We start from the raw sequence: 57,671 nt of genomic DNA, 5'->3' as shown, positions 1-57,671 counted from the left end.
CGCGACGGGGCCGCGGCCGCACCGCGACCGGGCCGCCGCCGATCCGGCCGGCCCCGGTGGGCCCCGCTGTCAGTGCTCCGCCGCCCCCGCCTGCCCCACCGGCTCCGCGGCCCGCGGCGGTCGGGGCCGCGGTCGCGCCGCCCCTTCCGGATCCACCACCGGCAGCGCCCGGTCCAGCCACCACGGCACCCACCAGGCCCGCGGGCCCAGCAGCGCCAGCGCCGCGGGCGCCAGCAGCAGCCGCACCACCGTCGCGTCGATCAGCACGCCCACCGCCAGGCCCAGCCCGAGCATCTTCGCCACCGCGTCGTCGCTGAGCAGGAAGGCCGCGAAGACCCCCGCCAGGACCAGTGCGGCGCAGCTGATCAGCCGGGCGGTGCCGGCCAGCGCCTGCGCCACGCCCTCCGCCGGGTCGGGGTGCCGCGGCCGGCCCGCGTGGATCCGGGACAGCAGGAAGATCTCGTAGGCCATGCTCAGCCCGAAGGCGAGCGCGCACATCAGCAGCGGCACATGGGCCTCCACCGGTACCCGGCCCGCGACCCCCAGCGCGGGGCCGCCCCACCCCCACTGGAAGACCGCCACCACCGCCCCGTACGACGCCGCGAGCGAGAGCAGGGCGACCACCGCGGCCTGCGCCGCGACCAGCACGCCCCGGAACACGACCAGGACGGTCAGGAAGGCCAGGCACACCAGCACCGCGAGGATCAGCGGCAGCCGGGCGGCGATCAGGTCCCGGAAGTCCACCTGGGTCGCGGTGGCACCGGTGACATAGCCGTGGGCCTCGTAACCCCGCAGTGCCCGGGGGAGCACGGAGTCCGCCAGGCGGCGGGTGAGCGCGGCGGTCTCCGCGTCCTGCGGGGAGTGCGCGGGATAGGCGGTGGCGGACAGCACCGCGCCGTCCGGGGACACCCGGAGCGGGGTGACCGCGGTGGTGCCGGGGATCCGCCCGAGGACCTGCCGGGCCTGGTCCGCCAGCGCCGGACGGTCGGCCTCCGGCACCGCGCTCCGGTCGACGACCAGTGTCAGCGGCCCGGTCGCACCGGGCCCGAACGCCGCGGACACCAGGTCGTGCGCCCGCCGGCCGGTGGCCGACGGCGGGTCCGTGCCGTCGTCGAGGTGTCCCAGCCGCATCGAGAACGCCGGGACGGCGAGCACCGCCAGCACCAGTACCCCGCCCACCAGATGCGGCCACGGATGACGGGTCACCCGCCGGGCGGCGCGCAGCCCGCGGTGCGCCCCGGCGCCGGGTTCCCCGGCCGCGGCGACCGGGCGGCGCACCCGGAACCGGTCGATCCGCCGGCCGAGCAGCCCGAGCAGGGCCGGGACGAGGGTGAGCGCGCCGAGCACCGCGGTGACCACGGTGAGGGCCGCCGCGGCGGCCAGCGCGGCGAGGAAGCCGACGCCCGTGACGGCCAGCCCGGCCAGCGCGACGAGCACGGTCCCGCCGGAGACCAGGACCGCCCGCCCGCTGCCGGCCACCGCCCGACCCGCGGCCACGGCCGGGTCCGCGCCGTCCCGCAGCAGCTGCTGGTGACGGGTGATCAGGAACAGCGCGTAGTCGATGCCCAGGCCGAGGCCGATCATGGTGGCCAGGGTGGGGGAGACGGCGGCGAAGGTGAACGCGGCGGCCAGCAGCCCCAGGCAGCCCAGCCCGCAGACCACGCCGATCAGCGCGGTCAGCAGCGGCACCCCGGCGGCCAGCACGCTGCCGAACCCCGCCAGCAGCACCAGCCCCGCCACCGCGAACCCGAGCAGTTCGCTCAGCCGGTCGTCGGTGCCCGGGCGTGCCAGGTCGCCCAGCGCCCCGCCGTACTCCACCTGGACGCCCGCCGCGCGCAGCGGCGCCACGGCCCGGTCCACGCCCGGCAGGACCTCCGGCCGCAGGCTCCCCGGCGGTTCCCGGAACCGCACGGTGAGGTACCCGGTCCGGCCGTCGGCCCGGCGCGGCCCGGTGTGCGGCGCCTCGGACGGCGGCAGCGGGCCCTGCGCGGACACCACGCCCGGCAGCCCGGCCAGGTCGGTGGTGGCGCGCGCGATCGGGCCGGCGAGGCCGGTCAGCGGCCGGCCGGCGTGCAGCACCACCTGGCCGGCGAATCCGCCGGCGGTCGGCTGGTGCGCGGCGAGGACCGCCCGCCCCCGGGTGGACCGGGCGTCGGGCAGCGAGAAGTCGTCGGCGTGGGCCCCGCCGAACGTCCGCTGGAGTATCTGGACGCCGGCCAGTCCCACCAGCCACAGCACGACGACGGTCACGGCGTGTCGGGCACACCACTCCCCGAGGCGCCCCAGGGCCCCTTCGGGCCGCCGGCGGCCCGGCGCATTCGGCAACGACATGCCTCGCATTCAAGGCGCGTTCCGGCGCGGCGGCATGCGGGGGGAGCAAGACGGGTGGTCCGGCGGCGGGCGTACGGGGGCGGAGGCCGCCGTACCGGGCCGGGAGGAGGGGGAAGCCCCGGCCGGACGGGGGAACCCGACCGGGGCGGATCGTGGGGCGCGGCCCATGGGGCACGCTGCCAATTGAACGATAAACCATCGAGTCGGGGGCCGGAGCGCAGAGTGACGACCCTCACGCCTTGATCACCCTGTGTCACTGGCCGGCCTCGGGTCGCCGCCCGCCTCCCGCCGCCGTGGACGACGGGCGGCCCGCGCGTCCCCTCAGGGGCTGACCGCCAGCACGAGGTACGCCGCCAGCAGCGTCAGGTGGACGCTGCCCTGGAGCACGGTGGCTCGGCCGGGCACCACCGTCAGGGTGCCGACGACGACGGTGAGCGCCAGCAGCACCATGTGGCTGGCCCCCAGGCCCAGGACGAGCGGACCCTTGAGCCAGATCGTGGCCAGCGCGACCGCGGGGATCGTCAGGCCGATGCTGGCCATGGCCGAGCCCAGGCCGAGGTTGATGCTGGTCTGGATCCGGTCCCGGCGGGCCGCGCGGACCGCCGCGATGGTCTCCGGGAGCAGTACCAGCAGCGCGATCACCACGCCGACCACGGACGACGGCAGGCCCGCCGCGGCCACCCCGGACTCGATGGTGGGCGAGACCGCCTTGGCCAGCCCCACCACCGCGACCAGTGCCAGCACCAACAGCCCCAGACTGCTCAGCGCGGCCCTGAGGGACGGCGGGTCGGCGTGGTCCTCGCTGTCGATCACCTCGCCGGCCGTGGTGACCGGCAGGAAGTAGTCCCGGTGCCGGATGGTCTGGGTGGTGACGAACAGCCCGTACAGCGCCAGCGCGGCGAGCGCCGCGAAGACCAGCTGCGGACCGGAGAACTGCGGCCCGGGCGTGGTGGTGGTGAAGGACGGCAGCACCAGACTCAGCCCGGCCAGCGTGGCGACCGAGGCCAGCTCCGCCCCGGTGCCCTCGGCGTTGAAGACCGCCACCCGCCGCTTGAGCGCACCGACCAGCAGGCAGAGCCCGACGATGCCGTTGCAGGTGATCATGACGGCCGCGAAGACCGTGTCCCGGGCCAGCCCGGCGCTCTTCTCCCCGCCGTCGACCATCAGCGTGACGATCAGCGCCACCTCGATGATGGTCACCGCGACCGCCAGCACCAGCGACCCGAACGGCTCGCCCACCCGGTGCGCGATCACCTCCGCGTGGTGGACCGCGGCCAGCACCGCCGCGGCCAGGAACAGCGACACCGCGCCCACCAGCGCGGTGGGCAGCGACCGGCCCCAGATGAGGGCCAGCAGCACCACCGCCGCGACCGGCAGCACACCGGTCCAGTGCACCAAGGGCGTGCGCGGGCGGGGAGTCATGCCCCGAGCCTGGCAGAGAAGTCGGACCCCCGCCCGTCGGTGAAGCGGCCTCAGGCGGTCGCCCGGTGCTGCCCCTTGGTCTCCGCCGGCGCCAGCGCCGCCTTGCTGACGTCGGCCACCAGCTCCACCACATCGGGCCCGTACGCCTGCGAGTTGACCACCTTCAGCAGCAGCGCGAACTGCCCGTCCGTGCCGTACCGGCGGGCCAGCCGGGACCGGTTGCGTACCAGATGGCGGACCGCGGCCCGGTGGGTGACCGGCCGCTGACCGGCCGCCAGGAACACCGGCCGGCCGCCCTCCCCGGCCGTCAGCCGGGCCAGCAGCACGTACTCCACCGCCCCCGGCTCCAGCCGGTACGTCGTCCCGCCGACGGTGAGGGCGCCCCGGCCGGCGCCCGTCGCGTCACCCGGGTGGACCGCGACGCCCGGCAGCAGGTTCGCCATGTGCGCGGCCAGCCGGCGGTGCGCGGTCGGGTCGCCGACGCAGAACTCGGTGCGCGCCCCGAAGCCCTGGAGCCCGGTGTCGTGCGGGGCGACCTCCGGGTGCGCGCCGCAGTTCTCGATCACCGAGGCCAGCCCCAGCAGCGCCAGTGCGTCGTGCCGCGGGATGCTCCACTGGGCCGAGGCGCTGTCCCGGTGGGTGACCAGGACGCACTCGGATCCGTCGGGCAGCCCGAAGAAGCCCTGTTCGCGGGCGAGCTTGCGGCGGGTGGCCGCGGAGAGCCCGGCCCAGCCGGCGGCCAGCCCCACGACGAGGGCCAGCGCCGCGGTCAGGAGCGGCAGCAGGGTGTCATCCATGGCGGGCGAGCGTAGCCGCTGTCGGGCCGGTGTTCGGTGGCGGGCCGCCGGACCGTACGGCTTGTCCCGTTCCATACGGATACGGCGGGACCGTGCGGCTCGGCCCCGAACCGTCCCGGCCCGCGGACCGTCCCGCCGAGCAGTGGTCGGCACTCGAAATACCCCCTGTCGGCGCGCTGTTGACGCCGGTAGGCTCCGGCCCCTGCCGCCCCCTTCGCACCGCCCTAGGAGGAAGTCCAGGTATGTCGAACGCCCGACGTCTCACCGTCCTGGGAGTCACCGCCGCGCTGGCCGGCTCCCTGATGGCGGTCCCGGCCGCCGCCCGGACCGCGGCACCCCGGCCCGGCCCCGCCGTCCCCGGCAGCACCCCCGCCAAGACCCCGGTCGCCGTCGGCTACGGCGGGGCGGTCGCCAGCGTCGACGCGGACGCCTCCGCCGCCGGCATCGCAGTGCTCCGCAAGGGCGGCAACGCGGTCGACGCGGCGGTCGCCACCGCCGCCGCCCTCGGCGTCACGGAGCCCTACTCGGCCGGCGTCGGAGGCGGCGGCTACTTCGTCTACTACGACGCCAGAACCAAGACCATCCGCACCCTCGACGGCCGGGAGACCGCCCCCCGCACCGCCACCAAGGACCTCTTCCTGGAGAACGGCAAGCCCATACCGTTCGACGACGCGGTCACCAGCGGACTCAGCGTCGGCACCCCCGGCACCCCGGCCACCTGGGACAGCGCCCTCAAGAAGTGGGGCAGCCGCTCCCTGGCACAGGTCCTCAAGCCCGCCGAGCAGCTCGCCGCGAAGGGCTTCACCGTCGATCCGACCTTCCGCAAGCAGACCGCCGACAACGAGGCGCGCTTCCGCGACTTCCCGGCGACCGCCGCCCTCTTCCTGCCCGGCGGCAAGCTCCCGGTCGTCGGCTCGACGCTGAAGAACCCCGACCTGGCGCGCACCTACCAGGAGTTGGGCCGCAAGGGCGTCGGCGCCCTCTACCACGGCGCGATCGGCCGGGACGTCGTCCGCACCGTCCAGCGGCCACCGGTCCGCGCGGGGAGCACCCGCAAGATCCGCCCCGGCGCCCTGACCACCGCCGACCTCGCCGCCTACCGGACGCTCGGCCACGCGCCGACCCACACCACCTACCGCGGCCTGGACGTCTACGGCATCGCCCCGTCCTCCTCCGGCGGCACCAGCGTCGCCGAAGCGCTCAACATCCTGGAGAAGAGCGACCTTTCGCACCTGACCGAGAAGCAGTTCCTGCACCGCTACATCGAGGCCAGCCGGATCGCCTTCGCCGACCGCGGCCGCTGGGTCGGCGACCCGGCCTACGAGAACGTCCCGGTCAAGGGCCTGACCTCCAAGCGGTTCGCCGCCTCCCGGGAGTGCCTGATCAACGACGGCAAGGCACTCACCAGCCCGCTCGCACCCGGTGACCCGCGCCACCCGACGCCCTGCGGCACCACCGGCCCGGCCGCCCCGACGACGTACGAGGGGGAGAACACCACCCACCTCACCGTCGCCGACAAGTGGGGCAACATCGTCTCCTACACCCTCACCATCGAGCAGACCGGCGGCAGCGGCATCACCGTCCCCGGCCGCGGCTTCCTGCTCAACAACGAACTCACCGACTTCTCCTTCGCGCCGGCCAACCCGGCCGTGCACGACCCGAACCTGCCCGGCCCCGGCAAGCGGCCCCGCTCGTCCATCTCCCCGACCATCGTGCTGCGCCATGGCACCCCTGTGCTGGCGCTGGGCTCGCCCGGCGGCGCCACCATCATCACCACCGTGCTGCAGACCCTCGTCAACCACCTCGACCGCGGCATGCCGCTGGTGGACGCCATCGCCGCACCGCGCGCCAGCCAGCGCAACGCCGCCGCCACCGAGCTCGAACCGGCCCTGTGGGACAGCCCGCTGCGCAAGCAACTGGAGGCCCTCGGCCACAGTTTCAAACTGAACCCGGAGATCGGCGCGGCCACCGGCGTACAGCGGCTGCCGGACGGCCGCTGGCTCGCGGCGGCCGAGAAGGTCCGGCGCGGCGGCGGCTCCGCGATGGTCGTCCACCCCGCGCCGTAACGCCCCTGCGGGGGCCGGTCGTCGCCGCCGGCGACACCCGGACGGGCCGTGTGTGCCGTCCGTGTGTCGTCGCCGTGTCGCGCCGCGCGGCGTCGTTGCCGCCCCTCGCTGAGCCGATTAGCCTCCTGGGACCGTTCGTTCGAATGAGCGGTCCCAGGGAGGGCACGCAGCGTGAGTGTCGACGAGAGCCAGGAACGCCAGACCGGGCCGTCCCCGGAACGCCCGCACCGCCCGGGGCCCGCCGGCCGCCTGGACGGACAGTGGGAGGGCCTCGCCGAGCAGGCCGAGGCCCTGGCCGACGGGCGGGTCACCGCCACCGACCTGGTGCACCGCTCGCTGGACCGCATCGCGGCCAGCCAGGACACCATCAACGCCTTCCGCCGGGTGCGGGCCGAGGCGGCGCTCGCCGAGGCCGCGGAGGCGGACCGCCGGCTCGCCGCCGGGGAGCGGCTGCCGCTGCTCGGCGTGCCGGTCGCGGTCAAGGACGACACCGATGTGGCGGGCGAACCCACCGCGTTCGGCTGCGCCGGGGTGTTCCCGCCCAAACCGCACGACTCCGAGGTGGTCCGGCGGCTACGCCTGGCCGGCGCGATCATCGTCGGCAAGACCAACGCCTGCGAACTGGGCCAGTGGCCGTTCACCGAGGGCCCGGCCTTCGGCGACACCCGCAACCCCTGGAGCCTCGCGCACACCCCCGGTGGCTCCTCCGGCGGCTCGGCCGCCGCGGTCGCCGCCGGCCTGGTCCCCGCCGCGCTCGGCACCGACGGCGCCGGCTCGGTCCGGATCCCGGCCGCCTGGTCCCACCTCGTCGGCATCAAACCCCAGCGCGGCCGGATCTCGACCTGGCCGGACCCCGAGGCGTTCCAGGGCATCACCGGCATCGGCCCGCTGGCCCGCACCGTCGAGGACGCCGCGCTGCTCCTGGACGTCGCCAGCGGCAACCACGACGGGGACCTGCACCGGCCGCCGGCCATCGCGGCCCGCGAGGCCGCCGGCCGGGACCCCGGGCGGCTGCGCATCGCACTGTCCTGGAAGGCCGCCGCCACCTTCACCCGCAAGTCGCTGCACCCGGACGTCCGGGCCGCGGTGACCGCGGTGGCCCGCACCCTGGCCGGCCTCGGCCACTTCGTCGAGGAGGCCGAACCGGACTACGGGATGGTCGGGCTGTCCTTCCTGCCGCGCGCCACCGCCGGCGTCGGCGAGTGGGCCGCCCGGGTCCCCGACCCCCGGCTGCTGGACCGCCGCACCCAGGAGGCGGCCCGGCTGGGCCGACTGCTCGGCGGGCTGCCGCTGCGCCGGGCCCGCGCCGTGGAGCGCCGGCAACAGCACCGCATCGGCGCACTGTTCGGCTCCTACGACGTCCTGCTGACGCCGACCACCGCGACCCCGCCGCCGCGCGTCGGCGCCCTCGCCAGGCTCAGCGGCTGGCAGACCGACAAGGCCATGATCGCGGCCTGCCCGTACGCCTGGCCGTGGAACGTGCTGGGCTGGCCGGGCGTCAGCGTCCCGGCCGGCTTCAGCGCGGACGGGCTGCCGCTGGGCGCCCAACTGCTCGGCCCGGCGCACGGCGAACCGCGGCTGATCTCGCTGGCCGCCCAACTCCAGGACGCCCTGCGCTGGCACGAGCGGCGGCCCCCGCGACAGGCCGCCGCATCAGCCGCCGACCTCAACCCAGGAGACCGATGATCGCCTCCGTGGTGTCGGTCTCGCCCAGCCGCGGGAAGATCCGCTCCACGCTGTTGCGGTGCGCCTCCGCGTCGAGGTCGGTCACCGCGTCGACGGCGACGGTGACGTGGTAGCCGTGCTCGTGTGCGGCGCGGGCGCTGGACTCCACGCCGATGCTGGTGGCGATCCCGGCGAACACGACCTGGGTGACGCCGCGCCGGCGCAGCTCCGCGTCCAGCTCGGTGCCGTGGAAGGCGCCCCACCGCTGCTTGGTGACGAGGATGTCGCCGGGCTGCCGGTCGACTTCGGCGACCAGCTCGGCCCAGTCGGCCGGCGGGGTGCCGGTGCCGCCAGCCCGCCCGGCCTCGGTGCGGCCCGGCGCGCCGCCGGTGACGTTCACCAGGACCACCGGCAGTCCGTGGGCACGGAACGCCGCGGCCAGCCGGGCCCCGCGGGCCACCACCTCGGCGGCGGGATGGACGGTGGGCAGTCCGGTGATGCCCTTCTGAAGGTCGATCAGGACCAGCGCGGTGGTCGGGTCGAGGACACTGGCGGGCACGATAACTCCTGGGTGCGTAAGGGCGGTTGGGAGGATTGGTGGTTGGGGGGATCCCTCGTCGAGGGAAGCGCTCGTCGAGGGAAGCGACTGTCGAGACGCGCGGCCGTCGGGGAACGGCTGTCGTGGCGTGATCAGCCGAGGGTCCGGCGGCCGGTGGTGCGCAGGCTGCGGTCGGCGAGCGTGAGGACGAGCAGCAGCACCCCCAGGACCGCGCCGGTCAGCGCGATGGCGTGCAGCCCCGTGTCCGTGGCGCGCGGCCCGTACACCAGCCCGATCAGGCCGGCCGCGGCGATCGCGCCGAGGTACTGCGCGGTGCGCTGGAGCCCGGCGGCCGCGCCCACGCCGTCGGCCGGCGCCTGGGTGTAGACGGCGGCCTGGTTGCCGGTGGACGCCAGCCCCTGGGGGATGCCGAACAGCGCCGCGGCGACCAGCAGCACCGGCAGCGCACTGGTGCCGCGCAGCAGCAGGAAGACCGCGCTGCCCGCGATCAGACAGACCGCGGCGACCGCCAGCGGCGCGCGGACGCCCTTCGCCCGGGCCCCGGCCAGCGAGCACACCGCGGCCGCGCCGGACATCGGCAGCATCACCAGCCCGGCGTGGAAGGACGAGAAGCCGTGCGCCTGCTCCAGCCACTGGCTGAAGCCGTACAGGACGCAGTAGATGAGCAGATAGGCCAGGCCGTGCCGCAGATAGGTCAGCACCAGCGGGCGGTTGCGGGCCAGCATCCGCAGGTCGAGGAAGGGCTGCGGATGGCGCAGCTGCCACCACACCAGGACGGCGGCCAGCACCGCGGTCGGTACGAGCAGCGGCCAGCGCGGCGCGTCCAGCCGCAGCAGGAAGAACATCGCGCAGGTCAGCGCGGAGGCGAAGAGCGCGATCCCGAACGGGTCGAGGGAGCCGCGGGCCGGGCCGCCGGCCCCGTCGGCGGTGGTCGATTTCCGGCCGTTCCGGTCGTGCGGGAGCCAGGCCAGGGCGCTGACCAGCGCCAGCAGCGCGAGCGGGACGTTGACCGCGAACACCGCCCGCCAGCCCGCGGTGGCGGCGAGCAGCCCGCCGAGCGTGGGCCCGACCGCCGCACTGGCCAGCGCGGCCAGCGAGATCCGGCCGAGGACCTTCCGGGGCGTGGGACGGCCCACCCGCCGCGACTCGGCCCGCAGCATCGCCATCGCCGCCGGGTAGGCCGCCGCGGTGCCGGCGCCGAGCAGGATCCGGGAGACCACCAGCAGGGCGAAGGCCGGCGCCAGCGCCCCGAGGAGGCCCGCCGCGCAGACCGCGACGGTGCCGCCGACGAAGACCCGCCGCGGCCCGATCCGGTCCGCGATGCGGCCCAGCGCCGGCTGCCCCACCGCACTGGCGAGGTACATCGCCGACACCAGCCAGGCGGTGCCGGCGGCGCCGACCCGGAAGTCCCGGCCGATGGCCACCAGCGCGGTGGCGATCATCGTCGAGTTGATGGGGTTGAGGAGCGACCCCAGCAGCAGCGGGGTCATCAGGCGGGCCCCGAATCCGGACTCGCCGGAGGTGAGCTCGCTGGATGCGCCGGCCCGTCCGGCGGTACGGTCGGGGGCCCGGTCCGGGGCCTGGTCGGGGGCGCCGGGGGTGCTCATTCCTCGGTCAGCCGTCGGATCAGCGCGGTGGCCTCGGCCAGCGTCCGCTGTTCGTCGCCGGTCAGCCGGTCGGCGATGGCCACGGCGAGCCAGTCGTTCTTGGCGGCGCGGACGTCCCTGAGCACCCGGCGGCCCTCGTCGGTGAGCGAGAAGACCACCTGGCGGCCGTCGGTGGGGTGCGGGCTGCGGGCGAGTATCCGGTGTTCCTCCAGCGCGCCGACGGTCACCCGCATCGACTGCGGGCGCACCAGTTCGGCGCGGGCCAGGGCCGCGATCGTGGCCGGTCCGTCGGCGTCGATCCGCGCCAGCACCGCGCGCTGGGTGGGGGTCAGTTCGCCCTGCGGCGACGCGGCGCGCAGCCGGCGCATCAGCAGGGACACGGTCGCGCCGAGGTCGGTGGCGAGCCGTTCCTGTTTCTTGTCGGGCATGCTTCGAGCGTAGGAGAACGACAGGGAAACTTGCAAGTAAAACTTGCAAGTTTCCCTGTCGGGTGTCACCCATGTCACCCGCCGTGCAGCCGGACCCCGGCGACGACGGACTTCCCGCAGGGATGGCGCGGCACGACCGCCCAGGCGGCGGAGACCGCGTCGACCAGAGCCAGCCCCCTGCCGCGACGAGCGTCGGGTGTGGCCGCCCTGAGGACTGGCTGCCCTGCTCCCGGGTCGGACACCGCCAGCCAGTAGTGGCCGTCGGCGGGCCACAGAATCAGCTCGACCAGCTGCTCTTCGTCGTACCGGGTTCCGTGCCGCACGGCGTTGGTGACGAGCTCGGACGTCAACAGGGCGATGTCGTCGGCCAGTTGCGTGGAGTTTCCGGCGAGCAGTGCCTGTGTGACGGCCTGTCGGGCGCGCTGCACGGAGGCGGCGGTGCCCGGGAACAGCCAGTGGGAGGGGGTGGTGGGGACGCGCGGCCGTTGCGGTGCGGGTGCGGGTGCGGGTGCAGGGAACGGAGACGGGTGTGGGATGACGGGCATGGCTGAACCCCTCGCTGATATCAGGTGGTTGGGTGCGCGCGCTCCCGACGGCGCCGGTGGCCTGCCTCCCTGGGTGCGAACGCCCCCGCTCCAGGGCAGGCGGGCACGCTCGCGCGGTGCGCTTCCGGCGGTTGCGGTGTGTGGCTTGCGCGTTACTCGAAGCTAGCGCCCCTGATGACAAGGCGCCACCGTTAGAGTGGCAATTGCCACTATCGAGTTGGACTGTCGGCGAGCTCTCACGGCAGACTGGCCGCATCCGATCCAGAGAGGACGGCATGGCGACGCGACGTACTCCCACCGAGCGCCAGAAGCGCCTGGGGGCTGAACTCCGCAAACTCAGGGTTGCTGCGGAGGTCAGCACTGACTACGCGGCCGGTCTGCTGGGCTTGGACCGGACGAAGATCTCCAACATGGAGTCCGGAATCCGTGTTACCAGCCCTGAGCGCGTACGGACCCTGGCCTGTAACTATGCGTGTGCCGATGCTGCTTACGTCGACGCCCTGGTGACGATGGCCGAGGGGCAGGAACGCGGCTGGTGGGAGGAGTATCGGGGGAGACTCCCGTCCGGTCTGCTCGACATCGCCGAGCTTGAGTGGCACGCGAAGCGCCTGTTCACGGCCCAGAGTGTGCACGTGCCGGGTCTGTTGCACACCGAAGACTACGCACGAGCCGTGTTCGGCGCGGTCCTCCCGTCACTGTCGCGGCTGGAGATCGAGCTTCGCGTCAGCCACCGGATCGAGCGGCAATGCATCCTTGAGGAAGACATTGCTCGGCCCTACGTGGGATACGTACATGAAGCGGCGCTGCGCATGCAGTTCGGTGGTCGCAAGGTCACTCAAGCCCAGCTCGACCACCTCTGCGTTGCGTCGGAGCGCGAGCATGTCTCACTAGGACTTGTCCGGTCGATCATGTGACTATCCCTGGCTCAGGTCGTTGATGTGGACATGGGGCGGGGCGATCTGAGTGATGCCGAGTGGGAACGGCTGCGGCCGTTTCTGCCGGTCAGTAACAGGCGTTGTGGCCGGTGGCGGGACCATCGGCAGGTCATCGACGGGATTTTGCATCGGGTGCGGACCGGGGTGCAGTGGCGTGACCTGCCGGAACGGTTCGGGCCCTGGAAGACCGTCTATGAACGCCATCGGCTGTGGTCGGCCGACGGCACGTGGGAGCATCTGCTCCAGCAGGTCCAGGCGGCAGCTGACGCCGCGGGTGAGATCGACTGGGACATCTCGGTCGACTCCACCGTCGTCCGCGCCCACCAGCATGCGGCCGGCGCCCGCAATGATCCGCCGCCGGTCCCGGTGTCAAAGGGGGCCGAACTGCACGAACATCAGGGCGAGACGCCGTGGCAGAGCCTGTGCGGCCGGCTGGTGGAGGTGGTGCGGGAGGTGAGGGGCTGGGCCGCTCGCGCGGCGGGTTCACCACCAAGCTCCACCTGAGCGCGGACGGCCGGAACTAAGGGTGATTCCTGTTGAATGCGGTGCGTTCCCGGGCGCAGGCCACGCCCTCCTCTACGCCGAAGGTGCCGTTCCCCGACTCGACACCGTGCAACTCGACTCCGCGCACGGGCCGGAATTCACTCACGCCGAGGCTCAACTCGCCAAGTACCGAGCGCACCTTGACTGGATGGCGGAGAACGCTCTGACGCCCGAGCGGTCACGGGACTTCATTCACGCCATCGCGCGACAACTGTAGGAGAGCGAATGTCTGACATCACCTGGGAAGCCCCGTTCTGCGGCGAGGGCAACAACTGCTTCAGAATGGGCACCGACGCCGACGGCAACGCCTATATCGCCGTCAACGGCGAGGAGGATCGCTACCTCACCGACTCGATAGAGGCCCTGCGTACGTTGATCCGAGAGGTGAAGGCGGGCAAGGCGGACCACCTGCTTTGACTCGCAGAACCGGTCGGCCTGTCGCAGGACCGGTCGGTCAGGGGTGACGGGCGAGCAGCCTGAGGGTTCGGAAAAGTCCCCGTAGCACGCCCGGCACCCTCCCCGAAACATGCCGGGTGTCCAATGCGGTCAGGCCGGAGAAGTCCGGTCCGCAGGGGGAGGGCACGGTATGACGGACACTCAACTCCTGCCGCCCGCTACGGAGTTTGCCCGGTACCTGACCGGTCTCGGGCGGCTGCTCGACCCGGCGGCCGGGTGGTACGGGGTCTTCGCGCGGCGCGACCCGGAGGGCCTGCGAGCCTGCCTGGAGGGCCGGGAGGTGCCGCCCTGGGACGTGGTGGAGTCGCTGCTGCGCGATCTCGCGGCGCGCCATGGCGAGCGGGCGGTACGCACCGCGGAGCCGCGCGCCAGACTGCTGCACGCCCGTGCGGTCGCCGACCACGACGCCCGGCCCGGCAGCCGACCCGCCCTCCGGGAGCGGCTGGAGCTGATGCTCCGCGAGCAACAGCGGGCCGCGCGGCGCGCCCGCGAACTGGAGGCCGTCGCCCGGGCCGCCGCCGGTCCGCCCGAGGAGGCGCAGCTCTCCCGGGAACTGGCCTGGGCCCGGGACGACCTGGCCCGCGCGCAGGCCCGGGTGCGGGAGCTGCGGGCCCGCCTGGCGGCGCTGCCGGACCGGCCGGGCCCGGCGTCCGACGCTGCGGCGGGTGTCCCGGGACCACCCGCGGAAACCCTTCCGGGGGCGCCCGCCGAAGTCTTCCCGGGACCACCCGCCGAAGCCGTCCCGGACTTACCCGTCGAGGCCGACCCCGAGTCGCCCGCCGCGGCCGTCCGCCCCCGGGCCGGGGCGCGGACGGCCCGCCCCCGGGGTGCGCGGTTCGCCGGGCTGGAGCTGTCGGACGGGCCGTCGTACGCCGACCCGGTGACCGTCGAGCCCCCCACGGCGCAGCCCGCCGCCGCGTCCCGACCGGCCCCGCGCGGCGCCCGCTTCGCCGGGGCGTATGCCGCGCCGGACGCGGAGAGTGGCGCACCCGACGATGCCCCGCCCGCCGACCCCGGACCCGATGCCCGTCGCGTCGCCACCGCCACCGCGCACCGCCTCGCCCGGCTCCGCGCGACCGGCGCGACCGGCCCCGCACACGCCGAACTGTGCGCCGCCGCGACCCGTCCGGCCTCCGAACTCCCTCTCCTCCTCGCCGCGTTGGAGGGCGTCGGCCTCGCCTCCGACGTCCCGGTCCTGCTCTGGGAGGCGGCCGGTCTGCCGCCCGCCGGGCTCGCCGCCGCTGCCGACGCGCTGGCCGCTGCGGGCCGCCCCGCCGACGGTACGACGCTGCTCCGGCAGAGCGTGGCCCGCCCCGTCGCCGAGGTCGCGGCGACCGCGCTGGCCCTGCTCGACCTCGGTCGCCCCGGCCAGTTCGAGGAACTGCTGGCCGGGGTGGCCCGGTCCCGCACCCCCGACGAGGCGGCCGCGCTGGTCGCGGCGAACCCCGGTGCCCTCGGGCCGCCGCTGCTGGCCGCGGCCCGCGCCGTCTCCCGGGACCGCCACCGCGACCTCGCGCACGCCCTGCGCGCCGCCGGCCTCCCCGCCGCGCCCTGACCGGCTCCACCCCGCCGCGCCGCGCAGAGAGATGGTCTTGCCACGGTCGGTGACGACCCTTACGGTCGCCTCCACGCGAGTAGACGCGCGCACCGCAGGCTGACGCATCGACAAAGGAGCAGCCCATGGCCGATGTTGTGCGTGCCGCACTGGTCCAGGCGACCTGGACCGGCGACACCGAATCGATGATCGCGAAACACGAGGAGCACGCCAGGGCGGCGGCCGCGCAGGGTGCGAAGGTGATCGGCTTCCAGGAGGTCTTCAACGCGCCGTACTTCTGCCAGGTGCAGGAGCCGGAGCACTACCGCTGGGCCGAGCCGGTGCCGGACGGCCCGACCGTGCGCCGTATGCAGGACCTCGCCCGGGAGACCGGCATGGTCGTCGTCGTCCCGGTCTTCGAGGTCGAGCAGTCCGGCTTCTACTACAACACCGCGGCCGTCATCGACGCCGACGGCACCGTCCTCGGCAAGTACCGCAAGCACCACATCCCGCAGGTCAAGGGCTTCTGGGAGAAGTACTACTTCCGCCCGGGGAACGTCGGCTGGCCGGTCTTCGACACCGCCGTCGGCCGGATCGGCGTCTACATCTGCTACGACCGCCACTTCCCCGAGGGCTGGCGGCAACTGGGCCTCAACGGCGCCCAGCTCGTCTACAACCCCTCCGCCACCTCGCGCGGTCTGTCGGGCTACCTGTGGCGGCTGGAGCAGCCCGCGGCGGCCGTCGCCAACGAGTACTTCGTCGCCGCGATCAACCGGGTGGGCGTGGAGGAGTACGGCGACAACGAGTTCTACGGCTCCAGCTACTTCGTCGATCCGCGCGGTCAGTTCGTCGGCGAGACCGCCAGCGACACCAAGGAGGAACTGGTCGTCCGCGACCTGGACTTCGGCCTGATCGACCAGGTCCGCCAGCAGTGGGCCTTCTACCGCGACCGCCGCCCCGACGCCTACGAAGGGCTGGTGCAGCCGTGACCCACGACACCGGAAGCCTGCACGCCCGGCACCGCGCGGTGATGCCCTCCTGGCTGAGCCTCTACTACGCACAACCCCTGGAGCTCACCCACGGCGAGGGCCGGCACGTCTGGGACGCCGAGGGCAACCGCTACCTCGACTTCTTCGGCGGCATCCTCACCACCATGACCGCGCACGCCCTGCCCGAGGTGACCAAGGCGGTCGGCGAACAGGCCGGCCGGATCCTGCACACCTCCACGCTCTACCTCTCCCGCCCCATGGTGGAGCTGGCGGAGCGGATCGCGGCGCTCTCCGGCATCCCCGACGCCCGGGTCTTCTTCACCACCTCCGGCACCGAGGCCAACGACGCCGCCCTGCTGCTGGCCACCACCCATCGCCGCTCCAACCAGGTGCTGGCGATGCGCAACAGCTACCACGGCCGGTCGTTCTCCACCGTCGCCATCACCGGCAACCAGAGCTGGTCGCCCACCAGCCTCTCGCCCCTGCAGACCCTCTACGTGCACGGCGGGGTGCGCTCCCGCGGCCCGTACGCCGACCTCGGCGACGCGGAGTACGTCGCGGCCTGCGTCGCGGACCTGGAGGACCTGCTCCAGCAGACCGCCGGCGGCGTCGCCGCGTTGATCGCCGAACCGGTGCAGGGCGTCGGCGGCTTCACCGCCCCGCCGGACGGGCTGTACGCGGCGTTCCGCGAGGTGCTGGCCCGCGAGGGGATCCTGTGGATCAGCGACGAGGTGCAGACCGGCTGGGGCCGCACCGGCGACCACTTCTGGGGCTGGCAGGCGCACGCCGAGAACGGGCCGCCCGACCTGCTCACCTTCGCCAAGGGCATCGGCAACGGCATGTCCCTCGGCGGGGTGGTGGCCCGCGCCGAGATCATGAACTGCCTGTCCGCCAACTCCATCTCGACCTTCGGTGGCAGCCCGATCACCATGGCCGCGGGCCTGGCCAACCTCAACTACCTCCTGGAGCACGACCTCCAGGGCAACGCCCGGCGGGTCGGCGGGCTGCTCATCGAGCGGCTGCGGGCGGTGGCGGCCGGTCTGGACGTGGTGCGGGAGATTCGCGGCCGGGGCCTGATGATCGGGATCGAGCTGGTCCGGCCGGGCACCGACGAGCCCTCGCCGGAGGCCGCCACGCTGATGCTGGAGGCCGCCCGGGAGCGCGGTCTGCTGGTCGGCAAGGGCGGCCAGGGCGGCGCCGCGCTCCGCATTGCGCCGCCGCTCACGCTCACCGTCGCCGAGGCGGAGCAGGGCGCGGACCTGCTCGCGGACGCCCTGCGCCAGACCCAGCGGCAGCTCGCGGACGCGTCGTCGTAGGAGCCGTCCGCGCGCCGGGCTCCCGTCCGCCGGGCCGTACCGGACCCCCGTCCGGTACGGCCCCGGCCCCCGGCCTTGCGGACCCCGCCCCGAACCGCCGGCCGATGGCTCAGCCGGCGGGCGCCACATCCCGGTAACTCCGGCCCACCGCCGGGCTGTTGAGCCAGGCGGTGGCCGCTCCCCGGACGCCGTCGGAGCGGTAGACGCCCCACTTGTCGGTGACCCAGTCGCCGCGCAGGGTCGCCGCGGGGTACTGCTCGGTGCCGCCGGGCAGCTGCTGGGCGGTGCCGTCGTGCCACAGTCGCACCCAGCCGCGGGTCGGGTCCTTCGAGACCTTGATGCCGACGACGAAGTCGTGCCAGGCGTGGAGGGTGAGCGGGGTGTGCCAGAGCCGCGTGGTCCTCAGTTCGGGGTCGCAGTACTCCAGGTCGACGGTGCCGTCACCGCGGGCGCGCAGCGACAGCGGCGGGGTGGCGGCGCCCGAGCCGTAGTCCTTGAGCTGCCACAGGACCACCCAGTCGCCCTTCTTCGTCGGCAGTGGGCCCCACATGGAGCGCCAGCCGATGTAGTAGACGTCGCCCTCCCGGGAGAAGCGCAGCGGGCCGGCGCCGGTGCGGTGGCCGCGGGTCTCCACCCGCACCCGGGTGGGCCCGTCGACCTTCTCACCGGAGGTGTGCAGCTCGAAGGACTTCCCGTGCCGGCCGGTCGGGTCGTCGACCACCCGCACCGTGCCCGGCTTCGTCTCCGTGCCCTCGAAGTTGCCGGTGCCCCTGGCCGGGTCGGCGCGCCACAGCGTTGCCGCGTGCCGGCCGGCGGCCGGGGGCGCGTCACCGGTGCGGGCCGCGGCCGGGGCCCGGTGGGCGACCGCGGAGCAGGCGCCGGTCAGCGCGAGGCCGACGGCGAGGGCAACACCCTTGCGCAGGTGGGGGGTTAGGGGTCGCTTCATGGTCGGACTCCCGACGTGGGGAAGGGGACGGGAGTGAAAGTTAGGTTTGTTTCCAGATGCCGTCAAGGGGGTGCACGGGTGCCCCGCGGCCACAGCACCGAGGGCTCCGGGGTGCTATGCCCGGGCGGCGGCCGCGCGCACCGCGTCGGCCACCTCGGTGAAGAAGCGGGAGTGCGCGCGCCGACTGACCGGGGCCTCCGGGTTCCACGGCAGCAGTCGGACCCGGGCCTCGATCGCCCGCCAGTTCTCGTCCGTCCGCAGCGCCTCGACCCGGGCGGCGTTGGCCCGCACGTCGATCAGGACGACGTCCGGGGCGAGCGCCGCGGCCTCCGCCCAGCCGACCGTGGACCAGTTCGCCCCGGCGCCGGCCGCCGGTTCCGGCAGCTCCGCGCCGTGCTCGGCCAGCGCCCGCAGGTCCGGCCAGGTGCCCGGTCGGGCCAGGTGTACCTTGTCCGGTCCGGCGGGGGAGAGGGCGACCACGCGAGGGCGCACCGGGCCGCCGGTCGCCTGCCGCAGCCCGTCCTCCGCCGCGTCCAACTCCTTTGCCAGGGTGAGCGGTTCGCCGTGCCCCAGGGAGCCGGCCAGCGCCGCGAAGCGCTCCCGCACCTCGGCCAGGCTGCGGCCCGGGCCCACCGCGACGGTGGCGACCGGGACCTTCTCCTCCAGCTCCTGCGCGGTCTTCGCCTCCAGGCCGTACACCTGCTCCCCGTCGTAGGTGACCGCCACCACCAGGTCCGGGCGGGCCGCCAGCAGGGCGTCCGGGTGCAGCGCGGTGCCCGAGCCGAGGTAGCGGATCTCGGTCAACGGCAGCTCACCGGCCTTGGCCGGGTCGGCCGCCACCCCGTCGTGCTGGGAGCCGAACAGGCCCACCGGCCGGATGCCGTGGTCCCACAGCGTGGCCCCCGCCTGTATGTACGCCACGATCCGTTCCGGCCGTGCTCCGGCCACCACCAGGCGCCCGCGGTCGTCGGAGAACTCCCACGGTGTGCTCTGCTCCATGGCGCATCGCCTTTCTGACGTCATGTGTGCGCTTTTTGACGTCCTTGGTGCTGATTGTGAAGGTGCGATTCCTTGATGACTTTCGAAGTTGTGGGTTCCGGAGTCTGTTACCTGCCCATTCGGCCGCCCCCGCACCCCTCCCGGGCGCGACCCCCAAAGCCTCGCGCGTCACCTGTTGGACCACCCGGCTGGCCGCCGCCGCGACACCCCTCCGCCGGCCGATCTTCCGTCACGGTATTGCCACGGTGGGTGACATGCTTCTACGGTGTCTCCTTCCCGTCCGGAATCTACGGGTGTAGACCAGCTTGTGACGTGGCGTCAGGTAGGGAGCCGAGATGAGCCGTACGGTCGTCCGGGGCGGACTGGTCATCACCGCCGCCGAGGAGACGCACGCCGACGTCCTGATCGAGAACGGCCGGATCGCCGCCCTCGCCGCGCACGACAGCGCGATCGCCGACGGCTGGACGGCCGGCGCCGACCGGGTCCTGGACGCCACCGGCAAGTACGTCATCCCGGGCGGCGTCGACGCCCACACCCACCTGGACTTCCCGTTCGGCGGCACCTTCTCCTCCGACACCTTCGAAAGCGGCACCCGCGCCGCCGCCTGGGGCGGCACCACCACCCTCGTCGACTTCGCCGTCCAGACCCGCGGCCAGGCGCTGCGCGCCGGCCTGGACCTGTGGCACGCCAAGGCCGACGCCCAGTGCGCCATCGACTACGCCTTCCACATGATCCTCTCCGACGTCAACGACCACACCCTCAAGGAGATGGACCTCCTGGTGTCCGAGGGCGTCACCTCCTTCAAGCTGTTCACCGCCTACCCCGGCGTCTTCCTCAGCGACGACGGCCAGATCCTCCGCGCCATGCAACGCGCCGCCGGCAACGGCGGACTGGTCCTGATGCACGCCGAGAACGGCCCCGCCATCGACGTCCTGATCCAACAGGCCCTCGCCGCGGGCCACACCGGCCCCCGCTACCACGGCGAGGTCCGCCACCCGCTCCTGGAGGCCGAGGCCACCCACCGCACCATCCAGCTCGCCCGGATCGCCGGCGCGCCCCTCTACGTCGTCCACGTCTCCGCCGAGCAGGCCGTCGACGAGATCGCCCAGGCCCGGCACGCCGGACTCAACGTCTTCGGCGAGACCTGCCCGCAGTACCTCTTCCTGTCCACCGACAACCTCGCCGAGCCGGACTTCGAAGGCGCCAAGTACGTCTGCTCCACCCCCCTGCGCCCCCGCGAGCACCACGCGGCGCTCTGGCGGGCGCTGCGCACCAACGACCTCCAGGTGGTCTCCACCGACCACTGCCCGTTCTGCTTCCGCGGCCAGAAGGAACTGGGCCGCGACGACTTCTCCAAGATCCCCAACGGGCTGCCGGGCGTGGAGAACCGGATGGACCTGCTTCACCAGAGCGTCGTCGAGGGCCGGATCGGTCGCCGCCGCTGGATCGAGATCGCCTGCGCCACGCCGGCCCGGATGTTCGGCCTCTACCCCAAGAAGGGCACCCTCGCCCCCGGTTCCGACGCCGACCTGGTCCTCTACGACCCCACCGCCGAGCAGACCCTCTCCGCGCGCACCCACCACATGAACGTCGACTACTCCGCCTACGAGGGCAAGCGGATCACCGGACAGGTCGTCACCGTCCTCTCCCGCGGCGAACCCGTCATCGACGCCCGGGAGTTCACCGGACGCGCCGGACACGGCCAGTACATCCCGCGCGGCACCTGCCAGTACCTCATGTGAGCACCCGCGCCCACCCTTCCGGCCCCGCGACCCACCGGGCCGGCCCGCACCCCCAAAGGAGCGCCGCAGTGGACTTCGGAGTCGTCCTCCAACTCGACCCGCCCGCCTCCGCCGTCGTCGGGCTGATGCGCCGCGCCGAGCGCAACGGCTTCCGCTACGGCTGGACCTTCGACTCGGCCGTGCTGTGGCAGGAACCCTTCGTCGTCCACAGCCGCATCCTGGAGCACACCGAGCACCTGATCGTCGGCCCGATGGTCACCAACCCCTCCACCCGCACCCCCGAGGTCACCGCCTCCACCTTCGCCACCCTCAACGACATGTACGGCAACCGCACCGTCTGCGGCATCGGGCGCGGCGACTCCGCGATGCGGGTGGCCGGCCGCCCGCCCAACACCCTGGCGCGGCTCGGCGAGGCGATCGGCCAGATCCGCGACCTGGCCGAGGGCCGGGAGACGGACGTCGGCGGCCACCGCATCCGGATCCCCTGGATCAAGAACGGCCGCCTGCCGGTGTGGATGGCCGCCTACGGGCCCAAGGCACTGGCCATGGCGGGCCGGCTGGCGGACGGCTTCATCCTCCAGCTCGCCGACCCGTTCCTGACCGAATGGATGGTCAAGGCCGTCCGCCAGGCCGCCGCGGACGCCGGCCGCGACCCGGCCGACGTCACCATCTGCGTCGCCGCGCCCGCCTACGTCGGCGACGACCTCGACCACGCCCGCGAGCAGTGCCGCTGGTTCGGCGGCATGGTCGGCAACCACGTCGCCGACCTCGTCGCCCGCTACGGCGAACACTCCGGCCTCGTCCCCGACGAGCTCACCGACTACGTCAAGGCCCGCGAGGGCTACGACTACGCCCACCACGGCCGGGCCGGGAACCCCGACGCCGCTTTCGTCCCCGACGCCATCGTCGACCGCTTCTGCCTGCTCGGCCCCGCCGAGGCCCACCGCGAGAAGCTGCGCGCCCTGCGCGCCCTGGGCGTCGACCAGTTCGCGGTCTACGCCATGCACGACGCCACCGAGGCCACCATCGACGCCTACGGCGCGGACATCATCCCCGCCCTCACCGACGAATGACCCCGCCCGGGGGCGGTCAGGGAATGCGGGTGGTCCACTCCTCGTTGGCGAACTTCGTCCGCATGAGCTCGCGGGCGCGGGCCATCTCCTCCGCGGTGACCTCGCCGCGGGCCAGGCCGTAGCGCGAACGGAAGGAGTCGATCATCTTCTCGATGACCGCCTCACGGGGCAGGCCGGTCTGCCGACGCAGCGGGTCGACGCGCTTCTTGGCGCTCCTGGTGCCCTTGTCGGAGAGCTTCTCCTTGCCGATCCGCAGCACTTCCAACATCTTGTCGGCGTCGATGTCGTAGGACATGGTCACGTGGTGCAGCACCGCACCGGGCCCGCCGCCCGGACCGACCATGCGCTTCTGCGCGGCGCCGGCCACCTTCCCCATGTCGGTGGCGATGTCGTTCAGCGGCTGGTACCAGGCTTTGATGCCCAGGTCGCCGAGCGCGGCCAGCACCCAGTCGTCGAGATAGGCGTAGGAATCCGCGAAGGACAGCCCGGAGACCAGCGCATCGGGCACCGCGAGGGAATAGGTGATGGTGCTCTGCGGCTCCGCGAACATCGCCCCGCCGCCTGAGATCCGGCGCACCACCGTGACGCCGTGCCGCGCCGCACCCGCCGCGTCGACCTCGTTGCGCAGGGACTGGAAACTGCCGATGATGACGGCCGGCGCGTCCCATTCCCAGACCCGGAGGGTGGGCGGCCGGCGACCGGCGGCCACCTCCGCGGTGATGACCTCGTCGAGCGCCATGTGCAGCGCCGGGGACTGGGGCGCCTCGTGGATCAGCTGCCAGTCGTAGTCGCGCCAGTCGGTGGCCTGGGCCAGGGCCCGACGCACCGCGACGCCCACGCTCTCACTGGTGAAGCCGAAGAGCACCGCCGACTCGGGGAGCGCCGCGTCGATACGGTCCCTGAGCCCCGTCGTGTCGGTGTCGACCGGCGCGCCTTCCAACGCCGAACTGATCTCCAGGATGGCCTCGTCGGGCTCCAGGAAGAAGTCGCCGGCCACCCGGACGTTCCGCAGCCGGCCGTCCGCTACGTCCAGATCGACGACCACCAGCTTGCCACCGGGGACCTTGTATTCGCCGTGCACTCCACACTCTCCGCCTCGTCGGGCACCGCGACCCGATCCGGCGCCGCACTCTCCTGGACACCGTAACGCCACGGCGGTCGGATGGCCCGAAAGGCCGTCCGCTCCCGTGCGGGCAGCGGATCCCGAGGAGCGCCCCGCGGGCCGTCCGTCACGCCCCGGGGGACACCGGCGTCGCCGCCCAGCTCGCCAGCAGCCGCAACCGCTCCTCCGTCTGCGAGCCCGGCTCCGGCGTGTAGACCACCAGCATCTGGCCCGGCTCGCCCGGAACCGTCAACGTCTCGTAGGGCAGCGTGAGTTCGCCGACCACCGGATGCAGCATCCGCTTCGCCCCGTACGACTTCTCCTTCACCAGGTGGTCCGCCCACAGTCGCCGGAAGTCCTCGCTGCCCAGCGACAACTCGCCCACCAGCGTGGCCAGTTGCTCGTCGTGCGGATGGTTGCCCGCGTCCAGGCGCAGATGGGCGACGGTCTCCGCGGCCACCGCCGGCCAGTCCGGATACACCTCGCGTGCCCGCGGGTCGAGGAACACCTGGCGCGGCATGTTGCGGTCCTCGGGCGCCAGCCGCGAGAAGCCGCCGACGGCGTCGGCCAGGGCGTTCCAGGCGAGCACGTCCATCCGGCGACCGAGGATGAACGCCGGTGCCCGGTCGACGAGATCCAGCAGCAGCCGCAGGCCGGGACGGACCTGCTGCGGCGCGGGACGCGGCGCACGGCGCGCGGTGGCCGGGCGGCGGCGCGCGGGCCTGGCCACCGTGCGCAGATACTCCTGCTCGGTGTCGTCCAGCCGCAGCACCCGCCCGACGGCGTCGAGCACGGCGTCCGACACCGAGGGGCCGCGGCCCTGTTCGAGACGGATGTAGTAGTCGACGCTGACGCCCGCGAGCTGGGCGACCTCCTCACGGCGCAGCCCCGGCACCCGCCGCCTGCCGTGACCCGGCAGCCCGACCTCCTCGGGCCGGATACGGGCGCGCCGCGAGCGCAGGAAGTCGCCGAGTTCCCGGCCGATGGATGTGTCCATGCCCCGATCCTAGGTCGCGTCCTTTCCTGGTACTGCCGGACCCAGGAAAACAGCAACCCTGGGTAGGCGCGGCGCCTGGTTGCAAGGTGGTGGACGTCGCCGGGAGACGCCCGGCGGCGAGCCCCACGAACCCGGGAGTTCCCATGTCGTACGCCACCCTCGCCGGCCGCACCGCCGTCGTCACCGGAGCCGCCAGCGGCATGGGCGAGGCCACCGCCCGACTGCTCGCCTCGCACGGCGTGCGGGTGGCGCTGCTCGCCCGCCGCACCGACCGGCTGGCCGAGCTCGCCGCCAAGATCGAGGCGGACGGCGGACAGGCGCTCGTGGTCACCGCCGACGTCACCGACGCGGCCTCCGTGGACGCCGCCGTCGAGACGGTGCACGCCGCCTACGGCGATGTCGACCTGGTGGTCAACGCGGCCGGCGTGATGCTGCCGAACCCCGTCACCGACGGCCGCATCGACGAGTGGCAGCGCATGCTGGACACCAATGTGGCCGGCGCCCTGCGCGTCATCCGCGCATTCACCCCGGACCTGATCGCGGCGGCCGCGGCCGGCCGGACCGCCGACCTGGTCAACGTCTCCTCCATCGGCGCGCACGTCCCGTTCCCCCACTACGCCGTCTACGGCGCGACGAAGGCCGCGCTCACCTACCTCTCGCAGTCCCTGCGCACGGAACTGGGCCCGCGCGACGTCCGCGTCACCAACATCGAACCGGGCCTGACCGACACCGAACTGGGCGGCCACATCGACAACGCGGAACTCTCCAGCCAACTGGACGGCATGTTCGACGCGCTGATCGGCCTGTCCGCCGACGACATCGCGGACCTGATCGCCTTCGCCACCAGCCGCGCCCGCCACGTCAACCTGCGCCAGGCGATCGTGCTCCCGACGCGCCAGGCATGACCCGGTGCGCCCGACGGAGCGGGACCGGCCGGCGGCGCACCGCGGGAACCACCCCGACGGACCCGGTCCGCCCATCGGACGGCACTGAAGGAGGAGGTGGGTTGTCGGCCCCCAGCGGGGAGGGTACGGGTGATCGCAACGCCACGACCGCCACCACGGCCCGCGCGCAGCCGGCACACCCCGTGCCGCCCCGCAACGGCCGACGAGGAGGAGCCCCCGTGTTCACCACCCGCCCCACCCTCCAAGGCACCTTCGGCATGGCCGCCACCACCCACTGGCTCGCGTCCCAGTCCGCCATGGCCGTCCTGGAGGACGGCGGCAACGCCTTCGACGCCGCCGTCGCCGCCGGCTTCGTGCTGCACGTCGTCGAACCCCACCTGAACGGGCCGGCGGGCGAGGTGCCCATCATCCTGGCCCCGGTCGACGGACCGGTGCGGGTGCTGTGCGGACAGGGACCCGCCCCCGCCGGGGCGACCGTGGCCCACTACACCTCCCTCGGCCTGGACCTGGTCCCCGGCACCGGACCGCTCGCCGCCGCCGTCCCCGGCGCCTTCGACGCCTGGCTGCTGCTGCTGCGCGACCACGGCACCAAATCCCTGGCCGACGTACTCCGCCACGCCATCGGCTACGCCGAGCACGGCCACCCCGCCGTCGAACGCATCGGGGAGACGGTGGAGACCGTCCGCGCGCTCTTCGAAACCGAGTGGACCTCCTCGGCCGAGCTCTACCTCCGCGGCGGGCGCGCCGTCCGCCCCGGTGAGCTCCTCACCAACCGCCCGCTCGCCGCCACCTGGCGCCGCCTGCTCACCGAGGCCGAGGCCGCCTCCGCCGACCGCGCCGCACAGATCGAGGCCGCCCGCCGCATCTGGCGCGAGGGCTTCATCGGCGAGGCGCTCGCCGACTTCGCGGCCCGACCCGCCATGGACACCTCCGGCGAACGCCACGCCGGCACCCTCACCGGCGACGACCTGGCCGCCCACACCGCCACCTACGAGGACCCGGTCACCCACGACTGGCAGGGCTGGACCGTCGCCAAGGCCGGCGGCTGGACCCAGGGCCCCGCCTTCCTCCAACAACTCGCCCTGCTGCCCGAGGAACTGCCCGCCCCGGGCAGCCCCGACTACGTCCACCTCCTCATCGAGGGCAGCAAACTCGCGATGGCCGACCGCGAGGCGTGGTACGGCGACGCCGCCGACGTCCCGCTCACCACCCTGCTCGGCGACGACTACAACACCGCCCGCCGGGCCCTCATCGGCGAGCGCGCCTCCTACGTGCTGCGCCCCGGCAGCCCCGACGGCCGCACCCCGCGACTGAGCAAGCACGCCCTGGCCGTGGCCACCGGCAGCGGCGGCTTCGACCCGTTGGGCATCCCGGCGAGCGGCGCGGGCGAGCCGACCGTGGCCCGCGGCACCGGCCCCCGCACCCCCGGCGCACCGCCCACCGCCGACCCCGGCATCGCCCCCGACGGCACCACCCGCGGCGACACCTGCCACATCGACGTCGTCGACCGCTGGGGCAACCTCGTCTCCGCCACCCCCTCCGGCGGCTGGCTCCAGTCCAACCCGGTGATCCCCGGCCTCGGCTTCCCGCTCGGCACCCGACTGCAGATGGCCTGGCTGGAGGAGGGCCTGCCCAACTCCCTCACCCCCGGACGCCGCCCCCGCACCACCCTCACCCCCTCCCTCGCGCTGCGCGACGGCGTCCCCGTCATGGCGTTCGGCACCCCCGGCGGCGACCAGCAGGACCAGTGGCAGCTGCACTTCTTCCTGGCGGTGGCGCAGCGCCCCCAGGTCCGCGGCGGGCTCGACCTCCAGGGCGCCATCGACGCCCCGAACTGGCACAACGACTCCTTCCCCGGCTCCTTCTACCCGCGCGGGATGCGGCCCGGCAGCGTCACGGTGGAATCCCGGATCGGCGACGCGGTCATCGACGGGCTGCGCCGGCGCGGCCACGACGTCACGGTGGGCGCCGCCTGGTCGGAGGGGCGCCTGTGCGCGGTGGCCCGCGACCCCCGCACCGGGGTGCTGTCGGCCGCGGCCAACCCGCGCGGCATGCAGGGGTACGCGGTCGGCCGCTGACCGACGCGCTGACCGACGCACTGATCGGCGTGCCGACCGATGCGCTGTTCGGCGCGCTGATCAAGGGGCTGACCTGGGACGATGTCTGCGGGCCACGGGCGGGTGCGGCCGACCGGCGCTCCTCGCGGCGGCCGGCCGCACCCGCCCGTGGCCCGCACGGCACCCGGATTTCACCTGGAGTCCGGCTGCCGTGTCAGTGGCTCGTGGTTCGATGGACGCATGATCGAAGCACTGGACATGCGCAACCCGGGAGACACCACGGAGCTCACCGACGCCGTCACCCTCACCCCGCCCACCGTCGCGGCCGCCGCCCCGGACCTCTCCGGGCTGGACCTCGCCGCCGTCGAGGCCGCCGTCCGGCAGGCCGCGGCCGACGAGATCATGCCCCGCTTCCGGCAGCTCGCCGCCGAGGACGTCGTCCAGAAGAACGGCCCGCACGACCTCGTCACCATCGCCGACCGCAGCGCCGAGGAACACCTCACCGCGGCCCTCACCGCGCTGCTCCCCGGCTCCCGTGTGGTCGGCGAGGAAGCCGTTCACGCCGACCCCACCGTCCTCGACGCCCTCCACGGCGACAGCCTCGTCTGGATCGTCGACCCGGTCGACGGCACCCGCCAGTTCGTCCACGGCGACCCCGGCTTCGCGACCCTGGTCGCCCTCGCCCACCGCGGCGAGGTGCTCGCCTCCTGGACGTACGCCCCCGCCCTCGACCAGATGGCCGTCGCCCGCCGCGGCGCCGGCGCCCGGCTCAACGGCCAGCGGCTCACCGCCGGCCACCCCGCCCCCGGCGCCGACCTCGAAGTCGCCACCTCGCACCCCGACTTCACCACCGACGACCAAAAGCGCGTGCTGGCCGCCCTGCAGACCCCCGGCATCGCCCCCCGCCCCTGCGGTTCCGCGGGCCTGGAATACCTCCACATAGCCCTCGGCCGGCTCGACGCCACCGCCTTCAGCTGGGAAAACTCCTGGGACCACGCCGCCGGACTCCTCCTCGTCCACGAAGCGGGCGGCGCCAGCGGCACGGTCGCCGGAGCACCCTTCCGCATCCAGGGCGGCAACGCGCTCCCCTTCACCGCGGCCCGGGACGCCGAAACGGCGCGGCGTATCCTCGGATTGCTGGCTGACGCCAACTGACCCTCATCGACGAGGGTCGGACACGAGGGGAGTGGCGCAGGTGCCGACGATGCTCGATGCCGTCGTGATCGGATCCGGACCCAACGGCCTGACGGCGGCGGTCGAACTCGCCCGCCGCGGCATGTCCGTGGAGGTCTTCGAAGCCCGCGACACCATCGGCGGCGGAGCCCGCACCGAGGAACTCACCCTCCCCGGTTTCCGCCACGACCCCTGCTCCGCGGTGCACCCGCTCGCGATCGGCTCGCCCGCCTTCCGCGCCATGCCCCTCGAACGGCACGGCCTGGAATGGCTCCACCCCGACCTCCCCATGGCGCACCCCTTCCCCGACGGCACCGCCGCCGTCCTGGCGCACTCCGTCGGCGAGACCGCCATGTCGTTCGGACCGCGCGACGCCGGCACCTACCGCCGGCTCATCGCCCCGTTCACCGGCAAGTGGGACACCATGGCCCACGACTTCCTGCGCACGCAGTGGCTCGGCCTGCCGCAGGACCCGCTCACCTACGCGCGGTTCGGCCTGGTCGCCATGCAGCCGGTCACCCTGCTGAACCGCCGCTTCCAGGACGAGAAGGCCCGCGGCCTGCTGGCCGGCCTCGCCGCCCACGCCATCGCCCCGCTCCGCGGCCTCGGCACCAGTGGCCTGGCCCTGATGTTCGCGCTCGCCGCGCACGCCAACGGCTGGCCGGTGCCCCGCGGCGGCTCCCAGGCGATCTCCGACGCCCTCGCCGGACTGCTCCGTGCCCACGGCGGCACGGTGCACACCGACTTCGAGGTCAAGCGCCTGGACGACCTCCCGCCCGCCCGCGCCTACGTCTTCGACACCTCCCCGACCGCCCTCGCCCGCATCGCCGGCCTCGGCAACGCCTACCGGGACGTCGTCTACGGCCCCAGCGTCTTCAAGGTCGACTACGCGCTCTCCGGCCCCGTCCCCTGGACCGCCAAGGAAGCCCACCACGCCGGCACCGTCCACATCGGACCCACCCACGGCGAGATCTCCGCCGCCCTGGACGCCGCCGTCGACGGCCGCGACCCTTCCGTCCCCTTCCTCATCACCGCCCAGCCCAGCCTCATCGACCCCACCCGCGCCCCCGAGGGCAAACACACCTTCTGGGCCTACGGCCACGTCCCCAACGGCTGGGAGGGCGACGCCACCGACGTCATCGAGCGCCAGATCGAGCGCTTCGCCCCCGGCTTCCGGGACCTGGTCCTCGCCCGCGCCGTCGCCGGCCCCCCACAGCTCGCCGCCCGCAACGCCAACTACGTCGGCGGCGACACCGCCACCGGCTCCGCCGCCGGCCTCCGCCTCCTCATCCGCCCCAAGCTCACCCGCGTCCCCTACGAGACCGCCCACCCCGCCGTCTTCCTCTGCTCCCAGGCCACCCCGCCCGGCCCCGGCGTCCACGGCATGTCCGGCCACCACGCCGCCCGAGCCGTCTGGCGCCGCCTCCGCGCCGGCGGACGCTGAGCGCCCTCCCCAGCGCGTACCGGACACCGAACGGCAGACGGGACTCTGCGGCCGTGCCCTAGAACTAGGGACTGTCCGATGGGCCAGGCGCGGCCCCGGCCATGACCCGTCGGTCAGACCCTAGGCTCATCCCCATGAGCACCATCCTCACCCTCGCCCGGGGCGACATCACCGAACAGGCCGTCGACGCCGTGGTCAACGCCGCCAACTCCTCGCTCCTGGGCGGCGGGGGAGTGGACGGCGCGATCCACCGCCGCGGCGGCCCCGACATCCTCGCCGAGTGCCGCGCCCTCCGCGCCGGCCACTACGGCCGCGGCCTGCCCACCGGCCAGGCCGTCGCCACCAGCGCCGGCCGCCTCCCCGCCCGCTGGGTGATCCACACCGTGGGCCCCCGTTTCTCCCGTGAGGAGGACCGGTCGGAGCTGCTGGCCTCCTGCTATCGGGAGGCGTTGCGGGTTGCTGACGAACTGGGCGCCCGCACGGTGGCGTTTCCGGCCGTCTCCGCCGGGATCTATGGGTGGCCGATGGAAGACGCCGCCCGGATCGCGGTGGAGACTGTGCGGGGCACGCAGACCGCGGTCGAGGAGGTCAGATTCGTCCTCTTCGACGGGCGGGCGTACGAGGCGTTCGCCGCGCAGTTCCGATGACGTGGCCACGGTTTCGGTTTGCCTGTGGTGCCTGAGTCCTCAACCTTGCAGCGCCCGGTGTACAGCTGTCTTTACTGAGGCGCCCGTACACCTGGCGTGGGCGTCCGGCTTCATGGACGTGCTTCCGATGACGCATCATGTGGAGTGCGTTGTCATTCTGGAGCGGGCTGCGAAGCGACCCTGACTTGCTGTTGTGCGCCTGAACGTCATGTGCGGTGTGGGCGTTACGGGCGGCATCTTGACGCTCGCAACGCTCTTTTTGATGGTGAGTCAGGTGTGTTTTTTTGCGCTGCTCAGCAGTACGCCATGACCATTCCCGTGTCGCTTCCCATGCCGACGGCGGCGCTGATGACGCCGGCCCCGGTGGATAACTGATGCCCGACAGAAATCCGCAAACGATGTCGGCGGCAAGTGAGAGCAGAGCCGAACCTGTGCCTTGCAGGTCCCGGCCGACCACCCTCCAGGCCGCACTGTCCGCCGTGGCGCTGACCATGGCCCACACGGCCAGCAGGCCGAGCGTGGTGAAGGACAGGTCGCCGATGCTCGCCGGCAGCGGCACGTGCCTGCGGTCCTGGCGGCCGGGGTACTGGACTGGCAGGACGCCTGACTGGCGGCGCAGCGCCGCGCAGAGCGGGTGCCAGTAGGCGGCTGCCCCGCCAGCATCGCGATCGCGAAGCCCTCATACTCGATAGGGCTGTTGCCGTCGCGTCCGTCAGCAGGCTGGTGTCGCAGACCCGGTCAGTCGGTTCCGCCGCCTCCCCTTGGCCGGCGGAAAAGGGGAAACGGGGGCGACAGGCGACACCCGCGTGAGCCTATGCTGGTGCCACGTGGGCTGCGAGTCGTGGTTGGAGTAGGACCGGAGAACGGTTCCGGTCCTACGTGGCGCCTGGCGGCCGCTCCTCACATCTGCTCGGTGCCCCGCAGCTGCTCGAAGAGCTGGGGCAGCCGGCCGAGGCCCGCCGAGAGCCGTAGCACGTCGGCGTAGTCCCGCACGTCGACGATCTGTCCTCCGCGGGCCCGCAGGATGAGGACGAACCCGGAGGTGAAGGACTCGCCTGTCGCATGGTTGACAGCGTCGAACTCGTGCTCGGCGATGATCAGCTCTGGGTCCGCCGTCTCGTGCACCCGCACGTCGCGCAACCCAACTACCGGCGACGGGTGCGGCGAACTCCAGGCACGGGTGAAACCTGCACGGATCTGTTCGCGTCCCTCGTAACGTCCTGCCTCCCGCTGTGGGGCAAGGAAGGGGAACTCATAGACGGCGTCCTCAGCGAACAGGTCCGCCAGCGCATCCGGTGAGAAATCCAGCATCGCCTGCTGGAAGCACTCAAGTAATTGCCTCGGTGTCCGCGGCACGAATCCTCCATCATGGGTACTGCTGGGCGAGGTGGATGGTATGGCACAAGTTCTTCCCCTCCCAACGGCATCAGCACCCCGGTAGAGAGGCCAGGGCCCGATCCCGCAGTGCTGGCCTGCCGAGACGATGGGCGAAACGGGCGTGGAACCCCGGCCACACACGATGTGCTTCGACCGGCAGCGCTTCTCGCACAGCCGTATCAACGAGACCCGGCACGCACCGTCACCCTAAGACGCGGTTGCGCTATTAGCCCGGCTTAGTTCCTCCTTTAGCGCCCGCGTCGAGCATGATCCGGCAGTCCTGGACCGCGTGGTTCGAGGAACGGACGGCACGGTTGGAGGTGCGGAAACCACATGCGGATCGAAGCCGCGATACTGCGGAACCCCGGGCAACCGTTCGACGTGGGGCAAGTCGACCTGGACGAACCGGGCTTCGGCGAGGTGCTTGTGCGCACCGTGGGGGCCGGTATGTGCCATACCGACTTTCTGCCTCGCCTCGGCGTGGCCGCGCGGCTTCCACTCGTGCCCGGGCACGAAGGGGCCGGTGTGGTCGAGGCGGTCGGGCCGGGGGTGACCCGTCTGTCGGTCGGCGATCATGTAATCGCGAGCTTTGACTCGTGCGGGTGGTGCACCGGTTGCCTTTCCGGTCGGCCCACGGCGTGTACCGAGTTCATGGTGCGCAACCTGTCCGGGCGCCGGGTGGACGGCACGGCGGGAGCGCGTGACGCCGAGGAAGAGGTGTCTGCGCGGTGGTTCGGGCAGTCCAGCTTCGCAACCCACTGGCTCGCCACCGAACGTAACCTGGTCGTGGTCGACAAGGCACTGCCACTGGAAGTGATGGGTCCGCTGGGCTGCGGACTGCAGACCGGAGCGGGAGCGGTGTTGCTCGCTGCGCCCATCGGGCCGGGAGCCGGCCTCGCCGTGTTCGGGGCCGGAGCGGTGGGCATGGCGGCGGTGATGGCCGCGCGTGCCGCCGGCGTCGACCGCATCGCCGTGGTTGACCTCCATGAGCGTCGTCGGAAGCTGGCCCTGGAACTGGGCGCGACGCACGCGGTGGACGGCGCTGCCCCCGACATCGCAGACCAGCTCCGGGGCGGGGCCGGCGATGGTTTCGACCTCGCACTGGACACCACCGGGAAGGCCCACGTCGTACTGACCGCACTGTCCGTGCTGAGCCCTCGCGGAACATGTGCGCTGGTGGCCACAGGAGGGGACGACCTGATCGTGCCCCCCAGGGCCCTCGCCGCGGGCAAGACCCTCACCTATCTGTTGGAGGGTGACGCGGTACCGCAGCACTTCATCCCTCGGCTCATCCGGCTGTGGCAGTCGGGACGTTTCCCGTTCGAGCGCCTGCTGAAGACCTATCCGCTGGAGCGGATCAACGATGCCGAGCGGGACACCGCCAGCGGAGCGGTGATCAAACCAGTACTGGTGCCGTCCCGCGTTCACCACGAGATCGGAGGCACACCGTGAAAGATCCGGCACCGGCTCAGCTGGCCGAGCCGTTCCCCTGGCCCAGGTACCCCTTCGATCCGCCGGAACTCTACGCCTGGCTCCGTAGGGAGCGCCCGGTGACGCGGGTGCACCTGCGCAACGGGCAGCCGGTGTGGCTGGTGACCCGCTACGACGACGTCCGCGCGATCCTCGCGGACCCGCGGGCGAGCGCGGATCTGTCCAAGGAGGGATTTCCGCAGTTCGGGTTCCGCCCGGCGGGGGCACACGAACGCCCCTTCCTGCGCATGGATCCCCCGGAGCACACGGTCTTCCGGCGGCTGCTTGCGAAGAGTTTCCTGGCTAAGCGCATGCAGGCGATGCGGCCGCGCATCCAGCAGCTGGCCGACGACACCATCGATGCCATGCTGGCGGCCCCGGACCGCACCGCGGATCTGGTCACCTCGCTTGCCCTTCCGGTGCCCTCGACGGTCCTGAGCTGGATTCTGGGCGTGCCCGCCGAGGACCGGGACTTCTTCAACGAGGAAACCCAGCACTTGCTCAACCGGGAGAACACCGGTGACCCGGGCGCTCAGGAGCGAGCCCTGCGGGCCGGCAAGTCGCTGCGCGTATATCTCACCGGCTTGCTGGAGGCGCGGGAGTCGCGGGCCGAAGCGGGTGAGGACATCCTCGGAATGCTCGTCACCGCGAGCCGGGACGGGTCCATCACCCGCCAGGACGCGGTCAACACGGCGATGGTGCTGATCGTCGCCGGGCACGACACCACGGCGAACATGGTGGCCGTCGGTACCCTGTTGCTGCTGCATCATCCCGACCAGATGGCCGTGCTGCGGGCCGAGCCGGAACTGATGCCGCAGGCTGTCGAGGAGATGCTCCGCTTCCTGACCGTGGTCCACCTGGTGGTCCTGCGAGTCGCCACCGAGGACATCGAGATCGGCTCGATGGTGATCCCCGCGGGCGAGGGCATCGTGCCGCTGAACTTCTCCGCCAACCGCGACGACGCGCACTACCCGGACGCCGACTGCTTCGACGTCCGGCGCTCTTGCCGCGATCACGTGGCCTTCGGCTACGGCGTCCACCAGTGCCTCGGACAACCCCTTGCGCGTGTGGAGTTGGAGGTGGTCTTCGGGACGTTGCTGCGGCGCCTCCCGGAACTCCGCCTGGCGGTGCCCTTCGAAGACATCCCCTTCAAGTTGTTCTCCCAGATCAATGGGGTCTCTGCCCTGCCGGTCACCTGGTGACCCCGACCCGGACAGGAGTCGAACCGTGCGAGTGACAGTCGATCGAGACCGCTGTGTGGCCTCCGGCCAGTGTGCCGTGATCGCCCCGGCCGTCTTCGACCAGGGCGAAGAGGACGGACTGGTGGTGGTGCTCGACCATGCTCCCTCGCCGGAACAGAAACCGGAGCTGGAGGAGGCGGCGTTCGTCTGCCCGGCCCGAGCGATCGCCTTGGAGTAGTCCAGCGGCAGCCATCCGGCCCGTCAGGTCCACAACGCCGCCGGCGGAGTCGGCAACCCCGGAGAAGTCGCGACGGTTCCGCGTCGCCCCATGGTGAAGAAAGGTCACAGCGACGATGGCAGACCAGTCCGAATCCGAGGTCCTGCAAGAGCGAGTGCTCGCCAGCGACGAGGTGGCGGTGGTGGGCATGTCCTGCCGACTGCCGCAAGCCTCCGATCCGCACGCCTTCTGGACGCTGTTGCGGGACGGCGTGGACGCCGTCACCGACGTTCCGGCGGACCGCTGGGATGCCGACGCCCTGTACGACCCTTCGGTGGGGACTCCGGGCAAGGCCATCACCCGGCGCGGCGGGTTCCTCGACCAGGTCGACGGCTTCGACAATGGCTTCTTCGGCATCTCACCCCGGGAAGCGGCTGCAATGGACCCGCAGCAGCGGTTGACGCTGGAACTGGGCTGGGAGGCACTGGAGGACGCCGGCTGCCCGCCCGCGGCACTGCGGGACAGCCGTACGGGCGTCTTCATCGGGTCCATCAGCGACGACTACGCGATCCTCCAACACCGCCGCGGGGCAGACCGGATTGGCCGGCACACCGCGACCGGCCTGTACCGCGGTTTCATCGCCAACCGCGTCTCGTACACCCTGGGCCTCAAGGGGCCCAGCCTGACCGTGGACACTGCGCAATCCTCTTCACTGGTCGCTGTGCACCTGGCGTGCACGAGTCTGCTCAACGGCGAGTGTGACACCGCTATCGCGGGAGGGGTGCACCTCAACCTGCTGCCGGAGGGCACGGTAGTGGCGACCAAGTCAGGGGCGCTCTCCCCGGACGGCCGCTGCCACACCTTTGACGCACGGGCCAATGGCTATGTGCGGGGCGAGGGGGGCGCGCTGGTGGTACTGAAACCACTTCGCCGCGCCGTGGCCGATGGAGATCGCATTTATTGCGTCATCCGTGCGAGCGCGGTCAACAACGACGGCGACACCTCCGCCCTCACCGTCCCCAACGGCGCAGCCCAGCAGGACGTGATCCGGCAGGCATTGCGCCGGGCACGCATCGCGGCGAGGGAGGTGCAGTACACCGAACTGCACGGGACAGGAACCCGGGTGGGAGACCCGATCGAGGCCGCTGCGCTCGGTGCCGTCTTCGGCGGCGCACGGGACGCGGACGCACCGCTGCTGGTCGGCTCGGCCAAGACCAACGTGGGGCATCTGGAAGGCGCCGCCGGCATCGTGGGCCTGCTGAAGGCGGCGCTGAGCGTCTGGTACCGCGAACTGCCGCCCAGCCTGAACTTCGAGACCCCTCACCCGGACATCCCGATGGAGCGGATGAACCTGCGCGTCCAGCGCGCACTCGGGCCGTGGCCGAGGCCGGAGCGCCCCCTGGTCGCCGGCGTCAGTTCCTTCGGCATGGGAGGCACCAACGCCCACGTGGTGCTCGCCGAGGGGCCGGCACCCGCCGCCGCCCCGACCGAGCGGTGCGACGAGGCACCGTTGGCGTGGTTGGTATCGGGGCGTGGCGAGGAGGCCCTGCGAGCGCAGGCCGAGCGGCTTCGTCGGTACGTCGAGGAACGCCCCGGGACGCACCCGGACGACCTCGGTCGTTCGTTGGCGCTCGACAGGACACTGCACGTGAATGGCGCCGCCATCACCGGCCGCACTCGCGCCGATCTTCTGGACGGCCTGGCCGCCCTGGCATCGGGCACTTCGTCGCCCGCGGTGCTGCGGGGCACACCGGCCGAAGGCGGCTTCACCAGTGCCTTCCTGATGTCCGGCCAGGGCAGCCAGTACCCGGGCATGGGCCGTGAGTTGCACCGCCGATTCCCGGTGTACGCGGAGGCGTTCGACGATATCTGCGACCGCTTCGACGCTCATCTCGACCGGCCGCTGCGGGACGTGGTGTTCGCGCAGCCCGACAGCGCCGACGCCGCCCTTCTGGAGCGGACCCGTTACCAACAGCCGGCGCTGTTCGCCATCGAGGTCGCGCTGTTCCGGGTATTGGAGCGCTGGGGTGTGCATCCCGACTACCTCGCCGGGCACTCGATCGGCGAGCTGAGCGCGGCTCACGTCGCGGGAGTGCTGGACCTGGACGACGCGGTGTCCCTGGTCGCTGCCAGGGGCCGACTCATGGACGAGCTGCCCGAGGGCGGCGCCATGGTCGCCGTGGAGGCCGACGAGCAGGAGGTCCGGGACCGGATCGGCGCGGACCTGCGGCTGGGCGTCGCTGCCGTCAACGGGCCCCGGGCGGTGGTGGTTTCCGGTGCACGGGAAGCAGTGGAACCGGTCGCCGCGTTCTTCCGCCAACAGGGGCGGCGCACCAAGTCGCTGACGGTGAGCCATGCCTTCCACTCGCCCCTCATGGAGCCCATGCTGGCCGCCTTCCGCGAGGTGGTGTCGCAGCTTTCCTTCCGCGCTCCGCGCATCCCGATCGTCTCCGACGTAACTGGCAAGATCCTGACCCCGGAGGAGGCGTGCAGCCCCGACTACTGGGTGGGGCATGTGCGGGAGGCGGTGCGCTTCGGCGACATGGTGAACACGCTGTATGCGCTCGGGGTGCGGGACTTCCTCGAACTCGGCCCCACCGCTGTGCTCACGGCCGCGGTCCGGCAGAACCTGGCGGATCGCCACGACGACCAGGGTGCGAATGTCGTCCCGGCTCTGCGGCACGGCCGGCCGGAGGCGGAGACACTGACCCGCGCACTGGCGGAACTGACTCTGCGCGGAGCGGCCGTCGACTGGTGCGCGTTCTACGACGCGCGTGGTGCCGGTCGCGCGCCGCTCCCCACCTATGCCTTCCGGCGCCGCAGGCACTGGCTGGACACCGGTCCCGCGCCGGCCGGGCACCCGGCTGTGGCCGAGCCCGGCGCGGCGGACACCGCCGGTGACGAGTCGGTGCCGTTGCAGGAGACCGGGGGTGGCGCGGCCCTGCGCGCCGCGCTCGCCGGAAGCTCGCCGTCAGAATGTGAACGCTTGCTGGCCGACCTGGTACGCACCGAGAGCGCACTGGTACTCGGACACGCGACGCCTGCCACGCTCGACGCGGAACGGACCTTCAGAGAGCTGGGATTCGACTCGCTCGGCGGCGTGGAGCTCCGTGACCGTCTGGCGACGGCTACTGGGCTGTCCCTGCCGTCGGCTCTGATCTACAACTATCCGACGCCACGGTCGTTGGCCCGCTGGCTCGGCTCCGCGCTCCAGGACGCCGTGCCGGAGGACGGGCCGTGGGGACAGCCGCAGCCAGGCACCCCGGCGGCGTTCGACGACCCAGTGGTGATCGTGGGCATGGGATGCCGCTTTCCCGGCGGCGTGACCGACCCCGACGGACTGTGGCGGCTCGTCGTCGGCGAGCAGGACGCAATATCGGACTTCCCCACCAACCGCGGCTGGGACCTCGACGCGTTGCATGATCCCGAGCCAGGACGGCCCGGTAAGTCGTACGTCAGGAGTGGTGGGTTCGTCCACGACGCGGACGCCTTCGATCCGCAGTTCTTCGGGATCAGCCCTCGTGAGGCCGCGGCCATGGACCCCCAGCAGCGGCTTCTGCTGGAGGTCTCCTGGGAGGCGCTGGAACGGGCCGGGGTGAATCCGCTGTCTCTGCGCGAGCAGCCGGTCGGCGTGTTCGTCGGGGCGATGGCGCAGGACTACGGGCCCCGGATGCACGAACCTGCCGGTGGCCACGAGGGATATCTGCTGACCGGCAGCACGGTCAGTGTGGCGTCGGGACGCGTGGCGTACACGCTTGGCCTGGAGGGGCCGGCGGTGACGGTCGACACCGCCTGCTCGTCGTCCTTGGTCGCTCTCCATCTGGCGGGGCAGGCGCTGCTCCGCGGCGAGTGCTCGCTCGCCCTGGCCGGAGGTGCTGCGGTGCTGGCGACGCCCGGTATGTTCGTGGAGTTCAGCCGCCAGCGTGGGCTGGCCCCGGACGGCAGGTGCAAGCCCTTTGCCGCCTCTGCGGACGGCACCGCCTGGGGTGAGGGCGCCGGCATTCTGGTGCTGGAGCGGCTCTCGGACGCCCGGCGTCGCGGACACCGGGTCCTCGCCGTGCTCCGCGGTTCGGCGATCAACCAGGACGGTGCGAGCAACGGCCTTACCGCTCCCAACGGGCCGTCCCAGGAGCGTGTGATCCGGCAGGCGCTGGCCGCCGCCGGGCTCGGCCCGAACGAGGTCGACGTGGTCGAGGCCCATGGCACCGGCACCACACTCGGCGACCCCATAGAGGCCGGCGCGTTGCAGGCCACCTATGGGACGGGGCGGACGAAGGACCGGCCGCTGTGGCTGGGGTCGCTGAAGTCCAACATCGGCCACACCCAGGCCGCCGCTGGAATCGGCGGCGTGATCAAGATGGTCATGGCCATGGGCGAGGCTACGCTGCCGCGGACCCTTCACGTGGACGCGCCCTCACCCCACGTCGACTGGTCGGACGGGACGGTGGCGCTCCTTACCGAGGCTCGGCCATGGGAAGGCGAGGGACGCCCGAGGCGGGCCGGGGTCTCGTCCTTCGGTATCAGCGGAACCAACGCCCATGTCATCCTGGAAGAGGCTCCGCCTGCAGACGCTTCGCAGGCTCCGCCGGTCCGCCCCGACGGTGCCACGACGACCTGGCTGCTGTCCGGCCACAGCGACGAGGCCCTGCGAGCCCAGGCCAGCAGCCTCGGAGAGTTCCTCGCCGACCGTGGGGCCGGTGTCGACGTGGATGGGGTGGCGGCCGCCCTGGCGACCACCCGCGCCGCCCTGCCGCAGCGCGCCGCCGTGACCGGCCCTGATCTCGACGGTCTGCTGGCCGGGCTGCGAGCGCTGGCAGACGGCGAACCCGCAGCCGACGTGGTGCTTGGGACCGGCGAGTCCGGAGGCGGCACCGTCTTTGTGTTCCCTGGCCAGGGCTCGCAGTGGGTCGGTATGGCGGCCGGCCTGATGGACTCCTCGGAGGTCTTTCGGCAGCGGATGGAGCAGTGCGCGGATGCACTGGCACCGTTCGTGGACTGGTCGCTGCTCGACGTGGTGCGCGGGGACCCGGATGCCCCCGGGCTCGACCGCGTCGACATAGTCCAACCGGCCTTGTTCGCGGTGATGGTTTCCCTCGCCGCGCTCTGGCAGTCCTGTGGAGTCGCGCCGGACGCGGTGACTGGGCACTCCCAAGGCGAGATCGCGGCGGCCTGCGTGGCAGGCGCCCTCTCACTCGAGGACGCGGCCAAGGTCGTCGCGCTGCGCAGCCAGGTGCTCAAGTCACTGGCTGGCCGCGGAGGCATGGTCTCCGTGGCGGCCGGCGAGCAGCGGGTCCGCCGCCTGCTCGTCCCCTGGGAAGGCCGGGTGGACGTCGCGGTCGTCAACGGACCGGCCGCGACCGTGGTCTCCGGCGACTCCGAGGCGCTGGATGAGCTGATGGCCCGCTGCGAGGACGAGGGCGTCCGGTCCCGCCGGATTCCGGTCGACTACGCCTCCCACTCGCCCCACGTCGAGGCGATCAGGGAACAGTTGCTGGAGGTGCTTGCCGACGTCACCCCGCGCCGTTCGCAGGTCGCGTTCTACTCCGCCGTGACCGGGGAGCGCCTGGAGACCGACGCGCTCGGCGCTGAATACTGGTACCGGAACCTCCGGGAGACCGTGCAATTCGCCTCTGTCGTACGGGTGTTGCTGGCCGGTGGTCACCGGATTTTCATCGAGTGCAGCCCGCACCCCGTGCTCACCACCGCTGTCCAGGACAGCGCGGATCACGCGGACGACGCGCCGGAGGGCACGACGGTGGTGCCGTCGCTGCGGCGTGACGAGGGCGGCTGGGACCGCTTCCTGGCCTCGCTCTCCCATGCGCACGTCCACGGCGCCGAGGTGGACTGGCCAGCGGTGTACGCCAACAACGCGGAGCCCGCGATAGAGCTGCCCACCTCCCGCTTCCAGCGCCGCAGCTTCTGGCTCTCCGGTCCCACGGCCGGCCGGCCCGCCGCGGGACCGGGCAGCATGGACCACCCCCTGTTGGCTGCCGGAATGGAACTGGCGGTGGATGGCGGGACCGTGTTCAGCGGCCGACTGTCCGCCACCACCCATCCGTGGCTGCTGGACCACGCCGTCTCCGGGACCGTACTGCTGCCGGGCACAGCCTTCGTCGAGCTCGCACTCCGCGCCGGCGCGTCTGTCGGCTGCCACCGGCTGGGCGAACTGACCCTGCAGGCACCGCTGGTCCTCCCCTCACAGGGTGTCATGGAGTTCCAGGTGGCGCTCGCCGCGCCGGACGACTCCGGGCAGCGGGCAGTCCGCATCCACTCCAGGCCGGCCGGCCCGCAGGACGCGGAACGCCCGTGGGTCGAACACGCCGTCGGAGCGCTGGCACCCGAGGTGATGGAGTCTGCCACCACCGAGCAACTGGCTTGGCCACCAGCTGCCGCAGTCCCCATCGATCTCACGAACCGCTACGACGAACTGGCCGCCGCAGGCTACGAATACGGTCCGGCGTTCCAGGGTCTGCAGGCGGCCTGGACGCACGACGGGGAAATCTACGCCGAGGTCCGACTGCCCGTGGCCGACGGACAAGAGGAGGCTGGTGCCTTCGCGCTGCACCCTGCCCTGCTCGACTCCGTCCTCCACACGGTCGTGCTCGGCGACGGCACACGCACCGATGGGGCGGATATGACCCGTCCGCTCCTCCCCTTCGGCTGGTCGGGGGTCGCCCTCCGGCGGACCGGCGCGGCTGAGCTACGGGTACGGATCGTCCCCGCCGACAACGGCAGCGTGGCGATCTTCGCGAGGGATGCCGACGGCGCGGGCGTGATCTCGGTCGACTCCATCGTGCTGCGTCCGGTCTCAGCGGAGCAGCTCGTTGCGGCGGACCCCGACAGGGCGACTTCCTTCTACCGCACCGCATGGGTGCGGAAGCCGGTCCCCTCGGTGGACTCCGGCGCACCGTGGTGCGTGGTGGGCGGCGACTTCCCGCAGCTCGCCGGCGACGCGGTGATGCACTACCCCGAGCTGGCCGACCTGCGGCGTGCAGTGGCCGAGGGCATGCCTGTCCCAGGCATCGTCGCCGTGGCCATGGCGCCTGACCACGACGATGACGACCGCGCCGGCCAGGCACACCGCCTGGCCAACCGAACTCTTGCGCTTGTTCAGGAGTGGTTGGTGGGTGGTGGGTTGGTGGGTTCGCGTTTGGTGGTGGTGACGTCGGGTGCGGTGGTTGTGGGTGGTGGTGAGGTGCCGGATCCGGTGTTGGGTGTGGTGTGGGGTTTGGTGCGTTCGGCGGTGTCGGAGCATCCGGGGCGGTTTGGGTTGGCGGATGTGGTGGGGCCGGTGGATGTGGGTGGTTTTGCGGGGTTGTTGGGGTGTGGTGAGGCTGAGGTGGCGTGGCGTGGGGGTGCGGTGTGGGTGCCGCGTCTGGAGCGTGCTGCGGTGTCTGCTGCTTCCGTGTCTGCTGCTTCCGTGTCTGCTGCTTCCGTGTCTGGTGTTTCCGGTGCCTGTGGTGGGGGTTTGTCGGGGACGGTGTTGGTGACGGGTGCGGGGGGTGTGTTGGGTGGTTTGGTGGCTCGGCGGTTGGTGGAGCGGCATGGGGTGCGGCGTTTGTTGTTGGTGAGTCGGCGTGGTGTGGGGGCGCCGGGTGTGGGTGCGTTGGTGGAGGGGTTGTACGCGGCTGGGGCTGTGGATGTGCGTGTGGTGGCGTGTGATGTGGGTGATCGTTCGGCGGTGGAGGAGTTGTTGGCGGGGGTTCCGGTGGAGTTTCCGTTGGGGGCGGTGGTGCATGCGGCGGGGGTTCTTGATGATGCGACGGTGGAGTCGTTGTCGGGGGAGCGGCTTGCTGGGGTGTTGCGGCCGAAGGTGGATGGTGCGTGGTGGTTGCATTGTTTGACGCGTGAGTTGGGGTTGTCGGCGTTTGTGATGTTCTCGTCGGTTGCTGGTGTGTTGGGGACTGCGGGGCAGGGGAATTATGCGGCGGCGAATGCGTTTTTGGATGGTTTGGCGGGGGTGCGGCGGAGTGAGGGGTTGGCGGGTACGTCGTTGGCGTGGGGGTTGTGGGCTGAGTCGTCGGGGATGACGGGGCATTTGGCTGGTGGTGACTTGGCGCGGTTGGCGCGTGCGGGTGTCGCTCCGATGCCTACGGAGGAGGGGCTCGCGCTTTTCGACGCCGCACTCACCACGGAGCAGCCGGTACTGGTCCCGGCTCGTCTCGACCTCGGCGCGCTGCGTCGCCATGCCGCTTCCGGCACCCTGCCCGCGATCTTCCACGACCTGGTCCCGTCGCCGGTCCGCCGAACCGCCGCGGCCACGACCGTGACCGGACGGCAAACGTGGGCCCAGCAGCTGTCCGGCTTGGTCGGAGAGGAGTTCGACCGCGCCCTGCGGGAGATGGTCGACGCCCGCATTGCGGCCGTCCTCAACTTCGATGAGGGCGAGCGTGTATCCGGCGGCCGGCCCTTCAAGGACCTGGGCTTCGACTCGCTGGTCGCCGTCGAGTTCCGCAACCAGCTCAAGGCCGTGACAGGTCTTCAGCTGCCCAGCACGTTGGTGTTCGACCACCCGACGCCCGATGCGCTGGTCGACCACCTTCGCGACCAGATGCGCGGCACGGCACCGCGGAGCGCCTCGGTGACCACGCGGCCCGCGGCGAGTGCGGACGAGCCGATAGCCATCGTCGCGATGGGCTGCCGCTACCCCGGCGACGTCCGTACCCCCGAAGACTTGTGGCGCCTCGTACGGGAGGGCCGCGATGTGATCGGTCCCTTCCCTGCCGACCGCGGCTGGGACATCGAGGAGCTGTACGACCCGGACCCGCAGGCCGCGGGCAAGGTGTACTCCAAGGCCGGCGGCTTCCTGAACGACGCGGGCGACTTCGACGCCCAGTTCTTCGGCATCAGCCCACGCGAGGCGCTGGCGACCGATCCCCAGCAACGCCTGCTGCTGGAAGTGGCGTGGGAGGCGTTCGAACGTGCGGGTATCGATCCCCGCACGATGAACGGCAGCCAGACCGGTGTCTTCGCGGGCGTGATGTACGGCGACTACGGGGCGCGGCTGCAGACCGTCCCGGCAGAACTGGAAGGCTACCTGCGCAACGGAAGCTACGGCAGTGTGGCATCCGGCCGTATCGCCTACACCTTCGGCCTTCAGGGGCCAGCCGTGTCCGTCGACACCGCGTGCTCCTCGTCCCTGGTGGCCCTCCACCTCGCGCGCCGGGCACTGCTCGCCGACGAGTGCACGATGGCCTTGGCCGGCGGAGTGACCGTCATGGCCACCCCCGCCACCTTCATCGAGTTCAGCCGGCAGCGCGGGCTGGCTCCCGATGGCCGGTGCAAGCCCTTCTCCGCCGGGGCGGACGGCACCGGGTTCGCGGAGGGCGCCGGTCTGTTGCTCCTGGAACGTCTCTCCGACGCGCGCCGCAACGGCCACCCGGTGCTGGCGGTCCTGCGCGGCAGCGCCGTCAATCAGGATGGCGCGAGCAACGGGCTGACAGCCCCCAACGGCCCCTCCCAGGTGCGGGTTCTGCAGCAGGCGCTGGCAGCCGCCGGGCTGAGGCCGGACGAGGTGGACGCCGTGGAGGCACACGGCACCGGCACCAGGCTGGGGGACCCCATCGAGGCCCGCGCACTGCAGGCCGTCTATGGCCGTGACCGTGCGGCCGAGGCCCCGCTGTGGCTCGGGTCGGTCAAGTCCAACATCGGCCACACCCAGGCCGCCGCCGGAGTCGCCGGAGTCATCAAGATGGTGATGGCGATGCGCGAGGGCGAACTGCCGACTTCCCTCCATGGGAACGAGCCCACGCCCGAGGTCGACTGGTCGGACGGTGCGGTGCGGCTCCTGGACCGATCGAGGCCCTGGCCCCGTCCGGGGCGGCCACGACGCGCCGGGATCTCGTCCTTCGGCATCAGCGGCACCAACGCCCACGTCATCCTGGAACAGCCGGAGCCGGAGCCGGAGCCGGAGCCGGAGCCGGAGCCGGAGCCGGAGCCGGAGCCAGGTACCGCAGCGCCGGCGGACGGCTCGCAGCAGCCTGAGGTGCTCCGGCATCGGCTTCCCTGGCTCCTCACCGGCCAGGGGAAGCAGGCGCTGCGAGCCCAGGCTGCCAGCCTTCTGGCGCTGCTGCGCGACCGCCCCGACCTGCGTCCGGACGATGTCGGCCGGTCGCTGGCCGTGACCCGCACGGCGTTCGACGACCGCGCTCTTGTGGTCGCGGGGGAGACCAGTGGACTCCTACGTGGGCTCGCCGCCCTGGTGTCCGGACAGGACCACGAAGACGTACTGCTTCACCGGGCCAGGACGCCCGGGAAGGTCGCCTTTCTCTTCAGCGGACAGGGCAGCCAACGCATCGGGGCAGGAGCCGAGTTGGCGATGTCCTTCCCGGCCTATGCGGCGGCTCTGGGAGATGTCTGCGCACACTTCGACGGCCACCTGGACCGCCCGTTGCACGAACTGCTCCGCGGTGACGATCCGGAACTCCTGACGCAGACGCGGTACACGCAGCCCGTGCTGTTTGCCATCGAAGTGGCGCTCTTCCGACTCCTGGAGGAATTCCGTCTGCGGCCGCACTACGTGCTGGGTCACTCGATCGGCGGCCTGGCCGCGGCACACGTGGCCGGAGTGCTCGACCTGTCCGATGCCTGTGCCCTCGTGGCCGCCCGAGGCCGCATCATGCAGGCGGCGCCCACTGGGGGAGCCATGGTGTCTGTCCAGGCGAGCGAGGCAGAGGTCCGCGAATCGCTGGCTGGGCTGGAGGGACGGCTGGCGATCGCGGCGATCAACGGCCCGCGAGCAACCGTGGTGTCGGGCGAGGAGGCGGCAGCCCAGGAACTGGCGGAACGCTGGCGCGCCCGTGGCCGGCGGACGAACCGGCTGCGGACCAGCCATGCCTTCCACTCCCCGCTGATGGAGGAGGCGGCCGAGGAGTTCCGCCGAGTGGCGGCGCAGGTCACGTACACACGGCCACGGATTCCAGTCGTTTCCGACGCCACTGGTGAGCTCGCTACCGACGCGCAACTGTGCTCGGCGGACTACTGGGCGGACCACATCCGGTGTCCCGTACGTTTCTACGACGCCATCCGTACGTTGGAACGCCACGGTACGGATGCCTACCTCGAACTGGGGCCCGACGCGGTCCTCGCGACCATGGCGCGCGAGTGCCTGGGTGATGACGTGGATGAGGAGGCGATTCACCCACTGATGCGGCGCGGCCGATCGGAGACGACGACCCTCTACACCGCCCTCGCCGCGAGCGCGACCACGGACTGGTCCGCGGCCTTCCCCGGTGCGCGCCTTGTCGAACTTCCCACCTACGCCTTCCAGCGGCAGCGCTACTGGCTGGCGCCGCCCCCCGCCCCCTCCGATGCCGCCGGCCTCGGACTGGAGCCGGTATCCCACTCCTTGCTGGGCGCGGCCGTGGAGATGGCGGACGGTACCTCGACGCTGTTCACGGGGCGGGTCAGCACCCGCACCCATTCCTGGCTGGCCGACCACGTCATCGGAGGGACGGTGCTGGTCCCGGGTGCGGCCCTGGTGGAACTGGCCCTGAGAGCCGGCGAGCGGACCGGCTGCGGAATGTTGGCGGACCTGGCCATCCAAGCCCCCCTGGTGCTAGCGGCGGACGGAGACGCCCATCTCCAGGTGCAGGTGGGCGACGCGGATGACTCCGGACGTCGGCCGATCAGCATCCACTCCCGGCCCAACGGCCCGGAGGTGGATCGGAAGTGGACGCTCCACGCCTCCGGAACGCTCGCTGCTGACGACGGAGCGGTCCCCGAGCCCATGACGGTCTGGCCCCCGCAAAGTGCCGAGGCGATCGACATGGATGAGGCGTACGAGCGGCTTGCCGAGCGGGGGTACCAGTACGGGCCCAACTTCCGTGGACTGCGTGCCGCCTGGCGTGTCGGCTCCGATGTCTTCGCCGAGGTCGCACTGGAGGCTCAGCAGCCCTCGTCTGGGCAGTTCGGTATCCATCCGGCCACGCTGGACAGCGCTCTGCACATGCTGGTGCTGGACGCCGACGGGCAGACGCTGCTGCCTTTCGCCTGGGAGGAAGTCCGCACGCACGGTGTCATGGGCAGCACCGCACGGGCTCGGCTGAGCCCCGCCGCCGACGGGTCGGTGCGGGTGCTGGTGACCGACGAGCGGGGCGCACCACTGCTCTCAGTCGGGTCCTTGACGCTGCGACCGGTCGATACCGACCAGCTGGCCGCCGTACGCGGCGAGAGCCTGATGCTTGTACCGTCCTGGTCGCGTCAGCCCGTGGAAGCGGCCCTGCGCATCTTGCCGGATGCCTGTGCCTTCCTGGGGGACCCGCCAGAGGACTTCGCCGACGACATCGCCATTCCCCGCTTCGCGGACCTCGCAGACCTGCGCCGACGCGTCGCCGAGGGGATGGCGGTGCCCGAGCAGGTGATCGTCGCCGTGCGCCCCCCGGCGACTGGACGGGCTGACGCGGCCCAGGCCGCCCATGACTGCGCTCACCACGCACTGACGCTTGTTCAGGAGTGGTTGGTGGGTGGTGGGTTGGTGGGTTCGCGTTTGGTGGTGGTGACGTCGGGTGCGGTGGTTGTGGGTGGTGGTGAGGTGCCGGATCCGGTGTTGGGTGTGGTGTGGGGTTTGGTGCGTTCGGCGGTGTCGGAGCATCCGGGGCGGTTTGGGTTGGCGGATGTGGTGGGGCCGGTGGATGTGGGTGGTTTTGCGGGGTTGTTGGGGTGTGGTGAGGCTGAGGTGGCGTGGCGTGGGGGTGCGGTGTGGGTGCCGCGTCTGGAGCGTGCTGCGGTGTCTGCTGCTTCCGTGTCTGCTGCTTCCGTGTCTGCTGCTTCCGTGTCTGGTGTTTCCGGTGCCTGTGGTGGGGGTTTGTCGGGGACGGTGTTGGTGACGGGTGCGGGGGGTGTGTTGGGTGGTTTGGTGGCTCGGCGGTTGGTGGAGCGGCATGGGGTGCGGCGTTTGTTGTTGGTGAGTCGGCGTGGTGTGGGGGCGCCGGGTGTGGGTGCGTTGGTGGAGGGGTTGTACGCGGCTGGGGCTGTGGATGTGCGTGTGGTGGCGTGTGATGTGGGTGATCGTTCGGCGGTGGAGGAGTTGTTGGCGGGGGTTCCGGTGGAGTTTCCGTTGGGGGCGGTGGTGCATGCGGCGGGGGTTCTTGATGATGCGACGGTGGAGTCGTTGTCGGGGGAGCGGCTTGCTGGGGTGTTGCGGCCGAAGGTGGATGGTGCGTGGTGGTTGCATTGTTTGACGCGTGAGTTGGGGTTGTCGGCGTTTGTGATGTTCTCGTCGGTTGCTGGTGTGTTGGGGACTGCGGGGCAGGGGAATTATGCGGCGGCGAATGCGTTTTTGGATGGTTTGGCGGGGGTGCGGCGGAGTGAGGGGTTGGCGGGTACGTCGTTGGCGTGGGGGTTGTGGGCTGAGTCGTCGGGGATGACGGGGCATTTGGCTGGTGGTGACTTGGCGCGGTTGGCGCGTGCGGGTGTTGCTCCGATGCCTACGGAGGAGGGGCTCGCGCTTTTCGACGCCGCACTCACCACGGAGCAGCCGGTACTGGTCCCGATGAGGCTGGACACGGCCGGCCTGCGTCGTGGAGCGGAGGCTGACATCCCCCCGGTGTTCGCTGATCTCGTGTCGGCGCGACGACCCCACCACGACCAGGGCGCTGTGCCGTCCAGGAGCGGTGAACCCTCCGGCCCTTCCTGGTTGGAGCGGGTGGGCGTGCTTCGTGACGAGGCGCGCCATGAAGCGGTCATGGACTTCGTCAGAGACGCCGTGGCCACGGTACTGGGGCACTCGTCCCCGGTATCCATCGATGCCCAACTCCCCCTGCAAGAAATCGGGTTCGACTCCCTGACCGCGGTGGAACTGCGCAACAGGCTCAACCGCGTCACCGGTTTCCAACTGCCCACCACGCTGGCCTTCGACCACCCGAGCGTCGAGGCGATCGCCAACCACCTGCTGAACCGGCTGGCTCCCAACGACGAAGACCGCCAACTCGCCGCGCTGGACGCCCTTGACCAGCTTGTCCGCTCCATTGCGGACGGCGCAGCAGACAAGGACGGGGCGCGCATGCGCCGGCTCGTCGAACAGCGGCTGCGGGAAGCCACCGCACGGCTGGCGGGGGCGGGTCTGGCCGAAGACACGCCACTCGATGCCGCGGACGGCACCGCTCCGGGGTTGGTACACGCCACGGATGACGAGCTGTTCGAGTTTCTCGACGGCGAAATCGGGAGCTGACCACCGCCTGCGCGGCCATTGGTCGAGGGGAAAGCGCGGGGAAAGTAGCGCTTAAGCGCCGTGGCCGACAGTGGATCCACGACCGCAGGCCCCTTGGGCCGTAGGTGTCGACAAGCCCCGAACACCCTGTTGTCGGGGGAGAGGACCGGGATGGAACGGCCAGACATTTACATCGCCTCAGTGGGCACGGCGCTGCCCGGAGACCCCGTGGACAACGCGACGCTCGTCCGCCGCTTCCGACTACCCGCCGTGTGGGAGCAGTGGATCGACGCGTTCGTCGGGACACGGAGCCGGCACTTTTCCATGGACCTGGACACCGGGCGGACGCTTCATACGCTCGCCGATCTGGGCGAAGCGGCGGGGCGCAGGGCGCTGGACACGGCGGGCGTGCCGGTGGAGGACATTGATCTGGTGGTGATGGCCTCCGCGTCGCCCGACATGCTGATGCCTGCCACCGTCAACGTGATCGCCGACCGATTGGGCATCAACGGCGTGCCCACCTATCAACTTCAGTCCGGGTGCACCGGAGCAGTCCAGGCACTGGATGTCGCCTGCCAGATGATGCTCTCCGGGCGACACCAGACCGTGTTGGTGATCGGCGGGGACAGTTGCGCCAAGCATCTGGATCTCGGCATGAACCTCGCCGACATGTCTCCCCACATGCAGGTGAACGTCATGCTGTTCGGTGATGGCGCGGGCGCGGCGGTGCTCACCACTCGTGCACTCGCCGACACCCCCGTACTGCGCCGTGTCTTCACCCGGCTGCAAGGCCGCGGGCGGGAGCCCGGCCAGATCGTCCGCTGGTACGGGCTTGCCGACCGGGAGACCCCCGGCGAGCCGGTGACCGAGGACTTCAAGGCCATCGAGAACTCCGCACCCGGAATGGCGGCCGAGGCGCTGCACGACCTGCTCGCCGACCTGGACTGGAAGAAGGAGGAACTCGACTACATCCTTCCGCCCCAGCTGTCCGGGCGCATGACCCGCCGTGTGCTCGACCACCTGGACGTCCCGGGCGCCGAGGAGATCAGCCGGGTGGAGGAGATCGGTAACACGGTGAACGCCATCCCGTTCTTCCAACTGGAGCAGATATTGCCGGACATGGTTCCGGGGGAGCGGGCCATCGGCATCAGCGTGGAGGCCAGCAAGTGGATCAAAGCCGGATACGCCGTGGAGAAGCCCGCCAGCAAACTGGAGGTTCGATGACTACGCGCCGATCCCTGGACGAGGACGAGGTGGGCAAGCGGCTGCTGGCCATCTTCCAGGAGGTGCTGCAGGTGGACGGTGCGGGACTGGACGACCGAATACCCGATCTCGCAGGGAACTCCATGTCGATCATCAAGGTCGCGGTCGCCATCGAGGCGGAGTTCGGCTCCGAGGTCCCCCTGGAGATGTTCCTGCAGACCCCGTCGGCACGCCAGGTCGCCGCAGCGGTTATCGGGGCCGGACCGTCGAAGGTGACGCGGTGACTTCCGCCGTCGCCACGGCGGACCGTGCGAAGGAGCGCACCCCGCTCACGGACGAAGACCTCCTGCTGCTCCTGATGATCCGCCGCTTCGAGGAGGAGCTGCTGCGACTGTTCGGGGCCGGTCTGCTCAACGGGACTACACACACCTGCCTGGGGCAGGAGTATGTACCGGTCGCCCTGCGGACCCTGATCGGCCTGGAAGATTTCGTCTTCAGCAACCACCGCGGCCATGGTCACTACCTCGCCCGCTACCAGGACCTCCGGGGCCTGCTTGCCGAGATCATGGGGCGTGAGGGGGCGGTCTGCAACGGAGTGGGCGGCAGCCAGCACATCCTGCGTGACCGCTACCTTTCCACCGGCGTCCAGGGGCAGAGCCTGCCGGTGGCCGTGGGAGTGGCGCTCCGGCTGAAGCACGCTGAACCCGGCAGGCTTGTCTGCGCCCACATCGGTGACGGCACCTGGGGTGAGGGATCGGTGTATGAGGCGCTGAATATGGCGGCCCTGTGGCGTCTGCCCCTCCTCGTGGTGGTCGAGCACAACGGCATCGCGCAATCAACGCCGACGACAGCACAGATGGCGGGCACGATCGCCGATCGGGTGAAGGCGTTCGGCATAGACCACCACCGCACCGAGTCAACCGACATCGGTGAGATCCGCGCGGAGCTGGACCCGATGATCCAGCGGTCCCGCGAGGCGAGCCTCCCCCTGGTGGTCGAATTCGCCACCCACCGCGTGGGTCCGCACAGCAAGGGTGACGACACCCGGCCCCCTGACGTCATCGAACGCGCTGAGGCCCACGACTGGCACCGCAGCTACGCGACGGCCTTTCCCGAGCGGTTCGCGCACGCGGACGAGCGGGCCCGGTCCCTCGTCGAAGAAGTTGTTGCGGAAGTACAGGACCTGCCGCCTGCCGTCTGGACGGAACAATGAGAGTAGTCGACAACCTCAACCTCGCACTGCGCTCGGTGCTGGAGCGAGACCCCGAGGCGTATCTGCTCGGCGAAGACATCGTCGATCCCTACGGTGGGGCCTTCAAGGTCACCAAGGGCCTGTCCAGCACGTTCCCCGACCGGGTGCTGTCGACCCCACTCAGTGAAGGCGGCATCGTCGGCGTAGGGGGCGGGCTGGCGCTCGCCGGCAGCCGCGCGATCGTCGAGATCATGTTCGCCGACTTCGTCGCGCTCGCCTTCGACCAGATCGTGAACTTCGCCAGCAAGTCGGTCAGCATGTACGGCAAGCGGGTGCCGATGCCCTTGGTGGTGCGCTGCCCTTCTGGTGGCGGCCGGGGGTACGGCCCCACCCACAGCCAGTCGCCGCAGAAGCATTTCATCGGCGTGCCGGGACTGTCGCTGTACGAGATCTCACCGTTCCACGACAACCAGGCACTACTGCCCGCGATCCTGCGGCGGGCCGTGCCGGCCCTGCTCTTTGAGGACAAGCTCCTCTACGGCCGGCAGATGTACACCGAGGGCGTGGTGGACGACCTGCTTCAGTACGACTTCCCTGCACCTGACGTGGCGCGGGTCTTCGTCGAAACGCCGGACGAGTGCGACTGCGTGCTGATCGCGCCCGGAGGCGTGTCTCAGCGTGCCATCGGGGCCGTTCGCCGGCTCCTGCTGGAGCACGAGATTTCCTGCCAACTCCTTATCCCTGCACGCTTGTACCCTTTGCCCATCGAGGCTCTGCTGCCTGTGCTGCGCGGCGCCGGCAGCGTCTTCGTGGCCGAGGAGAGCGTAGCGGGCGGCACCTGGGGACACGAAGTGGCGCAGCTGGTGCACCGCGCACTGTGGGGTGAGCTGCGCCACCCCGTCACCTTGATCCACTCGCAGGACAGCATCATCCCCACCGCGGGCCATCTGGAGGAGCAGGTCCTGCTCCAGGAGACCACCATCTGCCGGACCGTCGTGGAGACGCTTCGTGACTGACATCCGAGTACCCAAGCTCAACAACAACGACACCCACTACGTGCTGGTGGCGCAGCTGGTGGACGAAGAAGCACCGGTGAAGCCGGATGTCCCGGTCGCCGAGGTGGAGACGTCGAAGGCCGTCGAAGAGCTGGTGTGTGAGGCAGAAGGAGTCCTGCGCTGGCTGGTGCCCGTCGGGGCACAGTGCGCCCCGGGCGAGGTCATTGCCCGGGTGGTCGAGGCGGGGACGCCGCGGGAGGTGACGCCGTCCCGGCCTGCCGCTCGTCCGCAGACGGAGGACGCCGGGCCCCTGATCACCGCCCCCGCACAGCAACTGATCGACGAACTCGGCCTGGACCCTGCCCGTTTGCGGGAACTGGACACGAAGGTCGTGCGGCGAGCGGACGTCGAACGGCTGGCCGCACAGGCCGCGCCGATCGAGTCGGACGCGCGGCACGAACTGCCGCTCGCGCAGCGGGCAGTGGCCCGCACCGTCACCCTCGCGCACACCACCATTCCCGCCGCGTACACCGTCATCGCGGTCGATACGGGGCCGGCACAGCAGGAGATCAGACGCCAGACCGGGGAACTGGGGAAACTCCTGGGGATGCCGGAACTGCTCGTGGCTGCCGTTGCGCGGCTGCACGGAAAGCGGCCGATGTTCTTCGCCGAACTGGTGGACGAGGGCACTGTCCGATTCGCCGACCATCCCCACGTCGGGGTGACCGTCGACATCGGAAAGGGACTGAACGTGCCCGTGGTCAAGGACGCGGACGAGCTCGCCTTCCCGGCACTCGTCGACGTGCTGAACGGATTCCGGCGCACCGCGATCCGCGGCCGGTTTCGCGAAGTCGACCTGGCCGGGGCGAACATCGGCGTCACCTTGCACAACGCCCCCGACATCGTGCACGCCATACCGATGATCTTCCCCGGCCAGGTGTGTGCACTGGCGCTGTCCGGCACTCGGGACGAAGTGGTTCCCGATGCGAACGGCGGGACCCGGGTCCGGCCGACAGTCAACATCGGTCTGGCCTACGACCACCGTGTCATCAACGGCAAGGACGCCGTCGATTTCCTGCAGGACGTCAAGGAAGCGCTGGAACACCCGGAGGGACTGACACACTGAGCGCACCACCAAGGTGCCGCCCGTCGACGCGACGGGCGGCACCTTGGTGTCCGGTTCCCGTTGGCCGCCGACAGCGCGCAGCGAACCAGCCTTGGCGGGACTGGTTCGCTGGGTGCTGGCGGCAATCCGCGCGGGGCCTCGATCGAGGGGCGTGGACCGATGAGAGGATGCGAGAGGCGAGCAGCCGGGCAGGAGGGGACGCGTCAGGCGGGTACGTTGATGGACTTCAGGCGCACGTAGGCGTCGAGTCCTTCGGGGCCGTTTTCGTAGCCGAGCCCGCTGTTCTTGCGTCCGCCGAAGGGCGCGCTGGTGTCCATGGCCCAGCCGTTGACGCCGATGCTTCCGGTCTCGATCCGGCGGGCCACCTGCAGGCCGTGCTCGGCGTCCGCCGTCCAGACGCTGCCGGCCAGGCCGTAACCGCTGTCGTTGGCGAGGGCGACCGCCTGCTCCTCGTCGTCGTACGGCAACACCAGGACGACCGGCCCGAAGACCTCCTCCTGGGCAATGCGCAGGCTCGTGGTGACGTCCGCGAGGACGGTCGGTTCGTAGAACCAGCCGGTACCCAGGCCGACCGGGCGACCTCCGCCGGTGACCAGCCGCGCTCCTTGGGCCCGGGCGCCGCGGACGTGTTCCTCGACACGGTCGCGCTGCCGGGCGGAGATCAGCGGACCCATCGTGGTGTCCGGAGCCATGGGATCGCCCGGCCGGAGCCCTTCGGCGACACCTTGCAAGACAGAGACGAATTCGGCGTAGCGCCGTCGAGGGGCAAGCACACGGGAGTTCAGGTAGCAGGACTGCCCGGCGTTGGCGAACCCCAGGAAGGCCAGCCCCGCGGAAACGGCGCTGGCGTCGGCGTCGTCCAGGATCACGGCGGCCGACTTGCCTCCGAGTTCCAGGGTGACCGGGGCGAACCGCTCCGCGCAGACGCGGGCGACGTCCCGGCCTGCCGCCGTAGAGCCGGTGAACGCCACCTTCGCCACACGTGGGTGGGCCACCAGGGCCCGGGCGGTGTCAGCACCACCAGTCACCACGTTGAGAACCCCCGGGGGAAGGCCGGCCTCGGTGGCCAGCTCAGCCAGCGCCACGGCGTCGAACGGTGTCTCCGGGGCAGGCTTGAGGACGACGGTGCAGCCGGCCGCCAGCGCCGGCCCGAGCTTCATGCCGATGAGAGCGAGCGGATAGTTCCACGGCACGACCAGCCCGGCGACGCCGGCAGCCTCCCGGCGGACCACGATCGGGCTCCCTCGGCCCTGCCGACGCTCCTCCACGGGGGTGGTGCGGGCCAACTCGGCGTAATACCGCAGTTGGTGTGCCAGAGCCTGCGGATTGAACCTGGTGGAGAAGGCCAGTGGCATGCCGTTCTCAGCGGTGATCAGGGTGGCAAGCTGGTCTGCCCGGGCATCGACCAGGGCCGCCAGCGCGTCGATGAGCGCGGCACGCTCGGCGGCCGGTCGTCCGGCCCATTCCGGCAGGGCGGCGTGCGCCGCCCCCACCGCACTATCGACGTCCTCGGGCGTGCCGTCGGCCGCGTGTCCCAGCACCTTCTCGGTGGCGGGATTGATGACGTCGATGCGCTCGTCGCCGGCGGAGGCGCGCCGACCGCCGTTCACATAGAGATGGTCGGAGATCTCGAACATGTCCGTTCCTTGGATCGTCGGCCCTGCGAAGTCGGTGCGGCGCGCACTCCACGGTGCGTGGCGGTCCGGTCAGATGCCCACTTCGAACATCCAGCGGTGCCGGTTGGTGTCCACAGCCTTGGTGACGCGGGTCTCCTGGACGTCGCGTCGCTCGATGACGCGCATCCCCGTCTGCTCGATCTCCTTCTCCAGGGCGGTAGCGGAGACCAGGTGGTTCCAGTGCGCGTAGAGCACGTTGTGGGTGACCTCGCCGTCCTCGATCCGCTGGCTGAGGATGCTCATCAGGCGCAGTTTCTGGTCGGGGTCGAAGTACTCGATCAGCGAACAGAACGTCGGTGCCGTTCCGTCATGGGCGACGAACGCGTGCTTCTGCTCCACGGCGCTCGTGCCGTCCTGCAGATCGGGGTGCTCCGGCAGAGTCAGCAGGAACCGGCCGCCCTCGTTGAGGTGCTCGCGTACGGATCGGAACAGGCCGGCCCGCTGCTCCTCGTCGAGCATCCACACGGTGCCCATGCCGAGCACCACCAGGTCGAACCGACGACCTAGGGAGAAGTCGCTCATGTCGCTGTGCACCGTGGTCAACTGGTCCGCGTAGTCGGCCCATTCCGGCTCCTTCAGCCGGTCGGCGAGCCGTTCGAGCATGTCGGGCGACGAGTCGAGTCCGACGACGGTGTAGCCGTCCTTGAGGAAGGGCAGCGTCGTGCGTCCGTTGCCGCAGGCGAGCTCCAGCACCGTGCCGCGGTGGCGGCCGGCGATGCTGAGGAAGTCGTCGATCTCGGCCCGGTCGTTGCTCATCATCCTGTCGTAGAGCTGCGAGCCATCCGGCCCGTACAGGTCGTGGATGGGGAGTTTCGGACCGAAGGCATCAGCAATCTTCGCTGCGAGTCCGAGCAGCGGCCGTGCGCTCTCCGTCATGGGTGAGCCTTTCGTGTGAGACCGAATGGGGCCAACGCCGGACACGCTCGGGGAGCGGTCTAAAGCCTGGCTAACGGAGCGCTAACCGGCGGCGGGGAGTGGCGGCGCGAGCGCGTGATTTAGCGGGCACCAAGATGTGCCTAAGTGGCGTGGATAAGGCTCGACGGTCTGGTCCGACCACCATTCGGCGGGGAGAGAGTGCCTGATGAACAACGAGCAGAAGCTCCGCGACTACCTGAAGCGCGCCACCGGGGAGTTGCACCGGACTCGTCGGCAGCTGGCCGAGCTCGAAGCACGGGCTGCGGAGCCGATTGCGGTGGTGGGGATGGCGTGTCGGTTCCCGGGTGGGATTGCGGGGCCGGAGGATTTGTGGCGTTTTGTTGTGGGTGGTGGTGATGCGGTGTCGGGGTTTCCTGTGAATAGGGGGTGGGATTTGGGGGGGTTGTTTGATGCGGATCCGGATTGTGTGGGGACGTCGTATGTGCGTCATGGTGGGTTTTTGCATGATGCGGATGAGTTTGATGCCGGGTTTTTTGGTGTGAGTCCGCGTGAGGCGGCGGCGATTGATCCGCAGCAGCGGTTGTTGTTGGAGGTGGCGTGGGAGGCGTTTGAGGGTGCGGGTATTGATGTGGGGGGTGTGCGGGGTTCGGATACGGGTGTTTTTGTTGGGGTGATGTACAACGATTATGCGTCGCGGTTGCGTCCTGTTCCGGCGGCGTATGAGGGGTATATGGGGACGGGTAGTGCGGGGAGTGTGGCGTCGGGGCGTTTGGCTTATTCGTTTGGTTTTGAGGGGCCGGCGGTGACGGTGGATACGGCGTGTTCTTCGTCGTTGGTGTCGTTGCATTTGGCGGCGGGGGCGTTGCGTGGGGGTGAGTGTTCGCTGGCGTTGGCGGGTGGTGTGACGGTGATGTCGACGCCGAATACTTTTGTGGAGTTTAGTCGGCAGCGGGGTTTGGCGCCTGATGGTCGTTGTAAGGCGTTTGCGCGGGGGGCGGATGGTACGGGGTGGTCTGAGGGTGTGGGGTTGGTGCTTTTGGAGCGTCTTTCTGATGCGCGGCGGCGGGGGCATCGGGTGTTGGCGTTGTTGCGTGGTTCTGCGGTGAATCAGGATGGTGCGAGTAATGGTTTGACTGCTCCGAATGGTCCGTCGCAGGAGCGGGTGGTGCGTTTGGCGTTGGCGTCTGCTGGGGTGTCGGCGGGTGAGGTCGATGCGGTGGAGGCGCATGGTACGGGGACGGCGTTGGGTGATCCGGTTGAGGCGCAGGCGTTGTTGGCGACGTATGGGCGGGATCGTGAGCGGCCGTTGTGGTTGGGGTCGGTGAAGTCGAATCTTGGGCATACGCAGGCCGCTGCGGGGGTGGCGGGTGTGATCAAGATGGTGATGGCGATGGAGCGGGGGTGGTTGCCGGCTTCTTTGCATGTGGATGAGGTGTCTGAGCATGTGGATTGGTCGTCGGGTGCGGTGCGGGTGTTGCAGGAGGGGGTGGCGTGGCCTGAGACGGGTGGGCCGCGGCGGGTGGGGGTGTCCGCGTTCGGGATCAGCGGGACGAATGCGCATGTGATCCTTGAACAGGCGCCGTCGGAGGAGCTGGTCGGGGGCGTGGCGGAGCCGGAGCGGGCTGGCCTGGTGGGTGAGTTTCCCTGGTTGTTGTCCGCGCGTTCGGAGGCGGCTTTGCGTGCCCAGGCCGCCCGCCTCCTCATCCACCTCGATACCCATCCGGAAGCCAACCCGGCCAATGTGGCCTATTCTCTCGCCACCACGCGCACTCCGCTGGAATACCGGGCCGCCGTCGTTGCCGGCGACCGCACTGGATATGAACAGACGCTGCAGGAATTGGCCTCGGGTCAGTTCGGCGATGACGTGCTCACCGGAACCTCCAGCCAACTGGGCAAGCTTGCTTTTGTGTTCAGTGGGCAGGGGAGTCAGC

General features: G+C 71.5%; 38 protein-coding genes and 2 pseudogenes (1 of these 40 running past the window's edge). 26 read left to right on the top strand and 14 right to left on the bottom strand.

Translation table 11 applies throughout. From position 1 onward, the window contains the following. Window positions 1-69: 69 nt before the first annotated feature. The 3 genes from JNO44_RS42400 to JNO44_RS42390 all read right to left on the bottom strand — a co-directional run bounded on the left by JNO44_RS42400 (window position 70) and on the right by JNO44_RS42390 (window position 4,550). The gene (locus JNO44_RS42400; protein ID WP_205369242.1) at window positions 70-2,331 is read right to left on the bottom strand and encodes an MMPL family transporter; all 2,262 of its coding nucleotides are present in this window, start codon (window positions 2,329-2,331) and stop codon (window positions 70-72) included. 321 nt (window positions 2,332-2,652) lie between these two features. Continuing rightward, the gene (locus JNO44_RS42395) at window positions 2,653-3,753 is read right to left on the bottom strand and encodes a calcium:cation antiporter (protein WP_205369241.1); all 1,101 of its coding nucleotides are present in this window, start codon (window positions 3,751-3,753) and stop codon (window positions 2,653-2,655) included. Window positions 3,754-3,803: 50 nt separating this feature from the next. Beyond that, the gene (locus JNO44_RS42390) at window positions 3,804-4,550 is read right to left on the bottom strand and encodes a hypothetical protein (RefSeq protein ID WP_205369240.1); all 747 of its coding nucleotides are present in this window, start codon (window positions 4,548-4,550) and stop codon (window positions 3,804-3,806) included. Window positions 4,551-4,792: 242 nt separating this feature from the next. Here JNO44_RS42390 and ggt point away from each other — a divergent pair, with 242 nt between their 5' ends. Both ggt and JNO44_RS42380 read left to right on the top strand, forming a co-directional pair. Then, a complete protein-coding gene (gene ggt, locus JNO44_RS42385) occupies window positions 4,793-6,616 on the top strand; it encodes a gamma-glutamyltransferase (RefSeq protein WP_205369239.1) in 1,824 nt (607 codons plus the stop codon). A 171-nt stretch (window positions 6,617-6,787) separates the two neighbouring features. After that, a complete protein-coding gene (locus tag JNO44_RS42380; RefSeq protein WP_205369238.1) occupies window positions 6,788-8,302 on the top strand; it encodes an amidase in 1,515 nt (504 codons plus the stop codon). Here JNO44_RS42380 and JNO44_RS42375 read toward each other — a convergent pair. The 4 genes from JNO44_RS42375 to JNO44_RS42360 all read right to left on the bottom strand — a co-directional run bounded on the left by JNO44_RS42375 (window position 8,283) and on the right by JNO44_RS42360 (window position 11,420). Further along, the gene (locus tag JNO44_RS42375) at window positions 8,283-8,840 is read right to left on the bottom strand and encodes an isochorismatase family protein (RefSeq protein ID WP_205369237.1); all 558 of its coding nucleotides are present in this window, start codon (window positions 8,838-8,840) and stop codon (window positions 8,283-8,285) included. The two genes, JNO44_RS42380 and JNO44_RS42375, sit on opposite strands and share 20 nt — an antisense overlap. A gap of 131 nt (window positions 8,841-8,971) precedes the next feature. Then, window positions 8,972-10,447, bottom strand: coding sequence for an MFS transporter (locus JNO44_RS42370; RefSeq protein ID WP_205369236.1), 1,476 nt, complete (start codon window positions 10,445-10,447; stop codon window positions 8,972-8,974). Continuing rightward, on the bottom strand, window positions 10,444-10,875 hold the full coding sequence (locus tag JNO44_RS42365) for a MarR family winged helix-turn-helix transcriptional regulator (protein WP_205369235.1): 432 nt from the start codon (window positions 10,873-10,875) through the stop codon (window positions 10,444-10,446). The genes JNO44_RS42370 and JNO44_RS42365 overlap by 4 nt, the downstream gene beginning before the upstream one ends. 74 nt (window positions 10,876-10,949) lie before the next feature. Beyond that, a complete protein-coding gene (locus JNO44_RS42360; protein ID WP_205369234.1) occupies window positions 10,950-11,420 on the bottom strand; it encodes an ATP-binding protein in 471 nt (156 codons plus the stop codon). Between the two features lie 275 nt (window positions 11,421-11,695). Here JNO44_RS42360 and JNO44_RS42355 point away from each other — a divergent pair, with 275 nt between their 5' ends. From JNO44_RS42355 to JNO44_RS42330, 7 genes and pseudogenes are all read left to right on the top strand, one after another. Beyond that, window positions 11,696-12,334, top strand: a complete 639-nt coding sequence (locus JNO44_RS42355; RefSeq protein ID WP_205369233.1) for a helix-turn-helix domain-containing protein — start codon at window positions 11,696-11,698, stop codon at window positions 12,332-12,334. Window positions 12,335-12,364: 30 nt separating this feature from the next. Continuing rightward, a pseudogene (locus JNO44_RS42350) lies at window positions 12,365-12,873 on the top strand (IS5 family transposase); the annotation flags it as partial. A gap of 2 nt (window positions 12,874-12,875) precedes the next feature. After that, window positions 12,876-13,115: pseudogene (locus tag JNO44_RS44295) on the top strand (Scr1 family TA system antitoxin-like transcriptional regulator); the annotation flags it as partial. Window positions 13,116-13,123: 8 nt separating this feature from the next. Next, window positions 13,124-13,315, top strand: a complete 192-nt coding sequence (locus tag JNO44_RS42345) for a hypothetical protein (RefSeq protein ID WP_205369231.1) — start codon at window positions 13,124-13,126, stop codon at window positions 13,313-13,315. 169 nt (window positions 13,316-13,484) lie between these two features. Beyond that, on the top strand, window positions 13,485-14,909 hold the full coding sequence (locus JNO44_RS42340; RefSeq protein ID WP_205369230.1) for a hypothetical protein: 1,425 nt from the start codon (window positions 13,485-13,487) through the stop codon (window positions 14,907-14,909). A 125-nt stretch (window positions 14,910-15,034) separates the two neighbouring features. Beyond that, on the top strand, window positions 15,035-15,877 hold the full coding sequence (locus JNO44_RS42335) for a nitrilase-related carbon-nitrogen hydrolase (RefSeq protein WP_205369229.1): 843 nt from the start codon (window positions 15,035-15,037) through the stop codon (window positions 15,875-15,877). Next, entirely contained in the window at window positions 15,874-17,193 is a 1,320-nt protein-coding gene (locus tag JNO44_RS42330; protein WP_205369228.1) for an aspartate aminotransferase family protein, read from the top strand. Before JNO44_RS42335 ends, JNO44_RS42330 begins: the two co-directional genes overlap by 4 nt. A gap of 109 nt (window positions 17,194-17,302) precedes the next feature. Here the strand turns inward: JNO44_RS42330 and JNO44_RS42325 are convergent, their stop codons facing one another. Continuing rightward, window positions 17,303-18,139 carry a heparin lyase I family protein gene (locus JNO44_RS42325; RefSeq protein WP_205369227.1) on the bottom strand — a complete coding sequence of 279 codons (837 nt, stop codon included), beginning with the start codon at window positions 18,137-18,139 and terminating at the stop codon, window positions 17,303-17,305. A 114-nt stretch (window positions 18,140-18,253) separates the two neighbouring features. Beyond that, complete coding sequence (locus JNO44_RS42320; protein ID WP_205369226.1) at window positions 18,254-19,138, bottom strand: ABC transporter substrate-binding protein; 885 nt, start codon at window positions 19,136-19,138, stop codon at window positions 18,254-18,256. Window positions 19,139-19,473: 335 nt separating this feature from the next. Between JNO44_RS42320 and hydA the strand changes: the two genes are divergently transcribed. After that, window positions 19,474-20,880: a dihydropyrimidinase gene (hydA, locus tag JNO44_RS42315; RefSeq protein WP_205369225.1), complete on the top strand. Its 1,407-nt coding sequence runs from the start codon at window positions 19,474-19,476 to the stop codon at window positions 20,878-20,880. Between the two features lie 68 nt (window positions 20,881-20,948). Then, window positions 20,949-21,953 (top strand): TIGR03842 family LLM class F420-dependent oxidoreductase, encoded by a 1,005-nt coding sequence (locus tag JNO44_RS42310; protein WP_205369224.1) that lies wholly within the window; start codon window positions 20,949-20,951, stop codon window positions 21,951-21,953. A gap of 16 nt (window positions 21,954-21,969) precedes the next feature. Here the strand turns inward: JNO44_RS42310 and JNO44_RS42305 are convergent, their stop codons facing one another. Both JNO44_RS42305 and JNO44_RS42300 read right to left on the bottom strand, forming a co-directional pair. Beyond that, a complete protein-coding gene (locus tag JNO44_RS42305) occupies window positions 21,970-23,034 on the bottom strand; it encodes a lipoate-protein ligase LplAB (RefSeq protein ID WP_205369223.1) in 1,065 nt (354 codons plus the stop codon). A gap of 148 nt (window positions 23,035-23,182) precedes the next feature. Continuing rightward, entirely contained in the window at window positions 23,183-24,052 is an 870-nt protein-coding gene (locus JNO44_RS42300) for a helix-turn-helix transcriptional regulator (RefSeq protein WP_240167909.1), read from the bottom strand. 143 nt (window positions 24,053-24,195) lie between these two features. Between JNO44_RS42300 and JNO44_RS42295 the strand changes: the two genes are divergently transcribed. From JNO44_RS42295 to JNO44_RS42275, 5 genes are all read left to right on the top strand, one after another. Further along, entirely contained in the window at window positions 24,196-24,957 is a 762-nt protein-coding gene (locus tag JNO44_RS42295; RefSeq protein WP_205369222.1) for an SDR family oxidoreductase, read from the top strand. A 218-nt stretch (window positions 24,958-25,175) separates the two neighbouring features. Then, window positions 25,176-27,035, top strand: coding sequence for a gamma-glutamyltransferase family protein (locus JNO44_RS42290; RefSeq protein WP_205369221.1), 1,860 nt, complete (start codon window positions 25,176-25,178; stop codon window positions 27,033-27,035). Window positions 27,036-27,254: 219 nt separating this feature from the next. After that, entirely contained in the window at window positions 27,255-28,169 is a 915-nt protein-coding gene (locus JNO44_RS42285) for an inositol monophosphatase family protein (RefSeq protein ID WP_205369220.1), read from the top strand. 40 nt (window positions 28,170-28,209) lie between these two features. Beyond that, complete coding sequence (locus JNO44_RS42280; RefSeq protein ID WP_205369219.1) at window positions 28,210-29,631, top strand: phytoene desaturase family protein; 1,422 nt, start codon at window positions 28,210-28,212, stop codon at window positions 29,629-29,631. Window positions 29,632-29,765: 134 nt separating this feature from the next. Continuing rightward, window positions 29,766-30,278: an O-acetyl-ADP-ribose deacetylase gene (locus JNO44_RS42275; protein ID WP_205369218.1), complete on the top strand. Its 513-nt coding sequence runs from the start codon at window positions 29,766-29,768 to the stop codon at window positions 30,276-30,278. A gap of 900 nt (window positions 30,279-31,178) precedes the next feature. Here JNO44_RS42275 and JNO44_RS42270 read toward each other — a convergent pair. Next, window positions 31,179-31,634, bottom strand: a complete 456-nt coding sequence (locus JNO44_RS42270) for a nuclear transport factor 2 family protein (RefSeq protein WP_205369217.1) — start codon at window positions 31,632-31,634, stop codon at window positions 31,179-31,181. A gap of 354 nt (window positions 31,635-31,988) precedes the next feature. On the opposite strand from JNO44_RS42270, the gene JNO44_RS42265 reads away from it, so the two are divergent. From JNO44_RS42265 to JNO44_RS42225, 9 genes are all read left to right on the top strand, one after another. After that, a complete protein-coding gene (locus JNO44_RS42265; protein ID WP_205369216.1) occupies window positions 31,989-33,107 on the top strand; it encodes an NAD(P)-dependent alcohol dehydrogenase in 1,119 nt (372 codons plus the stop codon). Beyond that, window positions 33,104-34,327 carry a cytochrome P450 gene (locus tag JNO44_RS42260; RefSeq protein WP_205369215.1) on the top strand — a complete coding sequence of 408 codons (1,224 nt, stop codon included), beginning with the start codon at window positions 33,104-33,106 and terminating at the stop codon, window positions 34,325-34,327. The genes JNO44_RS42265 and JNO44_RS42260 overlap by 4 nt, the downstream gene beginning before the upstream one ends. 25 nt (window positions 34,328-34,352) lie before the next feature. After that, complete coding sequence (locus tag JNO44_RS42255) at window positions 34,353-34,544, top strand: ferredoxin (RefSeq protein ID WP_205369214.1); 192 nt, start codon at window positions 34,353-34,355, stop codon at window positions 34,542-34,544. A 115-nt stretch (window positions 34,545-34,659) separates the two neighbouring features. After that, window positions 34,660-48,693 carry a type I polyketide synthase gene (locus JNO44_RS42250; RefSeq protein WP_205369213.1) on the top strand — a complete coding sequence of 4,678 codons (14,034 nt, stop codon included), beginning with the start codon at window positions 34,660-34,662 and terminating at the stop codon, window positions 48,691-48,693. Window positions 48,694-48,843: 150 nt separating this feature from the next. Next, window positions 48,844-49,896: a 3-oxoacyl-ACP synthase III family protein gene (locus JNO44_RS42245; RefSeq protein WP_205371423.1), complete on the top strand. Its 1,053-nt coding sequence runs from the start codon at window positions 48,844-48,846 to the stop codon at window positions 49,894-49,896. Then, window positions 49,893-50,159: a phosphopantetheine-binding protein gene (locus JNO44_RS42240; RefSeq protein WP_205369212.1), complete on the top strand. Its 267-nt coding sequence runs from the start codon at window positions 49,893-49,895 to the stop codon at window positions 50,157-50,159. Before JNO44_RS42245 ends, JNO44_RS42240 begins: the two co-directional genes overlap by 4 nt. Then, on the top strand, window positions 50,156-51,088 hold the full coding sequence (locus JNO44_RS42235) for a thiamine pyrophosphate-dependent dehydrogenase E1 component subunit alpha (RefSeq protein WP_240167907.1): 933 nt from the start codon (window positions 50,156-50,158) through the stop codon (window positions 51,086-51,088). The genes JNO44_RS42240 and JNO44_RS42235 overlap by 4 nt, the downstream gene beginning before the upstream one ends. Next, window positions 51,085-52,083, top strand: a complete 999-nt coding sequence (locus tag JNO44_RS42230; RefSeq protein ID WP_205369211.1) for an alpha-ketoacid dehydrogenase subunit beta — start codon at window positions 51,085-51,087, stop codon at window positions 52,081-52,083. The genes JNO44_RS42235 and JNO44_RS42230 overlap by 4 nt, the downstream gene beginning before the upstream one ends. Then, window positions 52,076-53,188, top strand: coding sequence for a 2-oxo acid dehydrogenase subunit E2 (locus JNO44_RS42225; RefSeq protein ID WP_205369210.1), 1,113 nt, complete (start codon window positions 52,076-52,078; stop codon window positions 53,186-53,188). Before JNO44_RS42230 ends, JNO44_RS42225 begins: the two co-directional genes overlap by 8 nt. A gap of 203 nt (window positions 53,189-53,391) precedes the next feature. Here JNO44_RS42225 and JNO44_RS42220 read toward each other — a convergent pair whose 3' ends face one another. Together JNO44_RS42220 and mpaM are read right to left on the bottom strand one after the other, a co-directional pair. Continuing rightward, complete coding sequence (locus JNO44_RS42220; protein WP_205369209.1) at window positions 53,392-54,825, bottom strand: aldehyde dehydrogenase; 1,434 nt, start codon at window positions 54,823-54,825, stop codon at window positions 53,392-53,394. A gap of 69 nt (window positions 54,826-54,894) precedes the next feature. Further along, window positions 54,895-55,740, bottom strand: a complete 846-nt coding sequence (gene mpaM, locus JNO44_RS42215) for a daptide-type RiPP biosynthesis methyltransferase (RefSeq protein WP_205369208.1) — start codon at window positions 55,738-55,740, stop codon at window positions 54,895-54,897. 205 nt (window positions 55,741-55,945) lie between these two features. Between mpaM and JNO44_RS42210 the strand changes: the two genes are divergently transcribed. Next, a protein-coding gene (locus JNO44_RS42210; protein ID WP_205369207.1) for a type I polyketide synthase crosses the window boundary here: on the top strand, window positions 55,946-57,671 show its 5' portion. Its footprint extends 9,101 nt past the window's final position; the window shows 1,726 of its 10,827 coding nt (coding positions 1-1,726); its start codon is at window positions 55,946-55,948; its stop codon lies off the right edge, out of view.

The sequence above is a fragment of the Streptomyces noursei genome (assembly GCF_016917755.1).
GTDB lineage: Bacteria > Actinomycetota > Actinomycetes > Streptomycetales > Streptomycetaceae > Streptomyces > Streptomyces yunnanensis.
The sequence above is the reverse complement of the archived record's forward strand: the minus strand, read 5'-3'. Positions and strand labels throughout refer to the sequence as shown.

Bases quoted from the DNA above. Each gene is read 5' to 3' on its own strand.
- mpaM (WP_205369208.1), bottom strand. From the start codon at position 55,740: ATGACGGAGAGCGCACGGCCGCTGCTCGGACTCGCAGCGAAGATTGCT.
- JNO44_RS42245 (WP_205371423.1), top strand. From the start codon at position 48,844: ATGGAACGGCCAGACATTTACATCGCCTCAGTGGGCACGGCGCTGCCC.
- JNO44_RS42345 (WP_205369231.1), top strand. From the start codon at position 13,124: ATGTCTGACATCACCTGGGAAGCCCCGTTCTGCGGCGAGGGCAACAAC.
- JNO44_RS42390 (WP_205369240.1), bottom strand. From the start codon at position 4,550: ATGGATGACACCCTGCTGCCGCTCCTGACCGCGGCGCTGGCCCTCGTC.
- JNO44_RS42275 (WP_205369218.1), top strand. From the start codon at position 29,766: ATGAGCACCATCCTCACCCTCGCCCGGGGCGACATCACCGAACAGGCC.
- JNO44_RS42230 (WP_205369211.1), top strand. From the start codon at position 51,085: ATGAGAGTAGTCGACAACCTCAACCTCGCACTGCGCTCGGTGCTGGAG.
- JNO44_RS42240 (WP_205369212.1), top strand. From the start codon at position 49,893: ATGACTACGCGCCGATCCCTGGACGAGGACGAGGTGGGCAAGCGGCTG.
- JNO44_RS42400 (WP_205369242.1), bottom strand. From the start codon at position 2,331: ATGTCGTTGCCGAATGCGCCGGGCCGCCGGCGGCCCGAAGGGGCCCTG.
- JNO44_RS42360 (WP_205369234.1), bottom strand. From the start codon at position 11,420: ATGCCCGTCATCCCACACCCGTCTCCGTTCCCTGCACCCGCACCCGCA.
- JNO44_RS42300 (WP_240167909.1), bottom strand. From the start codon at position 24,052: ATGGACACATCCATCGGCCGGGAACTCGGCGACTTCCTGCGCTCGCGG.
- JNO44_RS42355 (WP_205369233.1), top strand. From the start codon at position 11,696: ATGGCGACGCGACGTACTCCCACCGAGCGCCAGAAGCGCCTGGGGGCT.
- ggt (WP_205369239.1), top strand. From the start codon at position 4,793: ATGTCGAACGCCCGACGTCTCACCGTCCTGGGAGTCACCGCCGCGCTG.
- JNO44_RS42335 (WP_205369229.1), top strand. From the start codon at position 15,035: ATGGCCGATGTTGTGCGTGCCGCACTGGTCCAGGCGACCTGGACCGGC.
- JNO44_RS42395 (WP_205369241.1), bottom strand. From the start codon at position 3,753: ATGACTCCCCGCCCGCGCACGCCCTTGGTGCACTGGACCGGTGTGCTG.
- JNO44_RS42250 (WP_205369213.1), top strand. From the start codon at position 34,660: ATGGCAGACCAGTCCGAATCCGAGGTCCTGCAAGAGCGAGTGCTCGCC.
- JNO44_RS42370 (WP_205369236.1), bottom strand. From the start codon at position 10,447: ATGAGCACCCCCGGCGCCCCCGACCAGGCCCCGGACCGGGCCCCCGAC.
- JNO44_RS42320 (WP_205369226.1), bottom strand. From the start codon at position 19,138: ATGGAGCAGAGCACACCGTGGGAGTTCTCCGACGACCGCGGGCGCCTG.
- JNO44_RS42295 (WP_205369222.1), top strand. From the start codon at position 24,196: ATGTCGTACGCCACCCTCGCCGGCCGCACCGCCGTCGTCACCGGAGCC.
- JNO44_RS42340 (WP_205369230.1), top strand. From the start codon at position 13,485: ATGACGGACACTCAACTCCTGCCGCCCGCTACGGAGTTTGCCCGGTAC.
- hydA (WP_205369225.1), top strand. From the start codon at position 19,474: ATGAGCCGTACGGTCGTCCGGGGCGGACTGGTCATCACCGCCGCCGAG.
- JNO44_RS42325 (WP_205369227.1), bottom strand. From the start codon at position 18,139: ATGAAGCGACCCCTAACCCCCCACCTGCGCAAGGGTGTTGCCCTCGCC.
- JNO44_RS42285 (WP_205369220.1), top strand. From the start codon at position 27,255: ATGATCGAAGCACTGGACATGCGCAACCCGGGAGACACCACGGAGCTC.
- JNO44_RS42265 (WP_205369216.1), top strand. From the start codon at position 31,989: ATGCGGATCGAAGCCGCGATACTGCGGAACCCCGGGCAACCGTTCGAC.
- JNO44_RS42220 (WP_205369209.1), bottom strand. From the start codon at position 54,825: ATGTTCGAGATCTCCGACCATCTCTATGTGAACGGCGGTCGGCGCGCC.
- JNO44_RS42365 (WP_205369235.1), bottom strand. From the start codon at position 10,875: ATGCCCGACAAGAAACAGGAACGGCTCGCCACCGACCTCGGCGCGACC.